The sequence below is a fragment of the Lactococcus sp. LG1267 genome (genome assembly GCF_017309545.1).
Classification (GTDB): Bacteria; Bacillota; Bacilli; order Lactobacillales; family Streptococcaceae; genus Lactococcus; species Lactococcus petauri.
Genome location: NZ_CP071295.1, coordinates 115,343 through 173,013, shown reverse-complemented (window position 1 = coordinate 173,013; position 57,671 = coordinate 115,343). Strand labels below are relative to the sequence as shown.

Genomic DNA, 57,671 nt, shown 5'->3' with positions numbered 1-57,671 from the left:
AAAGGCAAGTCCCCAGGTAAGCGTCAATTGGTCAATCAACTGGTGACCACTGCCGCTGATTAGTGGAAAGAAGAGAGCGACAAGAGCAGAAGCAGCAAAACTGAACAAGACACGAAGAAAAGGACTTTTTATCTTCCCCTTCATGAGGCTTTGACTCTTTAGAAGAGCAGCATTATAAACTGCACCAAAAATTCCCATAAGGATACCTAAAAGTAAGAGTAGCCAATAATCTGAGAGGGGAAAGCTGCTCACGATTTGGAAATCAAAGATACTGGCTGGACCAAAAATAATACGCGAAACGGCATCAGCCATGATAGCAGAGCTCATACAAGTTAATAATATCAAAGGTGAGAAGTATTTGAATACTTCTTCAAGCGTAAACATGATTCCCGAAAGCGGTGCATTAAAAGCAGCAGATAAACCAGCGGAAGCTCCCGAAGCAATCAACAAACGTTGGTGCCGCTTAGTAGAGGAAAATCTTTGACCAAAGGCTTGTCCCATCGCAGCCCCGAGCTGGATTGACGGTCCTTCACGACCTAAGGATAACCCAGCAAACATGGCCAGTGTTCCTCCGACAAACTTAGCCCAAGCCGTTGAAAACCAGTCTGGTTTAAAGTAGCCCAGCAATTGCCCTTTGACTTGAGGGATTCCGCTACCAGTCGACATAGGGTATTTTTTCATCAAGGTACTGACAATAAAGACAAGGAGAAACAATGTAGGAAGGAGGAAAAGCCCATAAATAAGATGAATGCTGACTTGATGATAGAGAGCAGCACCTAATTTTTCAGCTAGAGAAAGGGCCAAACGATAAAAGCTGGCTAAGAAGCCAGCTGCCAGTCCAACCAATAGACTTAAAAAAATTAAACCTATATTTTTGTTTGACGATTGTGAAAGATCTTTAATCAATAGTCTCATTTTTGAGCAGCTCCCAAGATTAAATCATTGAGTTCTTTTTCTGTAAATTCATATTTGCGTCCGCAAAATTGGCAGAGGACTTCAGCCCCATGATCTTCTTCGATAATTTCGGTGAGTGCTTGACTACCGAGGCTTTGCAATCCTTCAGCAAATCGATCCTTTGAACAGTCACATTCGAAGGCTAAGGGTGATTCAGCTAGAATCGTATATTCAAGCTCACCATAAAGTGCAGCAAGCATGGCTTCGAGCGGGTTTTCTTTTAAAAGCATTTCCGAAATACTTGGCATTGCTTTAATATTTTTTTCCATTAGTGTGATTTCATCATCAGTTGCATCGGGCAAGGCTTGGAGCATAAAGCCACCAGCGATTTTAACACTGTCTTCCCCGTCATTGAGCAAGACATTTAAACCAATAGAAGAAGGTGTTTGCTCACTGGAGAGAAAATACCAGGCCAGATCTTCCCCAATTTCTCCAGTAATTAAATCAGTTTGTCCTGTATAAGGTTGACGAAGTCCCATATCTTTAATGACGACAAAGAAGCCATTGCCAATGAAAGGAGCAACAAGTACTTCTCCTGTTGAAGCTTTTTTATAGTCTAAATCTTTGTTTTGAACATAACCTTTAACATTTCCTTTAGCGTCTGCTACGGCAACAATTGCACCCATAGCACCATCACCCAAGATTTTGACTGTGATTTTACTGTCCCCTTTTTCATTGGCACCTAAAATTTGGGCAGCAATCAAGGTACGACCAAGGGCAACAGTAGAAGTAGGCATCGTTTGATGACGTTCCTGAGCTTCACGGACAGTTAATGTTGAATCAAGAGTAAATGCACGAAAGTGACCATTTTTTGAAATGGATTTTAATATTTTATCAGTCATAACTCCTTCTATTTTAACATATTTTTAACAGCATTGATTGCTGGGCTTTTATTTTGGCGATGATATTTTGTATTAAAAACAAATGGGGGCAAAAAAGTAAGGTTTGTAAAGAAAACTAGGATAAAGTTAGATATTTCCGAACAAAAAAAGAGATTTATAGCAAAAAAATTATTTCTTACTCAAAGCAAATTATATTTTTTGCTATAATAGGAATAGTGCGATAGGAGCTTTTCAATATCAAAATGCCAGCTGTGCCTCTTGAAAAGGAGACATAGAGCGTACAAATATTAAAAGAAAAGAGAGCTATTATGCCATCAGTTGTTGTTGTAGGAACGCAGTGGGGAGATGAAGGAAAAGGTAAAATTACTGACTTCCTCAGCTCAGACGCAGAGGTTATTGCGCGTTACCAAGGAGGGGACAATGCCGGTCACACTATTGTTATTGACGGCTTTAAGTACAAACTCCACCTTATCCCATCTGGTATTTTCTTCCCAGAAAAAACATCTGTTATCGGTAATGGTGTAGTCATCAACCCCAAAGCCCTGGTAAAAGAAATTGCTTACCTCCACGAAAACGGTGTAACAACAGACAATCTTCGTATCTCAGACCGCGCCCACGTTATCTTGCCTTACCATATCAAGTTAGATGCCCTTCAAGAAGAAGCTAAAGGCGATCAAAAGATTGGTACGACAATCAAAGGTATCGGCCCAGCTTACATGGATAAAGCGGCACGTGTCGGTATCCGTATCGCAGACCTTCTTGATAAAGAAATTTTTGAAGAACGTCTACGTACAAACCTTGAAAATAAAAACCGTGAATTCGTTAAACTTTACGACAGTGAAGCACTTGATTTCGATGAAATCTTTAACGAATATTATGAATACGGTCAACAAATTAAAAAATATGTAGCGGACACTTCAGTGATTTTGAACGATGCGCTTGATGAAGGCCATCGCGTCCTCTTTGAAGGTGCACAAGGTGTTATGCTAGATATCGACCAAGGAACTTATCCTTTTGTTACATCTTCAAACCCATTGGCAGGAGGAGTAGCTATCGGTTCAGGTGTTGGTCCAACAAAAATTGATAAAGCAGTTGGTGTATGTAAAGCCTACACTTCACGCGTTGGTGATGGTCCATTCCCAACAGAGCTTTTTGATGAAACAGGTCACCAAATCCGTGAAGTTGGACATGAATATGGTACAACAACAGGTCGTCCACGCCGTGTAGGATGGTTTGATGCGGTCGTTATGCGTCACTCACGACGTGTTTCAGGCCTGACTCATCTTAGCTTGAACTCTATTGATGTTCTGGCAGGATTACCAACAGTGAAAATCTGTGTCGCTTACGAACTTGACGGAAAAGAAATCACTCACTACCCAGCAAGTCTTAAAGAATTGGAACGTTGCAAACCAATTTACGAAGAAATGCCAGGTTGGTCTGAAGATATTACAGGAATGCGTACTCTGGAAGAACTTCCAGAAACAGCACGCAACTATGTTCTTCGTGTTGCAGAACTCGTTGGTGTCCGTATCTCAACATTCTCTGTTGGTCCAGACCGTGACCAAACAAACGTTTTGGAAAACGTTTGGGAAGCCTAAGGAAATAAATCTAAAAGCAAGCAATCATTGATTTGATTGCTTTTTTTGGTGCCTTTTTTCTCGTATTAGTTGCTAAAAATTAATTATTGATTTTTGGAGGAGAATATTATTGAAAAAGAGAATAAGAGTAGTGCTGTTTGTGAGCCTGAGTTTTGTCCAAATACTTATTGCTATGTTTATAGTCGTGAAAAAATGGCTCCGTACGGCTTTTGAAACGGATGCTGCAGTAGTAAAAACGATTGAAGATGGGATGTTTTCAGGAAATGTCGTAGTCTATCCCACCTATGTCCGCCAGCTTTCAATCTGCCACCAGAAACAGAAGTAGAAGAAAAAGAAATCAATAGGCGTAAGGGGTATATCCTTAAAATCAAGAAGTAATAATTCTTTGAAATTGTTAATAATTGTGGAAAATGCTTAAGGCAGCGATAACCATTGACAAATGAGATAAATCTGCTAAAATAAGAACATATAAAGAATGAGAAGAGTAGGTTACTGGAACGTTTAAGGGAGTGATGTCGTCGACTGCAAATCATCACACGGAAAAGTTATTGAAGTTCACCTCGTTCTAATTTAAAATAGTCTTTAATTAAGTGATAAAATAGGATGGTACCGCGGTTTTCGCTCCTTTGTTTAGGGGTTGAAATCGTGGTATTTTTTGTCATCACGGTTAGAAGGTATTAGGAGAAGAAATGAATTTACAAGAAAAAATTGAAGCTTTACGCGAACAAGCTTTGAATAATTTAACAGCAGCTGTTGAAGAAAGAATGCTGAATGATTTGCGAACAGCAATCATGGGTAAAAAAGGTGAGCTGACAGAAATCCTCAAAGGGATGAAAGACCTAACAAATGAAGAACGTCCAGTTATCGGTGCTCTAGCTAATGCCTTCCGTGACGAATTTGGAGCGAAACTTGAGGAGAAAAAAGCAGAGCTTGAAGCAGCAGCCATGAATGCAGCCTTAAATTCTGAAACTTTAGACGTGACTTTACCCGGTCATGCACCTAAAAAAGGTGCGCGTCATATTTTGACTCAAACAGCAGAAGAGATTGAGGAAATTTTCTTAGGTATGGGTTATGAGATTGTTGACGGCTATGAAGTCGAAACGGATCATTATAACTTTGAGCGTATGAATTTGCCTAAAGATCATCCTGCGCGTGATATGCAAGATACTTTCTATGTAACAAATGAGGTATTATTACGCACACATACATCGCCAATGCAAGCGCGCACGATGGACCAACATGACTTTAGTAAAGGTGGTTTACGCATGATTGCTCCAGGTCGCGTTTACCGCCGTGATACGGATGATGCTACTCACAGCCACCAATTCCATCAAGTCGAAGGCTTAGTTGTGGATAAAAACATTACGATGGCCGATCTTAAAGGTACGCTTGAACTTGTCATTCAAAAAATGTTCGGTGCTGACCGTGAGATTCGTCTACGTCCTTCTTACTTCCCGTTTACGGAACCTTCTGTTGAGGTCGATGTAAGCTGCTTCAAATGTGGCGGCAAGGGATGTAATGTCTGCAAATATACTGGCTGGATTGAAATTCTCGGTGCGGGTATGGTTCATCCTAACGTTTTAGAAATGAGTGGTATCGACAGCAAGGAATATTCTGGTTTTGCTTTTGGTATGGGACAAGAACGTATCGCAATGCTCCGCTATGGTATCAATGATATTCGTGGCTTCTATCAAGGTGACTTACGTTTCTTAGAACAATTTGGAAAATAATTTCAGAAGTAAAGACATAAAAGAATACGGAATAAAAGGAAAAATAAAATGTTAGTATCATATAAATGGTTAAAAAAATTAGTCAACGGTCTTGATGATGTTCCTGTTGCTGATTTGGCAGAAAAAATGTCACTTTCAGGTATTGAAATTGAAGGTGTAACTGTACCAGGACAAGGTTTGTCAAAAATTGTTGTCGGTCAAGTCTTGACTTGTGAAGATGTACCTGAAACACATCTACATATTTGCCAAGTTGATGTTGGAGAAGAAGAACCGCTCCAAATCGTCTGTGGTGCTCCAAATGTCAAAGCTGGAATTAAAGTCATTACAGCACTTGTGGGTGCACGTATCGCGGATAACTATAAAATCAAAAAAGGAAAAATCCGTGGTATTGTTTCCTTAGGAATGCTGTGCGCACTTGATGAAATTGGTATTCCTGAATCTGTTAATCCAATGAAGCATGAAGATGGTATCTATATTTTACCTGAAGATGCAGTGATTGGTGACAGTGTCTTGCCATATCTTGACTTAGATGATGAAATTATCGAACCCGATATCTTGGCCAACCGTGCTGATGCAATGTCAATGCGTGGTGTTGCTTATGAAGTAGCAGCTATCTATGGTAAAACAGTCAACTTTGAAGAAAAAACGGTAACCGAAGTAGCCAAAAAAGCGGCTGACAAGGTAGCTGTAAAAGTGGAAACAAGTACAGAACAAGTTCCGACTTACAAAATTCGTATGATTGAAAATGTCAAAATTGCTCCATCACCACTTTGGCTACAAAATACCTTGATGAATGCTGGTATTCGCCCCATTAATAATGTTGTTGACGTAACCAACTATGTTTTGATGTACTACGGCCAACCGCTTCATGCTTTTGATTTTGATAAGTTTGGTGCAGATGAAATTGTGGTGCGTCAAGCGGATCAAGGAGAGAAAATCGTTACTCTCGACGAGCAAGAGCGGGAACTTAGCCCTGAGGATATCGTAATTACAGCTAATGGACAACCGGTAGCTCTTGGAGGTGTCATGGGTGGCTTTGATAGTGAAATTACTGATCAAACAGTCACAGTAGCTTTAGAAGCTGCACTTTTCAACGGCACTTCAATCCGTAAAACTTCACATAAGTTTGCCTTACGTTCAGAATCTTCAAGCCGTTTTGAAAAAGGAATCAACCAAGGTACCGTACGTGAAGCACTAGACTTTGCAGCAGCCATGATTCAAGAACTGGCTGGTGGAGAGATTCTCTCAGGTGTGGTAGAGTCAAATGACTTCATGCCCAAGCTTCAAGAAGTTAACATTACTTTGGACCGTATCAATGCGGCTTTAGGAACATCACTTGAAGATGCAGAAGTACTTGCGATTTTAGCGCAACTTGGTTTTGAAACACAAGAAAAAGAAGGACAATTTAACATTCAAATTCCTTCACGACGTTGGGATATCAAGATTGAAGCCGATATCGTGGAAGAAGTAGCTCGTATTTATGGCTATGATAATTTACCTAGTACTCTACCTTCAGGTGCGACAGCAGGTGAATTAACTGCCATGCAAAAATTACGTCGCAAGGTACGCACAAACGTTGAAGCGGCAAGACTTTCAGAAGTTATTGGTTATTCTTTAACCACAGCAGAAAAAGCGCAAGAATTTGTAGAAAAACAAGGGCCAACAACATCGTTGATGTTACCCATGACAGAAGATCGTCAAACCTTACGTGGCAGTCAAATTCCGGGTCTCTTAGATATTGTTAATTACAATCAAAACCGCAAAAATGCAGATGTTGCAATTTATGAAGTAGGCAATATTTTTGTAGCAACAGATTCTGAAGATACACGTCCTCTTGAAATTCCACATCTTGCCTTTGCTATTTCTGGAAATGTAGAAGACAAAACCTACAGTTCTGATGCTGTAGCTGTGGACTTTTATTATGCAAAAGCTATTGTTGAACAACTCCTAGCAGGTTATGACAACCTTGCTTTTGAAGCTTATTCTGAAGTCAAAGAAATGCACCCAGGGCGTACTGCACGTATTCTTTTGGGTGACCGTCAAGTTGGTTTCGTTGGGCAAGTTCATCCTGCAACAGCAAAAGCTTATGATGTGAAAGAAACTTATGTGGCTTCACTGGACTTGGATGCAATGCTTGAGCTTGCACCAGCGCAGACAGTCTTTGTGGAAATTCCAAAAGTTCAAGCTGTGCATCGTGACATTGCGATGCTAGTTGATGCAGAGAAAACACATGCTGAAATCGTAGAAACAATCACTTCAAGTAAAGTTAAAACATTAAGCAAAGTTGAGCTCTTTGATATTTATCAAGGTGAAAACTTACCAGAAGGTAAGAAATCAATGGCTTATAGCTTAACTTTCCAAAGTCGTGAAAAGACAATGACAGAAGAAGAAATTGCAAAAGCAATGGCAAAAATTACGAAAAATCTTGTAGAAACTTTAGCGGTTGAAATCCGTTAAATGAAAAACCTTAGAAGTATATTCTAAGGTTTTTATTATGAGTTTTAAAAAAAGTCAAGAGATAAAGTATTAATAAAAGCGGTTTACATTAAGTTTGTATGTCTCTTCGTAATGTATTTGACATCAACCTGCGTTCTTTTTGTGTTAAAATAGTAAAATATGAAAAAGAACAATTGGAAAAAAGGTGCAACTTTACTTGGACTGTCAGTCGGAATGCTGACAATGGGCCTACAAGTTGCTAAAGCTGACGAAAGTACGATTGATAAAGATATCGAGAACTTTCAACAACAGCTCAACTCAGAACTTTCTCAGACAAATGCTATCTACGCAAAAGCAACTGATTCGCAAAATAAGCTAAAAACAACGCAAGAAAAGATTGCAAGTCTGAATCAAGAAATTGAAAGAACTGAGGGAAAATACAATTCTTTAAAAGAAACAGTAGCGAAGCAAATGCGTGCCATGCAAGCTCACGGTGGAGCTTCAGCTTCTGTTCTTAATGTAGTATTGAATGCTAATGATTTTCATGAAGCAATACAGGCTTGGACAAACCTGAGTGTGATATTAAGAGCTGAGGATGCGCAAGCTAAGGACTTAGTTGACACGCAGAAAAATTTGGAAACAATGCAAAGCTCACTTATGCAAACCAAAGATGAGTTAAAAACCGCTCAGGCAGACTACCAAGAGCAAGCGGAGAACCTTGAAGAGAGTATTCATACCCTAAAAAATAAAATGGCTGATAACCAGAACATACTGGAGGAGATGAAAGCCAAAGCAGAAATGTCTAAAGATACAACAGTAGACGAGAATGCAGATCAGCCTAAAATAGAGCAGTTGGCTTCAAAGAAAAATGAAGCACCTCAAGTTTCGGAGCCTAAAGATACGACGATTACAGCTCCGAGTAGTGATGGTGGAACTTCCTTGACTGTTTCGGCTACAGCTTATTCCTCAGATAACGGCTTAGGTTTTATCACAGCCACAGGGATTAACTTGCACCAAAATCCAATGTGTATTGCCGTAGATCCTTCTGTCATTCCCTTAGGAAAGATGGTTGAAGTCCCAGGATATGGCATTGCTATTGCAGGTGATACAGGTGGAGCCATCAAGGGAAATATTATTGATGTCCATCTTCCAACAACAGCTCAAGCGCAAGCTTGGGGACGTAAGACAATTCAGATTAATGTACTTGCTTAACAAACAACAGCATATCTACAGTAGCCTTTCAAAACTACTTTAAGTATGCTTTTTGTTTTGCATTTATAAGTACTAAAAAAGCCCAAGAAGAGGTTATTCAAAGTCTTCTTGGGCTTTTTTTTGTGAGCCAAGGCTGCACTTATCTTTCTTTCATGAAACTTTCTGACCAGTTTTTAACTTTATCGCCGTTGGCAGAGTGATGAATTTTTGAGCTTCAACTTGTTTTACTTTTTTAGTCTTACGTAAATCTCGCTCCTCAGGACTAAACCAGAGGGCTATTTCATAGAGGGCTGCAAAACCTAAGCCCATTCCACCAAACATTAAAACAATTTCTATAAATTCCATTGTGACCTTCTTTTATAATATTCTTAGTTCTCGATTAATTCGGGGGTTATTTCTTCAATACAATCAACGACAGGGCCGACGATCCTTGAAGTTTCTTCATCTAAGTAAAAATCCTTGTATTGCGGATCGGTGTTGAGTGAGTGACAGCGGAAACTTTCTCCATCTCTAAAAACTTGCTTACAATATAGCTGTTCTTCTCCGGGTCCGCCCTCTGAAATGACATAAATATCGCCATCTCTATCAAAACCAGTCGTAACAAAGGTGACAATAGAGAAGTTAGGATACTCTGGTTGCATAGAGTCTCCTTTGATGCGTGCAGCACCATCATAACGGCCTGGACGTACGTCTGTAAAGATGGTGTAAGTCTCTTGGGTGTCATTCAGAGCCTGACCAAAACCAGCAGATAATTGCTCATCAGCTACCTCAATCGTATATAGTTCCTCACGACGGTAAGTACGTAAAGGAATGATATTATCTGAGTCAGGAAGAGTTTGTGGTTTCTGACTGGCAAGAAACTGTGAAAAATTCAAGACATTCTTTTGCTGTTCAGCATCTAACTGTTTGTAAATATCGAGAAGCTCAATAAAAGGAGAATGCCCTTGATTTTCGTTGAGGATAAGATCAATAGGTGTTTTGTAAATATCTGCAAGTTTAGTAATCATTTCTAAAGCAGGATTACTGGTTTTCTTCTCCCAAAGCGCATAAGTCCCTTGAGTGATGTCAAGCATCTCGGCAATTTCTTTTTGAGTAAACTGATGTTCTTTACGTAGCTTCTTTAAGGTTTGTCCTAGATTCATGCTTTCATCCTCTTTTATTGAATTTATCAATATTATAAGCTAAAATAGAATAGAAGTCAAGCTAAAAAATTGAATGAGTCAATAAAAGGAAGCGAGCTTGCTTCCTTACATTTATTAATCTTCTCGATATTCAAGGAGATCTTTAGGTTGACAGTCGAGTGCCTTACAAAGTGCTTCAAGTGTAGAGAAGCGTATTGCTTTAGCCTTACCATTTTTTAAAATAGAAATGTTAGCCATTGTGATACCTACTCGTTCTGAAAGTTCAGTCACGGACATTTCACGCTCTACAAGCATTCGATCTATATGTACTTTTATTGCCATTTTATACTCCTTTCTTAAACCGTGAGATCATTTTCTGACTTAATCTGAATGACACTTTGCAGGAGCTTTTCAATTGTTGCAATAAAGATAGCAACGATCAAAGGAGTAACACTAATGGCCACGCCAATAACCATAATTACCGGTGCATGAATCACCTCGATGATGTGATAGGTCATAGGTAAAATTCCAAGAAGCACAAAGAAAGTTGCAAATGATAATTTTTTAATAGTAGAAATTATCTTTAAGGCCGGCTCAGTAAAGGCGGTACCACGCTCAATAAGTAACAGTATACGATAGACAAAAATCGTTACGACAAGAGATAGGGCCGCAGCTATGTAAAGCGCCAAATAAAAGAGAATTTTTACAAAATAAATATCATGATCAGAGTAGGAACTGATGAGCCCTTGTGTCAAAACAACAAAGAAAAAAAGGATAAATGCAATAACAGGTACAAGTGCAACCTTGAGAAAGGTGGTCTTAATTTTCGATATTTCTTTCATGCTGTTCATTATAAGTGATGGATGATTGATTGTCAAGATGAAAATATCGTTTTGCGATATGAGTTGACTGTGGTTTTCTGCGTATAGATGTATCATTCAAAGAACAATTGTTTTTTATAAGAGAGATAGTCGTAAGGGTTTCAAGGAGCAGAGAATAATAATTATATGAAATGTGTTAAAATATCAGTATGGTAAAAAAAGGACGTATTATTAAATCTTTAGCAGGGTTTTACAATGTAGAATCTGAGGGACAAGTTTATCAAACGCGAGCGCGTGGTAACTTTCGTAAGAAAGGGATGAAGCCAATCGTTGGTGATTTTGTGGACTTTTCAGCTGAAGAAAATTCAGAAGGTTATATCTTAGATATACACAAACGCAGTAACAGCTTGATTCGTCCTTCCATTGCGAATATCGATCAGGCTGTCATCATCATGTCAACGGTTAATCCTGATTTTTCCTTGAACCTGTTGGATCGCTTTCTTGTGTTTTTGGAACATAAAGATATTCAGCCTCTCATCTACATTTCGAAACTAGATTTGCTTGAGGATGTCAGTGAGTATGAACAGTTCAAAAAGAATTATGAAACGATTGGCTATCAAGTTTTCTTTGATTGGAAAGAACTGACAGAAGTATTAGCAGATAAAGTTACGGTCTTTATGGGGCAAACGGGCGCTGGAAAAACAACTTTGTTGAATCTAATTGCGCCAGGTATGAACTTGGCTACGGGAGAAACTTCAGACAAACTAGGACGTGGACGTCACACTACGCGCCACGTGGAGTTCTTTGAAGTGGCGTCAGGCTTAATTGCAGATACCCCAGGATTTTCAAATCTAGACTATGATGTCTCTAACCAACCCGATTTAAATGCGGCCTTTCCAGAAATTTTACGAGAAAGTCATGGGTGTAAGTTTAGAGAATGTACCCATACACATGAACCTTCTTGTGCTGTCAAAGAAGCACTTGAAGAAGGTAGGATTTTAGCGAGCCGTTATGAGAACTACCTACAATTATTAACTGAAATAAACAACACGAGGGAAACTTATGCCAAACAAAGAAAAAAACAAAATTAAAGGGAACATTTGGATGAAGCAAGCCGGCTTTTTAGGTTTAGTGATTCTTTGGGGCCTTATCATTCTGTTTAAAAATAGTTTAGGAGATTGGAAGTGGCCACTTTTTGGCTTGCTTGTTGTCTTAACTATTTGGGGTTTATACCAAATCAATAAAGCTTTCTTTGGCTTGAAAAAATAGGAGGAAACATGAAACAATATACAAATAAAATCGCACCATCTATTCTCGCTGCTGACTTTGGTGCTTTTACAGCAGAAGTCGCAAAGATTAAAGCTGCTGGTGCTGATTATGTACACATTGATGTTATGGATGGTCATTTTGTTGACAACTTGACTTTTGGCTCTGGTGTCGTTGCTGCACTTCGCCCACATACAGATATGGTTTTGGATGTGCACATGATGGTCGAAAATCCAGAAAAATACGTAACGGAGTTTGCGAAAGCTGGTACGGATATCATGAGTATTCATGTTGAAGCAACAGCACATATCCATGGTGCATTGCAAAAGATTAAAGCAGCCGGAATGAAAGCAAGCGTGGTCATCAATCCTGGAACTCCCGTTTCAATGATTGAACCTGTTCTCGGCATGGTGGATATGGTCTTGGTGATGACTGTCAATCCTGGTTTTGGAGGTCAAGCCTTTATTCCTGAAACGATGGATAAAATTCGTGAACTTGTGAAATTACGTGAAGCTAATAATCTAGAATTTGATATTGAAGTTGATGGTGGTATTGACGATAAAACTGTTGACCAAGCACGAGAAGCAGGCGCCAATGTATTTGTAGCTGGATCTTTTGTCTTTAAAGGCGATGTGGCTGATAATATTCAAAAGTTAAGAGATAGATTATGAACGTCGTCATTATTATTCTTTTGATTTTAGCCATTCTGATTGGGATTGCTAATTTTTTCAAAAAGCCAACGTCTAACACCAAACTGAATGCGCGGGTCGAAAATCTGTCTTCAAACCTGACAGAGTTACGTATAGAAATGTCGCAACAGTTGGGGCAAAATCGCCAAGAAATTTCCGGAACAGTTTCAAGCTTATCGCATAATATGAATGCAAACTTAGGAAATCTGACAGAAAATATCAATGCTAAATTTGATTACCAGTTTAAGGATTTACAAAGTTCCAACGAGCAAAAACTAGATAAAATTGCGCTTAACTTAGCAGAAATGTCAGCAGCTATTACGGATAAATTTGACCGTAAGTTTCAGGAGCTGCAAGAGGCTAATGATAAAAAGCTCAGTCAAATTCAGAACACGGTGGATGAAAAGCTTCAGGAAACATTAAACAAAAGGATTTCCCAAAGCTTTGAACAGGTCACAAATCTTCTGACTTCAGTTGATAAAGGATTAGGCGAGATGCGTAACCTAGCCAGTGATGTCGATAGCCTACAAAAAGTAATGACGGGTGTGAAGACACGAGGTATTATTGGCGAGGTACAACTTGGCCGTATCTTAGAGCAAATTTTCACCTCAAGTCAGTACCAGGAGCAAGTCAACATTCAAGACCGAAATGCAGTAGATTTTGCGGTTATCATGCCTGGTAAAGTAGCAGGCAGTGATGTTTTATTGCCGATTGACTCAAAGTTTCCTTTGGAAGACTACCAACGCCTGCAAACTGCGCTTGAAACAAACGATATGCTGGCGATTGAAGCATCACGAAAAGCCTTGTTTGCCGCGGTTAAAGCTCAGGCAAAATCAATTTCGGAGAAATACATCTTACCGCCAAAGACAACCGACTTTGCAATCATGTTTTTACCTATTGAGGGGCTTTTCATGGAAGTGGTAAATAACACAGAACTTTATGAGCAACTCAGCCGTGATTATAAGGTAAATGTTACTGGTCCAACAACCATGACAGCAGTCTTGAATAGCTTGCAAATGGGATTTAAGACCTTACAGATAGAACAAAAATCAAGTGAAGTTTATGAAATGCTTGGGGCTGTTAAAACCGAATTTGGTAAGTTTGAAACCTCGCTTAAGAAAGTTCACGAACGTTTGCAACAGTCCGAAAAAGAAATCAATACGCTGATTACGACAAGAACGAATGTCATGAATCGTAAATTGCGCACGATTGATGCCGTTGACAAAGACACGAGTGCTGCGCTTTTAGAAATAGAAGGGGACTAAGATGGTTCTGATAAAAAACATAGCTATGGGAGAATTTTTTGAAGGATTCTACCTGATAAAATCAGTCGAGCTTCGTCGAACACGCGCAGGTAAGGATTTCCTTGCGATTGTTTTTCAAGATCGGACAGGAACAATCTCGGGCAATATTTGGGATGCCAATCCTAAAGCTGTCAAGCAGTTTGTTGCGGGGCGTGTGGTTCATATGAAAGCCTTAAAAGAACTCTACAACGGTATGCCGCAGGTCAATCGAATTAGCCTACGTTTGCCGGAAGGTAACGAACCAGCTAACCCTGCAGATTATCGTGAAAAATCACCGGTAAATGAGACGGATCTCCGTAAATATGTTGAAAGTATCGTTTTCCGTATTGAAAATGCAACATGGAATCGTATCGTTCGTCATATCTTGAAAAAATTTGACCGTGAATTTTATCAGTTTCCTGCTGCAAAAACCAATCATCATGCCTTTGAAGGTGGATTAGCTTATCATACAACCACGATGCTCCAACTGGCCGAAAAAGTATGTGAAGTTTATCCACAGCTCAATGAATCTTTGATGTTTGCAGGTATTCTTTTGCATGATATGGCCAAATGTTTAGAGTTTACTGGTTATGAAAACACAAGTTATACGTTGCGTGGAAATCTCTTAGGACACATCGTTCTTATCGATGAAGAAGTCAGTAAAGCAGTGATCGAACTTGACATCAGTGATGAAAAAGAGGACTTGCTTTTACTGCGTCATGTCTTACTGAGTCATCACGGCCAGTTAGAATATGGCAGTCCTGTCCGCCCTAAAATCATGGAAGCAGAAATCATTCATCAGATTGATATGATGGATGCTAGCATGATGATGATGATGACCGCTCTAAATAATGTTGAACCGGGACAATCAAGTCAACGCGTCTTTGCCTTGGAAAATCGTAACTTTTATAAACCATTAGATAACTAAAGAGAAGAAGAAAAGATGAAACACACACTTAAAAATAATACATTAACGGTTGCAGTTGACACTTTTGGTGCAGAATTATACTCTGTTCAAAAAGAGGGTATCGAATATCTTTGGCAAGCAGCTCCAGCGTTTTGGGGACGTCATGCTCCTGTTCTTTTCCCGATTGTTGGGAAGTTAAAAGACGGACATTACAGCTACGCAGGTAAAAACTATGAGATGTCAGGACACGGCTTTGCACGTGATACAGAATTCAAACTCGTACAGGAAAAAGAGGATGAGTTGGTTTATGAAATTACCTCAAATGCTGATACACTTGCACAATATCCTTTTGAATTTAGCTTTAAGGTAAGTTACAAATTGACAGGAAATCAAGTGCGCGTACGTTATCAAGTGGAAAACAAAGATGAAAAGACGATGATTTTTGGCGTGGGTGCTCATCCAGCTTTTAATGTTCCTCTCGAAAAAGGCAGCTTTGAAGATTACACCTTGACAATAGCCCCAGCCGAAAAACGTACATTTATTCCTTTAGATTTACCAACGGGTACGCTTAAGAGAGAAGAGCAATCTGAGGTTGAGGTGAGGGATATAACACTGAATCATGAACGCTTTTCAAAAGACGCGCTCGTTTATACATCATCAGATGAAATGTCAGTGGCCTTAACAAACCGTTTAGATAGCCGAAGTGTGAAAGTCACTTGGGAAAATATGCCTTTCTTTGGTCTTTGGAGTCCCTATCCAGCTGAAGCTCCTTTTGTTTGTATCGAACCTTGGGCTGGTATAGCAGATGAAGTTAGCACAACAGGTGAACTTACCGAAAAATTTGGGATGAATCAACTTGCTCCACATGAAACTTTTAGCTGTGAATATGTCATTGAAATAAACTAAGACAAAAAGATAGACAGTAAGTCTATCTTTTTCTAAATTTTTAAGAAAGACCGCGAGAAAAAGCAGCTGTAAATTGCTATAATAGAAAGTATGAATGATATTTTCCAACTTACACTGATTTTAGTGGCTTCATTAGTCGCAACTTTAATCGCAAGAAGAATAAGAATTCCCGCAGTAGTCGGTCAAATACTGATTGGTATTGTCTTAGCACCTGCTGCTTTGGGATGGTTGCAAGGAGGACACACCATTGAGGTCCTCTCCGAAATTGGGGTGATTCTGCTCATGTTTCTGGCAGGGCTAGAGAGTGACCTAGGGGTTTTAAAGAAAAACTTTAAACCTGCTTTACTGGTTGCCCTAGCGGGTGTCCTTGTTCCTTTACTGGTTTTCTGGGGCGTAACAACGATGATGGGCTATGCCTTCTCAACGGCTATCTTTTATGGTATCGTCTTTGCAGCAACCTCTGTCTCGATTACAGTTGAAGTTTTGCAAGAATACGGTAAGCTTTCCACAAAGGCAGGCTCTATTATCTTGGGTGCGGCTGTTGTAGACGATATTCTGGCTGTTTTAGCTCTATCTATCTTCACATCTACACAAAGCTCTTCTGGCAACTTGCCAAAGCAGTTTTTCATGGAATTCCTCTTCCTTATTTTCCTTGTCTTGGTACACAAGTCAATCCCTAAAGTTTGGCGTTTTGTGGAGAAACTTCCGGTCTACGCAAAAAATACAACAGCGGCGCTCATTCTTTGTTTGGTTTTAAGCCTCCTTGCTGATGCAGCGGGTATGTCAGCTGTGATTGGTTCTTTCTTTGCTGGATTAGCTTTAAGTCAAACAGACGTTTCTCATAAGATTGAGGAATACAGTTCCGCTATTGCTTATGTCGTCTTCATCCCAGTTTTCTTCGTTTCCATTGCGATTTCCGTAACTTTCGAGAGCATCTTTGAACATCCAATCTTGATTCTCTTCTTTACTTTATTAGCAGTATTGACGAAGTTTATTCCGGCTTATTTCATCGGGAAATCAACGGGACTTACAAGCTCAGACAGTGCCTTGGTCGGTACAGGAATGGTTTCTCGTGGTGAAATGGCTTTAATCATCGCGCAGATTGGTCTTGCTTCACAAGTGATTAATAGCGATATTTATTCAGAGCTGGTTATCGTGATTATCCTCAGCACTCTGATTGCACCGTTCCTAATCAAGCTCTCTTTGAAAAAAGACTAAAATAACAATAATAACAGACTTATGACAAGAAAAATGATAAAATAGTCAAAGTATATAAAATGAAGGGGTTTCTTATGTCAAACTGTCAAGTAGTAAAACATCCACTTATCCAACACAAACTTTCAATCTTGCGTCGTGCAGACGTTTCAACAAAAGAGTTCCGCGAACTCGTTGACGAGATTGGTATGCTTATGGCTTATGAAGTATCTCGTGACTTGCCTGTACAAGATGTCGAAATTGATACTCCTGTTGCGCACATGACTGCGCAAGAACTTGCAGGGAAGAAATTAGCAGTTGTGCCAATTCTTCGTGCAGGTATCGGTATGGTAGATGGTATCTTGAAACTTATCCCAGCAGCGCGCGTGGGCCACATTGGTATGTATCGTGATGAAGAAACGTTCAAACCAGTTGAATACTTGGTTAAACTCCCAACAGATATCGCTGAGCGCCAAATCTTTTTGGTTGATCCAATGTTAGCTACAGGTGGTTCAGCAATTCTTGCAATTGATAGCCTTAAAAAGCGTAATGCTAACAATATCAAGTTCGTTTGTCTTGTTGCAGCACCAGAAGGTGTAAAAGCAGTCCAAGAAGCGCATCCAGATATTGATATCTATGTTGCAGCACTTGATGATCACCTTAACGAACATGGCTACATCGTTCCAGGACTTGGTGATGCTGGAGACCGTTTGTTCGGAACAAAATAATAAAACTTTAAAACGTTAGAGAGTAAAAGCTTTCTAGCGTTTTTTTATAAAAAAAATAAAAATCCTGAGCTAAATAGTTTACAAGCGTAAATTTATGTGTTAAGATTACACTTGTAAACATAAATAAGAAAATAAAAGGAGACATTACTATGTCATTTATCAACTCACTCAAAAATCGTCGTTCAATCTACGCACTTGGTAAAGATGTTAAAGATGCAGACCAAGCTATCGAAACAATTAAAGAAGCAGTAAAACACAGCCCATCAGCTTTCAACAGCCAAACAACACGTGTACTTATCGTTACAGGTGAGGCGCAAGAAAAACTTTGGGGCCAAATCGTGGCTAACGAATTGAAAGCAACAATGAAAGCACAAGGTGTTCCTGAGTCAGCTTGGGAAGGTACAAAAGCAAAACTTGATGGCTTCAAAGCTGCTTATGGTACAGCTCTCTTCTTCGAAGATCAAGACGTCGTAAAAGGTTTGCAAGAACAATTTGCCCTTTATGCAGACAACTTCCCAGTATGGAGCGAGCAAGCTTCAGGTATCACTTCAGTCAATGCATGGACAGCTCTTGCAGAACTTGGTATTGGGGCAAACTTGCAACACTATAATCCAGTTATTGATGAAGCAGTTGCTAAAGAATGGAATGTTCCAGCAAACTGGAAACTACGTGGTCAACTCGTATTCGGTTCTATCGAAGACGAAGCAGGAGAAAAAACTTACATGGCAGATGATGACCGTTTCATTATCGTAAAATAAGTTAATAAAGGCCTTAGGGCTTTTTTTTGTAGGAAAAATGATAATTTGCTATAATAAAAGAAAGTAATACTACTCGAAAAAGACTAGCGTTGCTACTGTTTGAGGCAATAAAATATTTTGAGATAATCAAGATATGAGCCAAAATATGATTTCGAAAAATTCCTTAGAACTAAGGACGCAAGATAAAGCACATAAAGGAGAAGATATGGAAGCAAAATTGCTCAATAAAGTAGTGATAAAACGTAATGGTCGCGTTGTCGATTGGGATTCATTTCGTATACAAACAGCGGTTTTTAAAGCTGCAATTAATGGAAAATACAAAGACAAACCCTTGCATGCCAATATGATTGCCAACAATGTTGCTAAGGTTGTTGAGAAAGTTATCGCTGAAATTCCTTTTGATAAGATTGAGATTGACACAATTCAAAACCAAGTGGTCAACCAGCTCAATGACTTTGACAAAGAAGTGGCAAAAGATTTCCTTGAATATAAAGTGAAACAAGAAATTAATCGTAAGCACTAATAGCGGGACTATATTGAAAATAAAAAGCAGATTCTCTGAGAAACTGCTTTTTGTGTTCCTTAATTAAAAACAAATGAGTGTAATATTACTTCTTTATAATTTTAATCTTTGATATAATTTGTAATATGAGAAACATTACGTTATATCCGAGCGGTATCATGAGATTCCCAAAAGATTTCAGGAGAAGAATATATGACAGAAAGAAAAGTAATCAAAGCAAAGAAGCAAGCCATACGCCGTGCGCGACTTAAAAAAGCAGGCACTGTCGCTGCAATGTTGCCACTTGTAATGTCCAAAGGTGCACCTGTAGCTACACTCATCCGGGGCCGACATGATGAAGAAGTGCCCGGTATCGAACAAGTTGTCGAAATGCCTGAGCAGGAAATCGCAGACGTTGTCTTGCCAGAAACACCTGCTGAAGCAATGTATGAAGAAGAAAAAGAAGCTGAGGTGCTAGAAGAACTGGAGATACAGGAAATTTCCGAAACTCCAGCTACTTTTGAAGCGCCACAAAACTTTGAGGCACCACGTTTTTCTGAAGGGGGATTGACTCAGTTTGAGGCCAGTGATGCTTATGTGGGGATTGCGCCTTTGGCGGTGAATTGGGGTGCTAAAGAGACGTGGCCTGTTGCGCAAATTATTAGTGTACAATGGGAATCAGCTACTAGGATAAGGATTCATTTTGAAACAACAGCTGACAATGGTAAAACTTTAGGTACTGGTCAAATTGACAGAATGCAATTTAGAGTAAGTGTCGGTGATGAGCTTGTGGATTATGTGAGCTATGCAGGGACTGAAAACAGTCAGGGTACGACATACATTGTGTTTCTGGAGGGGATAACACAAGATCTTTTTGGAGACGTCACCGTTTATGCAGGCGATCCCTTTCCACATCAGGGAGGAGATGATTCTTTCCGTCTTGCAGGTAGTTCCGTACGACCGAATCATCATGTACCCATCGTTATTACAGAAGAACATATTCGTCTTGGGAGAGTGGCAGATAAGTTTGTGGGGGAGGATGCCCTAGTTTCATATTCTGATGTTATGGACTGGCCGTTCTTGGACTTGCCACAGTTAGGATTTACAGGAAGTTTTGATTTTATAAGTAGAATATCGAATATTGAGTTTGCAAGCACAGCTATTGTTGGACCGTCCCCAATCAATTATGGAGCTGTTGATTGGGAAGAGATACGTGGAGCTATTGAAGACGAACTTGAACGCCAAACCAATCTCCCTGCAGAGCAGTACTATCGAGTCGACCTTTCTGCCTTACAAAATTTCACTAACACAGGTCTTTTCGAGCAAGCAAAAGTCCGTGAAAATGTACCTGTGGCGCTTCAAAATATCGTGGTCAATCGTGGTCGGGTAGAGACACGTCCTTTCGATGCAACTCGGACAGTAAAACATATCGAGGAGCACCTCTCACTTGTCTTTGATATTGAAATGGCGAACGGTGAAATTATTGATGACATCCCACCGTTAACGATTGAACTGCCCGTAGAGAGTTTGCTTTACGACCAAGCAGGACTTTGGGCATCTTTCGTTCATCTGGCAGGACATGGCGATCAGCGTGCAGCAGTTCAGGAAGCTGTAGCGCAAGCCGTTGCTGAGACTCAACTTCCAGATGAACTTAGTGCGGCTTTGCTTGGGCAGCTGACCGAGAGCATCATCGCTCAGTCGATGGTACGTAATCAGCCTAACGCAAATGGTCTCTACGACGGTCAGATAACCCTCGCTGATGCAAGTTTTACTCCAACGACTATCGGTCAACTTCAAAGTGTACCCAATAAGGTATTTGATAACACTAATCTTATCGGGGATGTTCAAGACAAATACGTCTTTGAGTTTGCAATCAAGGGAGATAGTCCTGGTGGAGAACGACGTTTTGCCACAGCAACTTTGGTTATCGAGCGTGAATATTTGAAATTTGCCGACTCTCATGTAGGTACTCACAAAATCATAGTATCGCCTTATGTTTACACGACCTTGGTCTTCAGCGCTGATAGAGATGATGATGCTTTCAACGCAGAAGAATTGACAGTTTTCGAAGCGGAATACCGTAAGCATATTGAAGGAAAAATCCAGATTCTGGCAGAGAATGGCGGACTCTTTAGCGATGCACAGATTACACCTCGACCAGTCACATGGACAGCAGGAACTGTTGCTGACAAGGATTATGATGGGACTACTGATGTATTGATCTTTGAGGCACCTAAATTAAACTTAACCGACTTCGCTGATGGTGACGATAATATCATTACTGTTGACTTTGGTACTGACTTGGCGGAACGTTTGCAGTTTGCTCAAAGTTTACCGGGGACGTGGGAGATTGAAGGACTTGATTTCGATGAAAGTATGCTCAAGCGTCTGGATAGGAATATAGCCGGTAATTTTAACTATAAGATTGTCGACCTTCCGACTTTTAATCCCGCGACCATTCGTCCTTTAGTTTTAGATATTGACGATATTGACAGACTTAAATTTGTTGAAGGTACGGTTGACCGTGAGTATGACGCAACAGATGTTTTCACGAATAACTTGCCGAGAATTAATGTTTCTATTACAGGTGTAGATGATGGAAATACCTATCAGTTTGTCTTTGATACAGAGTCTATTCTGCGTTTTCCTGAGCGACATGTCACATCTGGTTTAGTTTCGGTAGTTTTGGAAGACTCAACGATTGGTTTACAAATTCAGGGAAGTACAGTTCAACCTGTTCAGATTTCCTCAGACTTGCAAGAGGCTCTACGTGGGGAACTTTTCCTCGGCGAAATTACGCCACGTGAAGTTTTCTGGGGCATGGGCAAGGTAAAAGATAAGCCTTATGACAGAACTGATGTCGCTATTATCGAAGATGGAGGAATGCCACAACTTATCGCAGTAAGTGATGGAAGTGATGGTATCTTTGCTATAGATGAAGATGGTCCTGATGCTCTTATTCTAGACCTTGGTTTAGCCACATTCGCATCTGAAAATGTCGCCCGTAACGCACAAGGCGGTGTCATCGCACAAGAAATTACTGCTACAGGCGATTGGAGCATTGGTGGCGGCGACAATAGGCATAACTATGTCATAGTGGCGCATCCAGCTGCAAGGACGATTGGCTTTGACATGCCAAGCAATATCTTCGGTCAATCTGCTTTCGAAATGCCGAACTTCTTGCATGAGGTGCATCTGAAACCGAGCTTTGCTGATGCAACGATTCGCCCGCTAGATGTTCATTTCACAGGTGGTTATTTACGAAGCGCCAGCAGGGAATATACCGGTATGCCGATAAACCCAGAAATAAGTGAGTTTGAACTGCCAACTTTACGCACGATTCGAGTTGATAAGCAAGATGTACTGGACCAGGACCTCCTAGAACTTCGAGTAGGTCCAGTGAAGGGTGAATTTGTTCATCAAAATAATCTTAATGTAAGTACTACGGAAAATCCTGCAAGGTCAGCTTTAACAGGTTGGAGGATTAGCGGAACAAACCCACAAAACTACGAGTTGAAAGACTCTCCGGATATTGAGTGGACTATCGCTCCACGAGCGGTACAGCATTGGAAAGATATAGCGGGTGCACAAGCGGGACGTGCAGTCAAACGCTTTGATAATACAACGGCTTTCTCAACAGAACATCTCACAAGCTTGCCACGCTTGGCTGGATTGTCTTTGAACATTGACAACTGGGATTTATCCTTTAACAACCAACATGCGAATCCTAACTTTTATGGCGCGCATACGCTGACTGTTGGAAATGAGACAGGGGTTCGTGAGCAGCTGAATGTCTTGATTGGTCCTAACCAAGTCCTACATGATGATTTTTGGTTTGACACTCTTTTCGATGCGGAAATCTTCCCACGTATCTTGAAATGGAATGAAGGTGTTATCGAACCACGTTCGTACAACGGTGGCAATAACATTACAGGAACTATTGTCCGACCAGAATTAGTCGCATCAGAAGAGGGTCATGAAATCATAGATCATCAGGTGTTTACTGAATATGACTCAGCTCTATTAGATAACTTGGTCTTCCCAAGTGCTGCACCAGGAACACATAGATTTGACTGGAGCGAGATAGACATGCGTCACGTCTTTTCTGATCCTGTACATGAGCACAACTATGTTGTGCCGGAAATTCCTGTAACTTTCGCGACAATCTTCCCGGCGCACGTGAGCAAGGAGGATATTCTCTCTTATGGCTTTACCGTTCAGAGTCGAGAATATGATGGTACAACTGAGATTTCTGAGAATAACTTTGTAGCTAATATTCTTCTTGACGGAGATTATGAGATTCAACTGCCTTACCGTGTGGAAGGACTGCGCTTTGATGAAGTACACGCTGGGACAAACGTGCTTGATTTTGTCAACATTGTCTTTGATGAGAAGCTCGCAGAATTCTTTGAAGACTATGAAGGTGAAATTCGTGAACGTATTATAGATGAAATCCTCAGATATCGCGATGCAGAAATCGAACCACGTCGTATTGAGTGGACTGTGGGCAAAGTTGCCAATAAGGAATGGGACGATACGGATGAAGTACACAACATTCTTATCGAACCTGAGCTGACACGACCTTCGAGAGACAATCTGGTCATGAATGACAGAGCTATCGTTGCGCGTGATGAGGGTATTATTACTAAAGTTCTGGGTAGAGCAAGGTTTACCCAGACAGAAGTAGGTAACGACATTCCAGTAAATTCAGATGGTAACTGGAATCTATCGACAAGTGATGCGGATGAATACCCACTGACAAACTACATTTTTGACTGGATACATGGCGCTCCAGGAGAGATGGTCCAGCCGAGTTTTAACCCAGCCAACATCGAACCAGTCGCTGTCACAGAAGTACGCCCAATGCCAGCAGATCAAGACGAGATGGAAGCCAACGTCCTTTACATCCAGACAGGCTATATCCAACGACAATATAATGGCAGCTCTGAGATTGACCTCAACGAAGATGTGCGGATCGAACCTGTATTTGCCCTGCGCAATGCAAAAGATAAAAAAATTGCACTTTCACTAGACAACTTGGTAGATCTTGATGTTCGCTTCTTTGATAAAGATGTCGAATATGATAATGGGAATGTTATGGACAAGCCACTTATCATAAGGATTGCAGGCTTTGCGCATGACAACATCACGCTGTCTGATGATGGCTTGCGTGAGATTGAGCGCCTGCTCTTCACAGGTCGAATCACACCGCAGGAACTTAGAACGGAAGACGTTCGTCTTGGCGGAAATCGCACGATTCATAAGATTTACGATGGCGAAACAGACTGGGAAGTTGCAGAATGGCCTGATTCAGCTAATCCAGGGCAGACGATTAGAGCTTTCCCAGAGCTTTGGGTTGAAATTAAGGAAACGGACGAAAGAATTCCTATCCGTTTTGACGAAAACAACTATGCAATTGCCTTTGCGGATCGTCATGCAGGTCCTAATAAGTCAGTCACTGTAGATGGTTTCTACTTAGATTCACGAAATGTGAGCTTGAGGACTGACCTCAGGGATTATATGAGAAACAATTTACTGACGGGAACCATTAGTCCGATGACAATTCACTGGACACAAGGACAGGTCGAGAGACGTTCGTATGATGGCACTGAAGAGGCAGTGATTTCGTCTAGGCCAGATTTGCCGATTTTGTATATTGACCTTGAAAACGGCGGCGTTATTATCCAGAGGGGTGAAGCGTGCTTTGATGATAGGAATGTACGTTTTGATGATGCGGACAATGTTGTTGCTATGCCGGTTCATGCGACAGGCGAGTGGAGTATTTCTGGAGTAAACTCGGGCAACTATCATTTACAATTGCCACTCCACCGCGTACTTCATGCAATGATTCCAACAAGCCAGACTCTTTCGACTATCGTGCCACGACCAGAACAACGTGTAAATCCATTATTTGAGAGCCAAATCATTGACCCGCTTTGCCTACGCTTTAACGGTCGGAAAATAGCAGAGCGTGTCTTCAATTACGATTACTACTTCATGGCAGAAGATAAGTCTTACGAGTACGGTATTGAAGCTGGTTTCACTAATCCAGAAAAATGGACAAATGTAGAAACCGGCCAACCGATGAACGTGTTGGGCGACTACTATTTAACGATAGTTTTTGTTGATCAGATGTCACGCTTGGCAAATGGTCAACCCCATGTAGCTGAAGATGAGTTGATCTTTGTTGACGAGCAAGGCAATAAAATTGGAAGAGCAGATGTTCGTGTAGAGTTGCGGGATGAGCAAGGTAATGTCAACCGTAACTATCAGTATGTTTTTGATGAGAATGTTGAAACGATAGGGCGAATTACCAAGGCTCAAGGTTTACCAGTCACGCGACCACAAGCGGCACGCATCACTGAAACAGAGATTGAACTTTTCCACTCAACTATCACGAAACATCAACCCTTACTTGAAGAAATGCCTTTCCTCTTTGAACCTTTCAGCTTTGGTGATGCAGATACAGCCGATGGAAGAAGGGAAAATCTTTTTGCGCCAGCTACAGCCTTTGACCTAGGACCTTACAAGATTGAATATTCGATTTCACTGTCAAATGATCCGGAGGACTTAGGAGCAGCTGATTGGCAGACGTCCACGCTCTTTACAGATTTGACACCAGCTACAGAATACTTCCTCTTTGCCCGTCAAGCGGATCATCATAACCGTTATGCTGGAGCGATTATTTCGGGGCTTGCTTCGGTAGTGACTTTAGCAGAACCACGAGTTGAACCTGAAAATGGAGATGCAACGAATAACGATAGAGCTGAAGAAACACGCCGACCAGGGGAACCTAATGGTGAGGATAAACGCGACCAACTAAACGACTTCCCAAGTGATGAAAATCTCGTTAATGAGAGGCCCCCTATGGAGGGCTCGGTACCCATAGAGGAAAAACAAGAAGAAAGAACAGAATTACCAAGGACAGGAGATATGGTTGCCTCTGGACTTGGTATCCTTGGCTTAGCAGCTCTAGCCAGCGCAGCTATTTTACGAAAAAAGAATAAAAAAGAGTAAGCTCTACTCTTGAAAAGAATGTTTCAAAACGAGAAGATATACGGATTTTCTCGTTTTTTTCTTGCCATTTTTGCTCTAAGTCATAGATTTTCTCAAAATATTAATGAATAACTTATGAAATTCAGGTAAAATAGAAAACAGGATAATTGGATTGTCCGTTGAATTTTAGAAAACACAGGAGACATATATCGCATGAAAAAAAGAGGCATCCTCTTAGTTAATCTTGGTACACCCGAGAATACATCGCCCCAAGCTCTAAGAAAATACCTGAAGAAATTTTTATCTGACCGGCGCGTGATTAAGACTCATCCTTTGCTCTGGCAGCCGCTTCTCAATGGTATCATTCTTAATACTCGGCCGAAAAAATCAGCTAAGCTTTACGAAAAGATTGTCAAAGACGGCGCGTTTCCACTGCTTACCTACACAGCAGCTCAAGAAAAAAACCTGCAGGAAATCTGTCCTGACGTTGAAGTAGCTATGGGGATGTCCTACAGTGAACCAAGTATTGAAAGTAGTCTGGAAAGTCTCTTGAGTAAAGGTGTGGAGGAGTTAACGGTTCTTCCTATGTATCCACAATATTCAGGGACAACAGTAGGTTCGGTCTTTGATAGTGTCATGAACTTTTTTTTAAAAAAAGATCATATTGTGGATTTAAAGTTTATACGCTCCTTTTATAAAGAACCTCTCTATATCAAATATTTTGCTGAGAAGATAAAAGAAACCCTTGCAAATGAAGAGGATATTGAAGCTGTGGTCTTTTCTTACCATGGTATCCCGCTTTCTTACGTAACGGATGGAGATGCTTACCCAGACGAATGCACGGAAACGACACGTTTAATTATGGAAGAACTTGGCGATTTCCCACATTATCAAACCTATCAGTCGAAATTTGGCCCCGCCGAATGGCTGACTCCCGCAACCGATGATACCTTGAAGAAACTTCCAGAACAAGGTGTCAAAAAAGTTCTTATCGTTGCACCTGGCTTTGTAGTTGATTGTTTAGAAACGATTGAAGAGCTTGAAGAGGAAAATAAAGAATACTTCCTTGAAAATGGTGGTGAAAAGTATGTCTATGTCTCACCGTTTAATGAAGATATGGCTTTTGCTGAGCTTGTCAAAGAGATTGCAAAGAAAAAATAAAGATTATTTTCTAAAAAATCAAAAAACTTACTCAAAAGGACTTGACAAAAGATAAAGAAAATCCTAAAATGGTCATTAGAGACAAGTCTTTAACCAATTCTTTCCAAGAGAGCGAGTGTGTGGTGCGAACTCGTATTGTGATTGCTAAAGATACCACTCTGATAATTCTTTCTGAGAACAGAAAGCGTGGCTGACACGTTACGTCAAAGATGAGATATTTTTGAAGCTTTTTATGCCGAAAAAATTAAGAAGGTGGTAACACGCAGATCGCGTCCTTTAGAGGGAGTTGATCTGCGTTTTTTTATTTCCTCAGTGCTCATCCCCAAAACTAAAATATGTTAAAAAAAATTGGAGGCTTATATGATTAAAATCACTTTCCCAGATGGTGCTGTCAAAGAATTTGAGGCAGGCATCTCAACACTTGAAATTGCGAAATCAATCTCACCTGGTTTGGCTAAAAAAGCCTTGGCTGGTAAAGTCAACGGCAAACTTATTGACGTGACCCGTCCAATCAAAGAAGATGCAACTTTTGAAATTGTAACACCGGATCATGAAGATGCTTTTGGTTTACTTCGTCACTCTGCAGCTCACTTATTTGCTCAAGCAGCACGTCGTCATTTTCCAAATATTCACCTTGGTGTAGGTCCAGCTATTGAAAATGGTTTCTACTACGATACTGATAATGAAGAAGGACAAATTTCAAACGATGATTTGGAAAAAATCGAAGCAGAAATGCGTCGTATCTCAAAAGAAAATTTCCCTTCAATTCGTAAAGAAGTAAGCAAAGAAGAAGCGAAAGAAATCTTTGCTGGTGATCCTTATAAGCTTGAGCTTATCGAAGAACACAATGAAGATGAAGGCGGCTTGACAATCTATAGTCAAGGCGAATACACAGATCTTTGCCGTGGCCCACATGTGCCATCAACTGGCTTTATTAAATTCTTCAAATTGCTTAATGTGGCAGGAGCTTACTGGCGTGGAAATAGTGATAATGCAATGATGCAACGTGTTTACGGTACTGCTTGGTTTAATAAAGAAGACCTCGAAGAAAACTTGAGAATGCGTGAAGAAGCGAAAGAACGTGATCACCGTAAGCTCGGTCGTGAGTTAGATCTCTTCTTCAATGAAGCTTCTTTGGGAGCAGGTACAGCTTACTGGCTTCCAGATGGAGCAACTATTCGCCGTACAATCCAACGTTTCGTAGAAGACCGTGAAATCGCTGCAGGCTACTTGCACGTTAACACACCAAACTTGATGAACTTGGATATTTATAAACAATCAGGTCACTGGCAACATTATCATGAAGACATGTTCCCACCAATGGATATGGGTGATGGCGAGCAAATGGAGCTTCGTCCGATGAACTGCCCATCGCACATTGCTATCTATAAACACCACGTACACAGCTACCGCGAATTACCTATCCGTATCGCTGAGTTCGGTACAATGCACCGTTATGAAAAATCAGGCGCACTTTCAGGTCTTCAACGTGTACGTGTGATGCAACTGAATGATGGTCACACATTTGTGACACCTGATCAAATCCAAGAAGAATTTGGAAAAATTCTTGAATTGATTATGGAAATGTACCGTGATTTTGGTATCGACGATTACAGCTTCCGTTTGTCATATCGTGACCCGGAAGACACAGAAAAATATTTCCCAGACGATGCAATGTGGGAAAAATCACAACGTATGCTTAAAGCAACAATGGATGATATGAATCTTGACTACGTTGAAGCTGAAGGCGAAGCAGCCTTCTATGGACCAAAATTGGACATCCAAGTTAAGACAGCTTTAGGTAATGAAGAAACACTTTCAACTATCCAGCTGGACTTCCTTAACCCTGAAAACTTTGACATCACATATGTTGGTGCAGATGGTGAAAAACACCGTCCAGTTATGATTCACCGCGGTGTAATTTCAACTTTGGAACGCTTTACAGCTTACTTGATTGAACTTTATAAAGGTGCGTTCCCAACTTGGTTGGCACCTACTCAAGCAATCATCATTCCTGTAAACAACGAAATTCATGCCGATTACGCATGGGAAATCAAAAAACGTCTCCAAGAAAAAGGATTGCGTATCGTTGTTGATGAATCAAATGAAAAAATGGGTTATAAAATCCGTCAAGCCCAAACACGTAAAGTTCCTTATCAAATCGTTGTGGGTGACCAAGAAATGGCAGATGGCACTGTAAACATTCGCCGTTATGGTTCAACAGATACTGAAGTTATTAGCTTGGATCAATTTATCGAAAATATTCAAGAAGACGTAGCTAACTACAGCCGTACTAAATAATAAAAAGAGAGGGAACTCTCTTTTTATTTGTCATTACCATAGGTTTTATTTTCTAAAAAAACCAGAATACAAGCGCATTCACGACTTATAACTAGAAAAATAGTTCACAAAATGCTATACTAAGACAGTAATAGAAAATATTCGGAGGAATTTGAAATGGCAATCGTTTCAGCAGAAAAATTCGTACAAGCCGCTCGTGACAATGGTTACGCTATCGGTGGTTTCAACACAAACAACCTTGAATGGACTCAAGCTATCTTGCGCGCAGCAGAAGCTAAAAAGACTCCAGTACTTATCCAAACTTCAATGGGTGCTGCTAAATACATGGGTGGTTACAAAATGTGTAAACTCCTCATTGAAACTCTTGTAGAATCAATGGGAATCACTGTACCAGTAGCTATTCACCTTGACCACGGTCACTTTGATGATGCTTTGGAATGTATCGAAGTTGGTTACTCTTCATTGATGTTTGACGGTTCACACCTTCCAATCGAAGAAAACCTTAAACTTGCTGAAGAAGTTATCACAAAAGCTCACGCTAAAGGTATCTCAGTTGAGTGTGAAGTTGGTTCTATCGGTGGTGAAGAAGACGGTATCGTCGGTGAAGGCGAACTTGCTCCTATCGAAGATGCAGTAGCAATGGCTAAACTTGGTGTTGACTTCCTTGCAGCTGGTATCGGTAACATCCACGGTCCTTACCCAGAAAACTGGAAAGGTCTCCACATCGATCACTTGACTAAATTGAACGAAGCACTCGTTGAAGCTATGGGCAAAAATGTTCCTATCGTATTGCACGGTGGTTCAGGTATCCCTGACGATCAAATCCGCGAAGCAATCGCTAACGGTGTAGCTAAAATCAACGTAAACACAGAATGCCAACTTGCATTTGCAAAAGCAACTCGTGAATTCGTCGTTGAATTTAACGCTAACGAAGCTGAATACATGAAGAAAAAACTCTTCGACCCACGTAAATTCTTGAAACCTGGTTTCGACGCAATCACTGCATCAGTTGAAGAACGTATCGACGTTTTCGGTTCAGCAAACAAGGCGTAAGCCTTGTTCTGCGAAGCAATCTCTGATTGTGAGCAAACAAAGATAGTTTTTGATTTGCGAATCAATCTTTGATTGTGAGCAAACCAAGATTAATCAGTTTTTTGAAATATGATTAAAAGAACGCTTGTCACTTTTGGCAAGCTTTTTTTGTGTGAACTTAGGAGTAGGAAGTAAGTGAAGTCAGATTGAGTCAAAAATTTGAAAGAAAATGTTAAACTTAAAGAAGAGCAAAGAACATACGATTTGCAGGATAAATCTGAAACTTAGATCGATGAAGCTCAGACAATAAATAGTGAAGAAATGAGGGGGAGAGATGATAGGAATAAAAAAACGTAAGAATACAGAAGTTTCAAAAGAAATGAACGGACAAATACCTCAAATGGTAAAAAAATCTATAAGTAGTGATAAAGCTTCTAAGGTTCATAGAACAATTCACGGAGCCTCGATCACTGCTGCGGGCGTAGGTGCTCTGCCGATACCTATTGCTGATGCTTTAATTTTAGTACCTATTCAGTTAAAGATGCTGAAAAGTATTTATAATATTTATGACGTGAAGTTTAGTGATAAATTTGTCGTAAACTTTATAAGGGTGACATTGATTCCGTATATAGGAAGATCATTGGCTACTTTGATTCCAGGTGTAGGTAGTGTGGTCAATGCTTCAATAGCTGCGGTAATCACTGAAGCGATTGGCTGGAGTGCAGCTGCTTCATTAGAAAAAGGCATTGATATCACGAAAGATACTGAAAAATTCGAAGGAATACTTACAGATACACTTAAAACTTTAATTCAACAAAAAAAATAAAAACTGCTAGGTATTAGCAGTTTTTTTTATTTTAAAATTTATCCTTGACAAGATTTTGATAATACAGTATACTAATATAAAAGCGGTTTCATAAAAACGGATAGTGATTATTAAGTTAAGCTAGACCTTATCGTACTCTATTTTTGTCATAGGGGCGATAGGGTCTATTTTTGTGAAATGAGGGGTGAATTGTGGAAATCAGAAAAATCCTAAACAATAATGTGGTCATAGCAATCAATAGCAGAAATGAAGAAATCATCCTTATGGGTCTTGGTATTGGTTTCAAGAAAAGAATAGGTCAAGCAGTTGAGGTTGATAAAATCGAAAAGATTTTCGGTCTAAAAGCCAGCTCAGATATACAGAGTTTTTCGGAGATTTTAAATGAAATTCCGAGTGCTATCATTGAGCTTTCGATGGTGACTTTAGCTGAGGTCAAAGTTAAATTTGATAAGGAAGTTTCAGATACAACGCTTGTTGCTTTTGCGGACCATCTTCATGCAGCGCTTCTGCGTACTGAAGAAAACATCTCGGTGAAGAATTTTCTGCTCTGGGATATTAAACGTTTCTTTCCAGAAGAGTTCAAAATCTGTTTGAAAGCATTGGAAAAGGTCAAAGAACAATTTGGTGTAGAGCTGCCAGAAGATGAAGCAGGTTTTCTGACGATGCATATCGTTAACGGTACACTTGGTACTGGTCATGAGTACGCGATGCAGCTGACCAAGCTTATGGAAGAAATTTTAACGACATTAAAGTATACTTTGAAAATCACCTTTGATGAACAAGATATTTACTTCCAACGCTTCATTACACATTTAAAATTCTTTACGGAGCGGATTTTAGCAGGTAGTGCTAGAGTAGAAGAAACCGACAAGGAACTTTTTGCTCTTATTGTGCGCAAATATCCCAATGCTTATCTTGGCACACGTAAAGTGAGCGAATTTTTAAATCAAACAAGGGATTATGAAGTCTCTGAAAGCGAACAGATTTACATGACTGTGCATTTGGCACGTATCTTGGAGAAAATCCAATAAAACTAAACTTTGGTAACAAATGGATCGTGACATTAAGTTGGCGAGACCTCTAAAAATATATTATATTATGGAGGTTTGTGATGGGCAAATATGAAGCTCTTGCAAAAGACATTGTAGCAAATGTGGGAGGGAAAGAAAACATCCTCTCATTGACAAATTGTATTACGCGACTACGTTTTAAGTTGAAAGACGAAAATCTCGCGAATACAGAAGTACTGAAGAAGATGAATGGTGTTGTCACTGTCATGCAAGCTGGGGGACAGTACCAAGTCGTCATTGGGAACCATGTTCCTGATGTTCGTGCTGATGTGGATAATGTTATCGGTAAGCTAGAGATGGATTCTTCTCAGACGAAAGCTAAGGGAAATATTTTCGATAAGTTTGTCGAAATGATTTCAGGAATTTTCCAGCCTATTTTAGCACCCTTGGCGGCAGCAGGTATGATTAAAGGGTTGAACGCGATTCTATCCTTTGCATTGGGAGCAAGCTTCCAAGCTTCTTCAACCTATGCTGTCCTTAATTCTATGGGCGATGGACTTTTCTTGTTCTTACCAATTTTTATCGGCTATACAGCGATGAAAAAATTTAACGGCTCGCCATTTGTCGGGATGCTGATTGCCGCAGCCTTGGTTTATCCTGGATTTGTGGATGGTTCAGTCACAAAAACTTTCGCTGAGAGTGGAGGGCTAAACTTCTTTGGTATTCCATTTTCAGTGCCAGCAGCAGGTTATGGTTCATCAGTTATGCCTATTATCGCTATTACAGCTTTTGCGGCCTTTCTTGAACAACAGCTCAAGAAAATTATCCCTGACGTGGTGAAACTTTTCTTAGCACCTTTCTTTACAGCTTTGATTGCAATTCCTTTAGGTTTTCTCATTATTGGGCCAGTCATGAATATTGCTTCTGATGCTTTAGGGAAAGGACTTCTCGCCTTGCAAGGTTTCAGTCCAATTATCTTTGGACTTGTGTTAGGCTTTACGTGGCAAATTTTGGTTATGTTTGGCTTGCACTGGGCAATTGTGCCTTTTGCCATCATTTCTTTAGCACAAGGTGAACCAACAGCATTACTTATTGCAGCATCAGGTGCTTCATTTGCTCAGACGGGTGCAGTGGGAGCAGTAATGGTAAAAACAAAAGATAAACGATTACGTGAGTTAGCAATCCCTGCTTTCATTTCAGGATGGTTTGGCGTAACAGAGCCAGCAATCTACGGGATAACCCTTCCAAAGAAACGTCCTTTCTGGGCTTCATGTGTGGTAAGTGGTATTATTGGTGCATTTGCTATGGGAATGGGTATTAAAGGATACACAATGGGCGGCTTAGGTGTCTTTAGTTTCACAACAAATATCAGTTTAGATGGTGATATTTCGGGAGCAGTTAAGATGATTATTTTAGCAATCATTGCTGTAATCGCAGGTTTTGCCTTGACATGGATTCTTGGTTTTGAAGATGAAAACTCAGAGGAAGAACAACCAAAAGAAACAACAAATAATCAAACTCGTGTATCACAAGCAGTAGGTGAAGAACATATTACGACTCCTTTAGAAGGCAAAGTCCTTCCATTATCTGAAGCCAATGATGCTGCTTTTGCTGCGGGTGTTATGGGCAAAGGAGCAGTAATTGAGCCAACACTTGGTGAAGTTTATGCCCCATTTGATGGACAAGTGATGACTGTTTTCCCTACAAAACACGCTATTGGTTTAATTTCAGAGCAAGGAACAGAACTCCTTATACATGTTGGCATTGATACCGTGCAGCTAGAAGGAAAATATTTTGAATCCTTTGTTTCACAGGGACAAAAGATTCAAAAAGGCGATTTATTGTTGAAGTTTGATATGGAAGCTATTGAAGCTGCAGGTTTCAGTACACAAGTGCCGATTATTATAACTAATAGCAGTGATTTTTCAGATATTGTAATCACTGACAAGACAGTTATTCATAAAGCAGAAGAGTTATTAACTGGTCTTGTAAAAACAGCTGATGGTTTGGTCGTTCAGCCGGTATAAAAAAGGAGAGAGAAATGAGCTTTAAAAAAGACTTTTTATGGGGTGGAGCTATCGCGGCCAATCAAGCAGAAGGTGCTTATAATGTTGGTGGTAAAGGACTGTCTGTAGCTGATATGAAAACAGTAGGTGGAAAAAATAAGGAACGTCATTTTACACCAGTGCTTGACGAGGAGACATATTACCCTTCACATCGCGCGATTGATTTCTATCATAATTACAAAGAAGACATTGCTTTATTTGCAGAAATGGGCTTTAAAACATTTAGACTGAGTATAAACTGGTCGCGCATTTTCCCTCAGGGAGACGAAACGCAACCTAATGAAGAAGGTTTACTCTTTTATGATCGCGTATTTGATGAATGTTTGAAACATGGCATTGAACCGTTGGTTACACTCAGTCACTTTGAAATTCCCTTGGGATTGATGGAAAAATATGATGGCTTTTTAAGCCGGGAAACCATTGATTTCTATGTGAATTATGCCAAAGTATGTTTTGAGCGCTACAAAGATAAAGTGAAATACTGGATCACTTTTAACGAACTAAATTTTGGTACAATGCCACACGGTGAACTTACAGTTTTAGGCCTTCATCCACATGGTGATTTTGCGCTCAATGCGATTCCAGAAGATGAGCATAAAAGATTTCAAGCCTTACACCATACTTTTATTGCCAGTGCAAAGGCGGTCATTGAGGGCCATAAGATTAATCCAGAGTTTAAGATTGGCTGTATGATTGCTCATTTGACTATGTACCCTCTTACACCAAACCCAGAAGATATCTTGCAAACCAAAGAATACGACCTGCTTGTGAATAAGTTTGTCGGTGATGTCCAAGTTAAAGGGAAATATCCAGCGCTTATCGAAAAATACTTTCAAAATAAAAAAATTGAAATCCAAAAAGAAGAAGGTGATGATGCGCTGCTCCAAGAAGGAAGAGTAGATATGTACACTTTCAGTTACTATATGACACTTTGCGTAACGACTCAAGAAGGGGCAGAGCCTTCGATGGGGAACTTGATGGGAGGTGCAGCAAATCCTTACTTGGAAGCCAGTGAATATGGCTGGCAGATTGATGCGACAGGGTTAGAATATACCTTAATGGATTTGTATGACCGCTATGAAGTCCCGCTCTTTGTTGTGGAAAACGGTTTAGGTATGGAAGACAAAGTCGAAGCAGATGGTACAATAAATGATGATTATCGTATCGATTATTTCCAAAAACATATCAAGGCGATGAGCCGTGCAATTGATAAAGGTGTGGATCTCCTGGGTTATACACCTTGGGGCTGTATTGATTTGGTTTCAGCAGGAACTGGGGAAATGCGGAAACGTTATGGTTTTATCTATGTAGATATGGACAATGACGGTAAAGGAACATTAAAACGTTCAAAGAAAAAATCCTTTGACTGGTACAAAGAAGTAATTGCCTCAAATGGCGAAACGATTTTAGGAGAAAAATAAAATGACATTTAAAAAAGACTTTTTATGGGGCGGTGCCACAGCTGCTAATCAATTGGAAGGTGCCTTTGATGTGGATGGAAAAGGACTTTCGGTCGCAGATGCGATGCCAGGTGGAAAAGAACGCTTAGGAATTCTCAATTCACCAGACTTTGACTGGACCATTGATGAAGACAAATATGTTTATCCTAACCACAAAGGGATTGATCATTACCATCATTTTAAAGAAGATATCGCCTTGTTCGCCGAGATGGGTTTTAAAGCTTATCGCTTTTCTGTAGCTTGGTCCCGCATCTTTCCTAAGGGAAACGAAAGTGAGCCTAATGAAGCCGGTCTTAAATTCTACGACCAATTGATTGACGAATGTTTGAAATACAATATCGAACCTGTAGTCACAATTTCTCACTATGAAATGCCGCTTCATCTTGCTAAAGAATATGGTGGATGGAAAAATCGGGAATTGATTGAGTTCTATGTTCGTTATGCCAAAGTTTTGTTGGAGCGTTATCAAGACAAAGTGAAATACTGGATGACTTTCAATGAAATTAACTCTGCAACTTTCTTTGCGGCTCTGGGTCAAGGTTTAGTACCTTCAAATGGTGGAGATGATAAAAAGAATGTCTTCCAAGCTTGGCATAATCAATTTGTTGCAAGTGCATTAACTGTAGAATTTGGACATGCCTTAAACAAAGATTTACACATCGGTTGTATGAGCATTTATTCGACAACTTATGCTTTTGATGCCAATCCAATCAATCAGATAGCTGCTCAACAAAGTATTCAAGAATTCAATTACTTCTGTAATGATGTTCAAGTGCGAGGGGAGTATCCTGTCTTTACACATCGACTTCATAAAAAATATGGAATTAAAAAAGAAGACTTAGAGATAACGAAAGAAGATTTGGAAACTTTGAAAAAAGGAACAGTCGATTACATCGGTTTTAGTTACTATATGTCAACTGTAGAATCGAAAACTCAAGAAGGAGTTGAAGCAAGTGGGAATATGGTACTCGGGGGTGTAAAAAATCCGTTTCTTAAAGAAAGTGAATGGGGTTGGGCCGTTGACCCTGATGGATTACGTTATGCCTTAAATGATCTTTATGGACGATATCAGGTTCCACTCTTTATAGTAGAAAATGGCTTAGGAGCTATTGATAAAGTTGAAGCTGACGGCAGCATTCAAGATGATTACCGTATCGATTATTTACGCAGACACATTATCGCCATGGAAGAAGCAGTCGAAGATGGTGTTGATTTGATGGGGTATACACCTTGGGGCTGTATTGACCTTGTTTCTGCCTCAACCGGGGAAATGAACAAACGTTATGGTTTCATTTATGTGGATTTGGATGATGAAATTCATGGTACAGGAAAACGTTCGAAGAAAAAATCATTTGACTGGTATAAAGAAGTCATTGCATCAAACGGTCAAAGACTTTGAAATAAAAAACCACTTTAAGTGGTTTTTTTATTGAGAGATTTATTAACAGGAGGTTTCCAAGCATCCTCTAGAAAATGACGGACAATCTGACTGAAATTTGTGGGACGAAAATAGAAACTCAGATGGCTTCCCCAAGGGATAATAAAAAACTGACTGTTAGGAATATGCTTTGCAATATCATGAGCATGGGCAGTTTTAACCACATCAAACTGGCCATTGATGACAAGTGTGGGAGCAGTGATATTCTCTAGTTCATCCATATTTTGAAGCACATCTTCTAAAAGAAGTTGCAAAGCAGGTGAAGGTCTACGCAGTAAATGTGCACAAATGTTGAGTGATTTTACTGTGAAGCGTACCAAGCTATAAAGTCCAGCATAGGTGGAATTGCCAGCGTTAAGGATTAAGCGATGTATGCGCGTAGGGTACTTGCTGGCTAGAAGCATTGCAATATTTGCGCCATCGCTGAAACCAAGCAGATTGATAGACTGGAGATCTTCAGCTTGCATCACTTCAAGTACATCCTCCATTAAACGATTAAAACTAAGTTTTTTTCCGCTAAAAAGACTTTTTCCATGACCGCGTGTATCGATTGAAATACAAGTATAATCACCTTTTAGCCTTTTGATAAGTGGCTTAAAGATATTACTATTTTGTGAGTTGCCGTGTAACAGTAAAAGTGCAGGTCCTTTACCTTCAACTTTATAGTAAATTTTCACCTTATCACTTGTAATAATATATTTTTCCATGATTTTGTCCTTGATGTTAGTATAGCAGATTAGCTTGGGAAATGGGGGCTTGTAAAATAAATGAAATAACTGTAAAATAATCGCTCATATTGGTTGAGTGAAATAATAATTTTTGTTAGAATAAAGTGACCAATCGTTTTATTAAAAAAAGATTATAAAACCAAGATTTTTTGATTGACTTGAGGAGATAAAATTAACAATGGCTGAAAAAAAATATAAACATATGAAGGTAAAGGAGCGTAAAGCTCTACCAAAGGTCACTCTAAGTGCAGCGGCAGTATTAGGCGTCGCTGCTTTTGGTGCGAATGCTCATGCGGATAGTACAACAACTGCTTCATCAGATTTCAAAGTGGTAACGAATGTAGATACTGTGACTCAGAACTCAGAGGTAAACAAGATTGAAGCTGGGGATGATGGGCAGTTGAGCAGTAGTAATTCAGAAAACTCAACGGATTCAACAAATCCAACGGATCCAGTAGATCCTACAGACCCGGTTGACCCAACAGATCCAGTAGAACCTACAGATCCGGTTGACCCAACAGATCCAGTAGAACCTACAGATCCGGTTGACCCAACGGACCCAGTAGATCCTACAGACCCGGTTGATCCAACGGATCCAGTAGATCCTACAGACCCAGTTGACCCAACAGATCCTGGTAAACCTGTGAACCCTGAGAAACCAAAACCAGAAAAGCCGAAACCATCTAAGCCAAAGCCTTCTAAACCAAAGCCATCAACGCCAAAACCTAGCACTCCGGCACCGGCGCCTACACCAGCTCCATCTGCACCTAACTATAATTATGTGGCACCCGTTTATTCTGGAGCAAATTATACAGCACAGGATGCGGTAACTACTTATAAACAGGCAAGTACAGATGGCGATTTGAAATTCAATAAAACAAATATTGCAGTACCTCCATTGACAAAAATTAACAACACAACTGTTGAAGATTTTATCAAAAGTATTGCTCCTCGAATTTCACAACTTGCAGGACAAAATAATCTCTATGCTTCTTTAATTATTGCACAAGCTATTTTGGAGTCAGGCTACGGACATAGTAATGTCGCATCTATCTACCACAATTTGTTTAATATCATTGGTGCATTTAATGGACAGTCCGTAACAATTTCTTCGGGAACTTATCGGGCCTATGATAATTTTGACCAATCCCTTGTAGATTACATCAACTTGATGTTGCATGGGACAACTTGGAACAGCAAGATTTATGCTGGAAGCTGGAAGGTCAATAGTGACAGTGTTGAGGATGCAGCACGTTCATTGCAAGGAATTTTTGCTACGGATCCGGAGTATGCCGCTAAGCTTATTCAAATTATTAAAGAATACAACTTGACTCAGTATGACGATATTGAAAACTTGTCAGATGAGTTTAAAAATCTTGATGCTCCTGCAAGTCCATTATTGGAAAAAATGCCGACTGACTTGAAATTCCCAGAATATGATGGCAAACAATATCCAGGTGCCTCAAGCTATGCTTGGGGAAATTGTACACAATATGTGTATAACCGTATCTTCCAATTGGGTGGAAAAATTGGTCAATTCATGGGTAATGGTGGCGTTTGGGGTTCAAACGGTGCCGCACAAGGTTATTACACAACGACTATTCCACAAGTGGGTTATGCGGTAAGTTTCCCACCGGGTGTAGCTGGAGCTTCTGCTGAGTATGGTCACGTTGCTTTTGTGGAAAAAGTAAATAAGGATGGTTCAATCCTTGTTTCCGAAATGAATGTTAAAGGCCTCAATGTTGTGGATTATCGTACGATATCTGCAAGCGATGCAAGTTTATCCACATATATTCAACCTAAAAAATAAAAAAACGGTTCGTAAGAGCCTTTTTTTGTTCTTTTTAAAAAAAGTTAAAGAAAAAAATCAGTCCAAAGACTGAGATTATCCACAATAAAGTATGGGATAATTTAAATATAGAGATTGACAGATCTCAGTTCTATAACAGGAGGAACAAAAATGAATAAAAAAGATAGAATTATGGACTTGATGCGTCGGGGAATTATCACCGAAGATGAAGCTTTGGAATTGCTTGATAAATCAAATCCTATGGCTGAAGAAGGCCAAAGCGAAAATAAAGAAAAATTTAATTATACAGATACAGAAGGATTTGTTAACCACGAGGTTGACTTTATGGACTCCTTCAAAGGAATCATGGATCAAATCGTGTCAAAAGGAAAAGTAGTGTTCAAAGATGCTTCGAAAGCAATCGATGACAATATCGACTTCTCTAAAGGCTTTCCAAAAGTAAAATCAACAGTAAAAACTGTGGAAAAAGATATTGACGGCGACTTTCATTCCGTTAATTTAGACATTAAGGCAGGTAAAATTTCCGTTTATCCTGGTGAAAATGCTCATGTAAAAGCTGAATACAGAATTTACGGTGCAGTGGATCAAGAAAAAATTGATGAATATCTGGCTGAAAAAACAAAACTCGAAGTTAACGACGGCGTTTTAGAGATTACGACATCTGATAGCTTGCGTACAGCTGTTAATTTGGAACTTTACTTACCTGAAAAAGTGTATGAAACTTTTGATTTCAAGTTTGCACATGGGGATATTAAAGTAGAAAAAATAGCAGTGGATAACTTAGAGATTGATCAAGTCAATGGTGAAGTTGAACTTGTGGAAACAACCAACAAAGACATTAACGTAACTATTAAAAATGGTGAAATTAAAGTTTTAGATGGTTCAACAAATGTTTTGAAGTTGAATTCAGTCAATGGTAACATTCGAGTTACATCAGCTTTTGAAGATGGAGATGTCAACTTGGTTAATGGGAATATTCTCTTGACACAAAACCAAGATACACCAAGAAAATTAATGGTGAAAAATGTCAATGGTGATGTGAAACTTTCTGTACCAGAATATCTCGGTCTTGTTGGACATGTGCGTACAGTCTTTGGTGGCTATAAAACACGTTTGAACTTGGATAATCCTTTTGAAGCAAGTCGTAACGGTGCGGCAGTCGTTCGTACTGGTCCAGATACTTTAACCTTTGAACTCGAAACAAAATCAGGAACAATCTGGCTTAAAGATATTGACTAAGCAGAAATCCTTCCAAACTTTTTAGAAAGGAAAACATATGTCTAAAAGACAACTTACAAAATCATCGAGTAACCGTATGCTGACGGGGACCATAGCTGGCGTAGGCGAGTATTTTGGCTTAAGTCGTGATATAATTACACTAATGCGTATTTTGTATGTGTTCTTCGCTTTAGGAAGTTTTGGAACACTTGCACTTGTATATATCGTAGCGAGTTGGCTAATACCTAGCCCTCATTAATCATTCGAAGGACAGCTTCTAGAAAGGAAAGAAAATGTCTCAAAAACAATTAACAAAATCACCAAACAATCGAATGTTGACGGGTACGATTGCAGGTATCTGTGAATACTTTGGTTGGAGCCCTGATATCATTACTTTTGTACGGATCTTGTATGTCCTCTTAGCTTTCGGAAGTTGGGGAAGTCTTATTCCTGTATACTTTATTGCCAGTTGGATTATTCCAAGTGCTGGAAGTAATGCTGGGAGACAAAACTACCGCAGAACAAATGAAGAAAACTGGTCAAGCTATGCGGACCGTTGGCAAAGCAAATCTTCATCTCACTCATCTGGCCGTAAGATGAAAGAGGCTGAACCAGTTGAAGATGAGAAAAAAGATGACTGGTCAGATTTTTAAAAAATAATAATTCCGAATTTCCTAAACTCCTAATAATATAAATGAAAAAATTAAAACTGGACGTCCATCACGTCCAGTTTTTTAGCGAGATTTCACCGCTTGAGAGAGTTTTTATCTGACCATCTTCAAGGTGAACAATGAGTTGACCAGATGGTGTTAAGTCTACTGCGGTACCTCTATATAAGACTTTATTTTCCTCAAATTCTACTGTTTTCCCAAGAATGAAGGAATGAGTTTTATAAATTTCAAAGAAGTCTCTTTTAGAGAGCTGATGAAATTCTGACCAGATTTTGGCAACAAGCTCAGAGCGTGTTATTGTAGGAGTTTCTGTAAATAATGAGCCGGCTTTGAGAGCGATTGCTTCAGGAAATGTTGAAATATGAAAATTTATTCCGATGCCCAAGGCGACCTGCAAACTCGTATCTGGTTGGACTTGGGCCTCTGCGAGAATTCCTACAATTTTTTTATGATTGAGATAAATATCGTTAACCCATTTAATATCTACTTTCTTTGTGGTCAGTGTTTCAATTGCTGAAACGACAGCTGCAGCGGCAAGCAGTGTGTAATTAGGCAGATTTCCCAAAGATCCGACAGGCTTTAAGAGGAGTGTCATATAGATACCTCCTTCAGGGCTGGCATAGTATTCCCGCCCAAAACGGCCATAAATACCTGATTGTTTTTCAGACATATATAAAGTGTTGGCTTGACCATCAGCTTTAGCATCCAACTGTGTGGAGATGGATTCATCAAGGATTTTAACGTCGTTTAACCAAGGATTAGCATCTAAAATAATTTTTTTATCTAAAGGATTTTTCATTTAGGCAAAGTATATCAAAAATTCTCTTTTTGTGCTAAAATAAAGGAGTTACAATTTCCGATGGCGGGAGAAGACTCTCCAAGTGAGCAATCACTACCATTAAGCCTGTAACCGAAAAATACTTAAGAAGTAGGGGAAATAAAGAATGTCAGAAAAACGTCTATTCACATCAGAATCAGTTTCAGAAGGACATCCAGATAAGGTCGCTGACCAAATCTCGGATGCTATCCTTGATGCCATTGTGGCACAAGACCCAGATGCACACGTAGCCTGTGAAACAGTAGTTTACACAGGTACAGTTAATGTATTTGGGGAGATATCAACATCAGCTTATGTTGATATTGCTGGAGTGGTTCGTGAGACAATCAAAAATATTGGCTATACAGACAGTGAAAATGGATTTGACTACAAATCAGTCGGTGTCCATGTTTCACTTGTAGAGCAGTCACCAGATATTGCCCAAGGGGTAAACGAAGCAGAAGAAGTTCGTGGTAAAGATGGAAAAATCATTGATCCACTTGATCTTATCGGTGCTGGTGACCAAGGGATGATGTTTGGTTATGCAACCAACGAAACAGAAGAATATATGCCACTTGCGATTTCACTTAGCCATAAACTAGTGAAAAAATTAGCAGACTTACGTAAGTCAGGTGATATCAGCTACCTTCGTCCAGATGCAAAATCACAAGTTACAGTAGAATATGATGAAGCAGGACAAGTTAAGCGTGTAGATACAGTGGTTATTTCAACACAACACGCAGCTGAAGCTACTAATGAAGAAATTCGCCGAGATGTCATTGAAAAAGTAATCAAGGAAGTTATTCCGGAAAATCTTCTTGATGATGAAACAAAATACTTTATTAATCCAACAGGTCGCTTTGTTATTGGTGGACCTCAAGGAGATTCTGGTTTGACTGGCCGTAAAATAATCGTAGACACTTATGGTGGGTACGCACCTCATGGTGGTGGTGCTTTCTCAGGTAAAGATGCCACAAAAGTTGACCGTTCAGCTTCATACGCAGCACGTTATGTTGCCAAAAATATTGTTGCTGCCGGTTTGGCAGATAAAGCTCAAGTCCAATTGTCTTATGCGATTGGTGTAGCTACACCAACCTCTGTAAATATTGAAACCTTTGGTACTGGAAAAGTTTCTGACGACATCTTATTGGCAGCTATCCGTGAAAACTTTGATTTGCGTCCGGCTGGTATCATCGAAATGCTAGATTTGCTCCGCCCAATTTATGGACAAACAGCCGCTTATGGTCATTTTGGTCGTACAGACATTGATCTTCCATGGGAACGTTTAGACAAGGTTGAAACACTTAAAGAATTGCTTTAAACAACAAAACTGTGTTATTATGCACAGTTTTTTTATTTTATAAAAATGCTATAAAGGACGTTATTACGTAGTTACTTTACTGGTTTTACTAATCATAATCTTTCATCTTTCACTCTGCAGGCTATCATGCTTTTAAAATCAAAATGTCAAAAAGTTGAAAGCGGTAAAATACTTAATTGAAACATATCCTAAAAAATGGTAAAATATAGGGAGTGTTTCTCTGCAAACACATATGAATTATAATCAAGCTATCTGCCTTATTGAACCGCGATAAGGCAGGTATGAATAAAAGGAGACAAATGAACGTCATATCACTCGTTCTGCTTGTCTTGTTGATTGTATTGGTTATTGCCTTTATTTTTTATGCCCAAAATATTAAGAAAAACAAGCAAGATGCTGAGAGTCTTTTTATGCAGGCAGAAAACAAGGCAAATGAGATAACGGCAAATGCACAGCGTGATGCTGCTCTTGTAAGAAAAGAAGCGGAAATCCTGAGGGACGAAGCAGAAGCATTCAAGAAAGAAGCGCGCTTTAATCTTCGCGAAGAAGAACAAAAGCAACGCCGTGAAATCGAAGATGAATTTAAGCAAGATCGTAAGGAGTTAAAAGAAACTGAACAACGCCTAAAACAACGTGAAGAAGTTCTAGACCGTAAGGATGATAAACTTACAAATAAAGAACGTAGCTTAGACTCTAAAGAGGAAGCGCTCTCTAAAAAAACTGATACACTCAATAAACGTGAGCAAGAACTTTTAGAAATTGAAGAAAAGAAACAAGAAGAATTAGAACGTATCGCTGCTTTAACAAAAGATGAAGCGAAAGAAATCATTCTTAGTGAAACCCGTGATGGTTTAACCAAAGAAATGGCACAGCTGATACGTTCAAGTGAAGAAAAAGCACATGCTGAAGCTGATAAACGTGCGAAAAACATTGTTTCACTTGCAATCCAACGTGTCTCTAGTGATTCGGTGGCTGAACAAACGGTATCAGTAGTTACTTTACCAGATGATGGCATGAAGGGACGGATTATCGGACGTGAAGGTCGGAATATCCGCACCTTTGAAGCCTTGACGGGTATCGACGTAATTATTGATGATACTCCAGAAGCTGTTGTATTATCTGGCTTTGATCCGATTAGACGTGAGATTGCACGAATGACCTTGGAGCAACTGGTTCAAGATGGTCGTATTCACCCTGCACGTATTGAGGAACTTGTTGAGAAAAATCGCAAAGCATTGGATCACAAGATGCGCGAGTATGGCGAACAAGCTGCCTTTGAAGTGGGAGCACATAACCTCCATCCAGATTTAATGAAAATCATGGGTCGCTTGCATTTCCGTACTTCTTATGGTCAAAATGTTCTTGACCATTCAGTTGAGGTGGCAAATGTTGCTGGAAACCTTGCTGGAGAGATGGGCGAAAATGTGAGTCTTGCAAAACGTGCCGGCTTCTTACATGATATCGGTAAAGCTCTGGATCATGAAGTTGAAGGTAGCCACGTCGAGATTGGTACAGAACTTGCACGTAAGTACAAGGAAAATCCAATCGTTATTAATACTATTGCGAGTCACCATGGAGATACAGAACCAAACAGTAATATTGCTACTTTGGTTGCTGCAGCTGATGCTTTAAGTGCAGCGCGTCCTGGGGCACGTCGTGAGTCGATTGAAAATTATATTAAACGACTGCGTGATTTGGAAAATATCTCAACAAGTTTTGACGGTGTTGAAAGTGCCTTTGCATTACAGGCAGGACGCGAAGTTCGTGTCATGGTTAAGCCAGAAAAGCTTACAGATGATCAAATCGTAATTCTTGCACGAGATGTGAAAAATCGTATTGAAGACGAGATGGATTATCCAGGAAATATTAAAGTTACAGTTATTCGTGAAACACGAGCTATTGACTATGCAAAATAAAAAGTACTCCCAGCAGTGCTTTTTATTTTGAGGAAGAATAAAAAAGTTATGTTACAATTAAATTAATTAAAGTTACTTTGTATTACGCGAAGTGGATATATAAGCCCAACTTTGCTAGAATAGATTGTAAACAATAAGTGAGGTTAAAAAGATGCCCGAACGTGGTTTATTAATTGTCTTTTCTGGTCCTTCGGGAGTAGGAAAAGGTACTGTCCGTGCGAAAATTTTTGAAAATGAAAATAACTTTGATTACTCTGTATCAATGACAACACGTGCACAACGCCCTGGTGAAGTAGATGGAAAAGATTATTATTTCCGCACACGTGAAGAGTTTGAAGAAATGATACGTAAAGGTGAGATGTTAGAGTATGCTGAATATGTCGGCAATTACTACGGTACACCTTTAACCTATGTCAATCAAACTTTAGATGAAGGTAAGGATGTATTTCTTGAAATCGAAGTGCAAGGAGCCTTGCAAGTTAAGGAGAAAGTACCAGATGGTGTATTTGTCTTCTTGACGCCCCCGGATTTGGAGGAGCTACGTGGTCGACTTGTTGGCCGTGGTACTGATAGTGCAGAAGTAATCAATAACCGGATGATGAAAGCAAAAGAAGAAATTCGCTTGATGAGTGAATACGACTATGCTGTTGTCAATGATAAGGTTGAACTTGCTGCAGAACGTGTCATCAAGATTATTGAGGCAGAACATTATCGTGTCGATCGTGTAATGGAGCGTTATGCACATATGATTGAGAAGTTAGACGAAGACGGTAAAAATTAAAAACAAGAGGCTTGAGATTTTAGCTGAAAGACGCTTAGGTTGTTTTAAATAAGAAGAACCCATTGGTGACTGAGATCCAATGAAACAGCGTACAGAAAAGAAAAGAGGAAACTGATATGATGTTAGAACCTTCAATTGACAAATTACTCCAACACGTGGATTCAAAATATTCACTCGTTGTTTTGGAAGCCAAACGTGCTCATGAATTGCGTGATGGCGAACGTCCTACAATGGAATTTAAATCTGTTAAACGTACATTACAAGCCTTGGAAGAAATCGCGGCAGGAACAGTAACGATTCACCCTTCGCCAGATGCTAAACGTGAAACATTGAAAGAAAAACGTGAATTAGAACGTCTTCAACAAAAAATGGCTGAAAAACTTATCCGCGAACAAATCGCGAAAGAAGAAGCCGAAGAAGAAGCAAAACAAAAAGGTAATCGTGCAGCTAAAGCAGCTGCAGCTGCAGCTGAATAAGAAATGGTACCAGCTTTCAAAGATTTATTTTATATAGAAAATCTTTGGAAGTTTTTCTTTATCCCAAATTCAGAGTTGACATTCGGTTAACTCTTTTTGCTATAATTAAATTATTATATTTAGATACAGAAAAAGTAAGCAGAGGAGAAAAATGTTCAAAAAAATAGCACGAATTATTGTAGATGTTCCTCTGATGCAGACAGACAAACCGTTCTCCTATGCTATTCCTACAGAATTGCAAGAGATGATTGAGCCAGGAATGCGCGTTCATGTTCCCTTTGGTAAAGGCAATCGGCTAGTTCAAGGAATTATTATTGAAAGTGTAGATGAGGAAGAAGAGGGACTCAAAGAAATAGCGGAATTGCTCGACTTAGAGCCTGTCTTGACAAAGGAACAACTCTGCTTGGCAGATGAAATGCGCCATACTGTCTTTTCTTACAAAATTTCTTGCCTTAAAGCCATGTTGCCTAATTTATTGAATTCAAGCTATGATAAGATTTTGACTAATCAAGAAGGCATTCAAACCAAATGGAGTGCGCTTAGTGAAAGTCAAAAAGTCCGAGCATTAAAAGATGTCAAGTCAGGAAACTTATCCGTTAGCTACTCTGCAAAATCAAAAGAAAATAAGAAAACAGAAAAGTATTTAAAGGCAAATGCTAAATTGGCTACCTTTGAGATTGGCAAAGCGGCCAAAAAAAGAGCAGAATTGAAAGATTATCTTTTAAACCAAGAAGCAAGTGTGCGTCAAAAAGACTTACCATTTTCTTCGGCTATCATCAAGTATTTTATAGAAAATGAACTTGTTGAAGTGACTGAAAAAGAGATTTCAAGAACAGCGGCTGTTTTTGAAGCTGTCGTTCCTGATAAAGCAAAAGTTTTGAATCATGAGCAGCAACTTGCCTTTGAGGCAATTGTTTCTTCTGCAGAAAAGCCTTTTTTACTGGAAGGAATTACAGGATCAGGAAAGACAGAAATTTATTTACAGGTTATTGAACATTTTTTGGAAAAGGGACAAACTGCAATTATGCTGGTGCCTGAGATTTCTCTAACACCACAAATGTCTAATCGTTTTATTGCGCGCTTTGGGGGAAAAGTTGCGATTATGCATTCGGGACTTTCGGATGGTGAAAAATATGACGAATGGCGTAAGATAAAGGAAGGACGAGCTCAGGTTGTTGTGGGGGCGCGTTCCGCTATCTTCGCACCTTTAGAAAATATTGGGGTTATTATTATTGATGAGGAGCATGAAACAAGCTACAAGCAAGATTCAAGCCCACGTTACCATGCCAGAGATATTGCCTTATTACGTGCACAATATCATCATGCACGGTTAGTTCTCGGTTCAGCGACCCCTAGTCTCGAAAGCCGAGCACGTGCTCAGCGAAATGTTTATCATTTATTGACACTCACACATCGAGCTAATGACCAAGCTTTCCTACCTGAAGTTCAAATCGTAGATATGCGTAATAACCTTAGTGACAAGTCGGCCAATTTCTCAGATATTTTACTACAAAAAATTCGCGAAAAAATTGAGCGAAATGAACAAGTAATCTTGATGCTTAACCGTCGGGGTTATAGTTCTTTTGTGATGTGTAGAGATTGTGGTTTTGTTGTTGAATGCCCGAACTGTGATATTTCTTTGACCCTTCATATGGATACGAAAACTTTGAATTGCCATTATTGTGGTCATCAAGAGGGGATTCCACAAGCGTGTCCGAGCTGTCAAAGTCGAAAAATAAGGTATTATGGCTCAGGTACGCAGAAGGTTCAAGAAGAATTAGAAAAACTTCTACCAGAAATCCGCATTTTACGTATGGATGTAGATACAACAAAAACAAAAAATGCCCATGAGAAAATTTTAAATAAGTTTGGTCATCATGAGGCAGATGTACTTTTAGGAACACAAATGATAGCGAAGGGACTGGATTTTCCTAATGTGACACTGGTCGGTGTGATTAATGCGGACACTGGTTTAAATCTCCCCGATTTTCGGGCAAGTGAGCGCAGTTTTCAGCTGCTCATGCAAGTTGCAGGACGTGCTGGGCGTGCGGATAAAAAAGGAGAAGTTATCATCCAAACATTTAATCCAGGTCACTATGCGGTTCAACTTGTTGCTGATCAAGATTACGAAGCCTTCTACCGTCAGGAGATGTATTACCGGCAACAACTTTCTTATCCGCCCTATTATTTTACGGTTCAGCTCTTAGTTAGTCATAAGGATGAGGATACAGTTGCAAAAAAAGCTTATGAGATAGCAAGCATAATTAAGTCAAGTTTATCAGAGAAGGCTAAAATATTAGGACCAACTCCAAAACCTATCGCACGAACACATAATCTTTATCATTATCAGATACTGGTGAAGTATCGTTTTGAGGAGCAACTGGAAGAAGTCTTAAATCAGGTCCTTGATTTAACACAAAAACGTGAAAATAAAGATGTTAGAGTTCTTATCGATAGTGAACCCCAAAGTTTTGTATAAAAATGACAAGCTACTTGTCGTTTTTTTTTGTGGAACATTGTCTGAATTTTATCAGGTTTTCATTGCTTACATTTTTAAAGTTAGCACTATATGTTGTGTTGTGTTATAATTAAAAATGCCTTTAACCACTACATGTTGTGTTTGTGCGTTGGGGCGATTTTGAACAAAAAAAGTGTGTTCATGAGCTCAATGAACCTTTTCAAATAGTATTCTGGGAGTAAGAATACAAAAAGTTAGGAAGGAAAAAATGGCAGTGTTAGTATTAGCTGGAACAATTGGAGCTGGCAAAAGTTCACTTACAGAGATGTTAGCAGAAGAGCTGGGAACAGAGGCGTTCTATGAGAGTGTAGATGATAATGAGGTTTTGCCTCTCTTTTATCAAGATCCACAAAAATATGCCTTCTTGTTGCAAATCTATTTTTTAAATAAGAGATTTGACTCGATTAAAAGAGCACTTTCGCATAACAATAACGTGCTTGATCGTTCAATTTATGAGGACAGTTTGCTTTTTCACCTGAATGCAGATTTGGGACGAGCAACAGAGATTGAAGTAGAGGTTTATGATGCTTTATTGGAAAATATGTTAGAGGAAATCAATACGCTAACTTTTAAAAAGCGCCCTGATTTATTGATTCATGTAAGTGTATCCTTTGAAAAAATGTTGGAACGTATCCAAAAAAGAGGACGCGAATTTGAACAATTGGAATACGATAGTTCATTGTATGGCTATTATCAAGAGTTAAACAAGCGTTACGAAAAATGGTTTGAGGATTTTGATATTTGTCCTAAAATTCAGATTGACGGCGATAAGTATGATTTTGTTGAGGATGAAGAAGCAAAATTGTTTGTCCTTGAACAAATTAAAGATAAACTCGCAGAAATTGAGAAGGAGAACAACAAATGAATCTGACTGTTTTCTTATCGGCTCGTGATGGGAAAAATCCGACACATTTATTACGTAGCAAGAAACTCGGTGAAGCGATAACGCGTTGTGGACATACCTTAGTTTATGGAGGGTCCCAAGAAGGATGTATGGGTGCTGTATCAGATGCGGTGCTAGAGAACAAAGGACAAGTTATTGCTGTTTACCCGGATGGGGTTTTGCCTTTAGAACCACCTCGCCAAAATGCAACAGAGCTCTATCTGGCCAAAAATATGGATGAACGCAAGCGCAAGTTGATTGATCTGGGCGAAGCATTTATTATTTTGCCTGGAGGATTTGGGACAATGGAAGAAGTTTTTCAACTCTTGACAGAAATGAGTATTGGGCAAACAGCAATTCGCCCAGTTATTTTCATTGATAAAGACTTTTATCTTCCTTTATTTAATATGATTCAACAACAAACCAAAGAAGAAATGTTATCTTTAGAAGTTTTAGAAGCCGTTCATCTTGTTGAAACAACCGAACAAGCCATGGAGTTATTAGGAGATTTAAATTATGAACAAGCCATTTGAACAGGCAGTAAAAGTATATCTTGCAGCACCCTTTTTCAGCGAGATTCAAATTCAAAAAGTGGAAAAATTAGAAGCAGCACTTGCAAGTAATGAAACAGTAGCGTCTTATTTTAGTCCGATGCGTTGCCAACGTCCAGAAGGATTAGCAGAGGATATTGAGCCATTTACACCAGTGTGGGCAAAAGCTACGATGGAAAACGATGTTAAAGAAGTTGAAGCTGCTGATGTGATTGTTGCCATCTTAGATTATGATGGACAGGATACTGATTCGGGCACTGCATGGGAATTAGGCTATGCGATTGCGAAAGGCAAACCGACTTTCTTAGTACGTTTTGAAGAAGATGTACCGGGAAATATTATGCTCACAGAGCGAAATACCGCCTTCTTTACCGAAGTTGAGCAAGTAGAAACATATGATTTTATGGAAGCTCAAACCATACCTTATACCGGTAAATATATATAGTTATTATTTATTTTTTATTCATTTCGGAGCGAATAAATAACAAAAAGAGAGGTATTGATTTTCTCTCTTTTTCTTTTTTATCGTAAAGAAGAGTTATCCTAAGTTGAAAGCCTATAATTAAGGGTACGAAAAGGAATAGGGGGTAAGAAAATGTTATAATAAAGGGCACACATTTTTTATAGGATAAGAAAAAATTTTTTATGAAAAATAAAAGAGGAGGATGAAGAGCACGAGTAACCTGTTCAAGGAAATTATCATGCACTTGAAATATTAAGAAAAAGGTTTAGACAACGTGTTAAAATAATACTATGACAAAAACGAAAATCATATTTATGGGGACACCTCAGTTTTCTCAAACGGTTTTGCAAGGATTAATTGATAGCCAACGTTATGATATTTTAGCTGTGGTGACACAACCAGATCGTAAGGTGGGACGTAAGCAAGAACTTCGACAAACACCTGTAAAAGAGTTAGCATTGAAAGCTAACTTGAAAATTTTACAACCAGAGAAATTATCTGGTTCACCTGAAATGGAAGAATTGTTAGCCTTTGGCGCTCAAGGTGCAGGTATTGTAACGGCAGCCTTCGGACAATTTTTGCCGGGGAAATTGCTTGATGCAATGGCTTTTGCGGTAAATGTTCACGCGTCTTTATTGCCTAAATACCGTGGCGGAGCACCTATTCATTATGCAATTATGAATGGTGAAAAAGAAGCAGGCGTGACCATTATGGAGATGGTTAGAAAAATGGATGCAGGCGATATGGTTGCAAAAGCTTCTACTCCGATTTTAGAAGAAGATAATGTAGGTACAATGTTTGAAAAATTAGCTGTTGTCGGTCGTGACCTTCTTCTTGAAACACTCCCTCTCTATGTTGCAGGAGAAATCAAGCCAGAAGCACAGGATGAAACGCAAGCTACTTTTTCTCCAAACATTAGTCCTGAAGAAGAAAAAATAGACTGGACAAAAAATAATCGTCAAATCTTTAATCAGATTCGCGGTATGAATCCTTTCCCTGTGGCACATACCACCTGGAATGAAGGGCGTTTCAAAATCTACAATAGTCGTCCCATCGACACAGAAAAACATGGTCAGCCTGGCGAAATCATTGACAAAACAAAAAAAACGCTCGTAGTGGCAACAGGTTCTGGTGCCTTAGAGCTTTTAGAAGTACAGCCGGCTGGAAAGCCCAAAATGGATATTGTTAGTTTCCTCAATGGTTTAGGACAGAAAGTAAATATAGGTGATCAATTTGGCAAGTAATGCAAGACAAGTCGCACTCGATGTGCTTAACGATATTTTTGGGAATGATGCGTATGCGAATATCGCCTTAGATAGGACGTTACGTGAGGTACAACTTTCGGACTTAGATCGTAATTTTGTAACGGCTTTGGTCTATGGTGTAGTGTCCAAGGAAAAACTTTTGGAGTGGTATCTAGAGCCTTTCTTTAAAAAACAACCGAAACCTTGGGCCAAGATGCTTTTGATAATGACCATATATCAAATCCTTTTTATGGATAAAGTGCCAACTTCAGCTGCGGTTGATGAGGCAGTTAAGATAGCTAAACGTAAGGATGGACAGCAAGCTGGAAACTTTATTAATGCTGTTTTACGTAATTTTATGCGGTCAGAACGCCGAAATGAAGAACCAAAAACTTGGGAAATCAAATATTCTATGCCGAAACTTCTTTTGGATAAAATGGTACGTCAGTTTGGTGGAAAACGTACAGGAATGATTTTAGAGAGCTTAGAAAAACCAAGTAAAGCCAGTCTCAGAATAATTGATCCTCAAGTTGCTATTCCTGACACAGTTCCTTCAGAACTCTCGCCGGTTGGCCGTGTGGCAGACCATGGTAATTTTGCTCATAGCCAAGCATTTATTGAAGGAAAAATGACCATTCAGGATGAGACAAGTCAGTTGGTAGCCCCACAACTTGATTTAACGGGAAGCGAACGGGTTCTTGATGCCTGTGCTGCTCCAGGAGGTAAAACAACACATATCGCTCAATATCTTGATACAGGACATGTTACAGCCTGTGATTTATACGATCACAAGCTAAAGCTCATTGAAGACAATGCGGAACGTCAAGGCGTGTGGGAAAAAATTACGACTGTCAAAGCCGATGCAACACAATTAGAAGAACGTTTTGCAGACGAAGAGGACTTTGACCGCATCTTGGTTGATGCACCGTGTTCGGGTATTGGTTTAATTCGTCGCAAACCTGATATTCGCTATCGTAAAGAAAGCTCTGATTTTCTTAATTTACAGGAAATCCAACTGAGAATATTGGACAGTGCTTCGAAAAAGCTGAAGAAAAATGGTATAATGGTTTACAGTACCTGCACAATTTTTGATGAAGAAAACTTTGAGGTAGTCAATAAGTTCCTTGAGGCTCATCTAGAATTTGAACAGGTTGAAATTTCGCACGAAAAAGAAGATATTGTCACAGACGGTTGTATTTTCATTACACCGGAAATGTACCATACAGATGGTTTCTTTATTGCGAAATTCAGAAAACTTTAATTCTTTTATAAGGAGCAAAAGTGGAATATAGTATTTTATCAGACATTGGTATGAAACGTACTGCCAACCAAGACTTTGCAGGCACTTATGTTAACCGCGCAGGTTATCGTCTTTTTCTTTTAGCAGATGGTATGGGTGGTCACAAAGCAGGCAATGTCGCTAGTAAATTAACCGTAGAGGATTTGGGGAAATTGTGGTCCGAATCATTTTTTGATGATGGCACACCTGTTGCGACAATGGAAACATGGCTTCGCAATCAAATCCGTAATGAAAGTGAAAATATTGCAGATTTAGGTAAACTAGATGAATATCAAGGGATGGGAACAACTCTTGAAGCTTTAGTGATGCAAGAAGGACAGGTCATTTCGGCTCACGTTGGTGACAGTCGTACCTATCTCATTCGTGATGGACAATTGCAAAAAATTACAACAGATCATTCTTTAGTTCAAGAACTTGTTGATGCAGGTCAAATTACTGAAGAGGAAGCTGAAATACACCCTAACAAAAATATCATTACACGTTCTCTTGGCCAGTCAGCCGAAGTACAAGCTGATTTACAAGCTGTTGATGTTCAGCCAGGGGACTATCTGTTAATGAACTCTGATGGTTTGACCAATATGATTTCTGCAGAGGAAATTTTAGAAGTTGTTTATTCTGAAGCTAGTATTGAAGAGAAAACGGAAATACTTGTAGGTCTTGCAAATGAAGCAGGTGGTCATGACAATATCACAGTAATCTTGGTGAAAATTGACGAAGAGTCTGCAGTGGTGAATGAAGATGTGGAGGTTGACTGATGATTCAAATCGGAAAAATCTTTGCAGATCGGTATAAAATCATTAAAGAAGTTGGTCGTGGTGGTATGGCCAATGTTTATCAAGGTGAAGATACATATCTTGATAATCGGCAAGTCGCTATTAAAGTTTTGCGTTCTAATTTTGAAAATGACAATATTGCCATTGCTCGTTTTCAAAGAGAAGCATTTGCAATGGCAGAACTATCTCACCCCAATATCGTTAGTATTTCTGATGTAGGAGAGTCTGAAAATCAACAATATATCGTAATGGAATATGTTGATGGTATGACTTTAAAGCAATACATCAATGAACACGCCCCTTTATCAAATGATGAGGCAATGAATATTACTTCAGAAATACTTTCGGCTATGGAATGTGCACATAACCACGGCATTATTCACCGGGATCTGAAACCGCAAAACGTGTTACTCTCACAAAGTGGTAACGTGAAAGTGACGGACTTCGGTATTGCCAAAGCCTTAACAGAAACGAGTTTAACACAAACGAACACGATGTTTGGTAGTGTTCACTACTTATCGCCAGAACAAGCGCGTGGTGCCAATGCAACGCTTCAGTCAGATATTTATGCTATTGGTATTATCTTGTTTGAGTTGTTGACAGGGCAGATCCCGTTTGATGGCGATTCTGCAGTAGCCATTGCCTTGAAACATTTTCAGGAAAATGTACCCAGCATTATCAACATCAACAAAAATGTACCTCAAGCGTTAGAAAATGTCGTAATCAAAGCAACAGCTAAAGATATCGACAATCGCTATGCGAATGTTGAGGAGATGATGACAGATCTCGCTACGGCTACCAGTTTGGATCGTAAAGGAGAACCAAAGCTTACCTTTGATAAGGATTTAGATGCAACTAAAGCTTTGCCTAGTAAGTTAATTAATCCTTATGATACGAAGCCATTAATTGATCATCCGCAAGCTGAGCAAAAGGATGAAGCTAAAGATAAAGCGTCTGAAGATAAGGCAAAAACAGATTCTGAGCCAAAAAAGAAAAAATCACGCAAAGGCTTAATTGCTTGGATTATCCTTGCCCTTGTACTTATTGCAGGCGGCATCACAGCTTGGATGATTACAACACCTCAAAATGTTTCTGTTCCTGATGTGACAAATATGACACAGGCAGAAGCAGAAAGTAAACTGAAAGAGAAAAATCTTGCTGTAGGAAATATTATTCCCGAACTAAGTACGACGGTTGAAAAAGATAAAGTAACACGTACGAATCCTGAATCTGGATCAAATGTCCGAAAAAATAGCAAAGTAGATATCTATGTCTCACAAGGTGCAACCGGCTTCAAGATGGACGACTATGTAGGTCAAAAATATGAAGACGTTGTTGACGAGCTTGTTTTGAATAAAAATATCAGTAAGAGCCAAATTAAGGTTAACTACGTGACAAGCTCCGAAGATTCTGGCACTATTGTGAAACAAACGCCAGCTAAAGGAGAGTTTTTCGATCCGACAGGTAACGATCAAATTACATTTGATGTATCCGAAGGCGAGACAGTAATTATGCCTGCGCTTGCTCTTACTTCAGGTGGATTAAGCTCAACATCAGCAATCAGTTACCTCAATCAGCTTGAAAGTCTTGGTGTTCCTACATCCAATATAACTTTTGTTGATGCTAGCACGGCTAGCAAGGTTTCAAGTTCTAACCTCGATGGTTATTATGTAACACAGACCAGCCCTGAATCAGGAAAAGAATTTAATCCTTCAAATACAAAAATTACATTGACAGTGGCTAAAGCTAACAATAGTAATACTGGAGGCAATCAAACGCCAGAAACCACAACTGAAACAACTCCGGAAACAACACCAGAGACGACTCCAGAAACAACACCAGAGACTTCACCAGAACAAGGTAAAGACTCTTCCAACCAAGAAAAAGATTCTTCATCAAACAATGGAAACACGAATAATACAACGGAACAATCGTCTTAATATAAAAAACTTCCAGATATCTGGAAGTTTTTTTGATACAGTAAAAGAAAAAAACTGCCCAAAGACAGTTTTTTCTGAGTCTTAACGACGAAGACCGAGTGAAGCGATAAGTTCGCGGTAACGTTGAACATCTTTTTCACGAAGGTAAGCAAGAAGGTTACGACGGTGACCGATTTTTTTCATCAATCCACGGTAAGTTGCGTGGTCTTTTTTGTGTGATTTGATGTGGTCGTTAAGGTGGTTGATTTCCCAAGTCAAAACAGCGATTTGAACTTCAGGTGAACCAGTATCGCCTTCAGTGCGCGCATATTGCTTGATGATTTCTTGTTTTTTTTCTTTTGAGATTGCCATGAGTTTTTCTCCTTTTTATTTAGTGCTCATACCGAGTAGAGCGCAGGCAAAGCGCAAAACCAAGAATGAGTTGTAAAAAACTACCTACTTATCTTACACTATTTTTAGACTTTTTACAAGCTTATTAGGTAACAAAAGCTGTTTTAGTTTAAGGTATTTTCTTTTTCAATCGTTGCAGTGATTGCATCAATTACTGTGGCTACAAAATGATTTTGTTCTAAAGAAACAACACCGGCAACAGTGGTCCCGCCAGGACTTGAAACTTTATCGACCAAAGTCCAAGGACCTTCACCTGATTCCAAAATCATTTGAGCAGAAGCTGCAACGGTTTCTGCAACGATTTTGGTAGCTTGATCTTTAGGAATACCATGAAGAACACCAGCTCGGCTCAAAGCATCAACAAACATATAGATATATGCAGGACTAGAACCAGCAATCGCTGTGAAAGTAGAAAAATCTTTTTCAGCAACTTCATGAACAGTACCGATGGAAGAGAAGATTTCTTGAGTCAACTGATAGATATCAGAACTTACATACTCATTACGTACAATCGCAGAAGTCGATTTTTGAATTTGTGCGTTAATGTTTGGCATTACGCGAATGATAGGAAAGTCATATGTTTTAGACATGTCTGATAAGGCTTCCAAATCGAAACCGGCTGCGATAGAAATAA

50 protein-coding genes (2 of these 50 running past the window's edge) are annotated in these 57,671 nt (G+C 39.5%); 40 read left to right on the top strand and 10 right to left on the bottom strand.

From position 1 onward, the window contains the following. Together J0J33_RS00860 and hslO are read right to left on the bottom strand one after the other, a co-directional pair. On the bottom strand, nucleotides 1-915 hold the 5' portion of the coding sequence (locus J0J33_RS00860) for a ClC family H(+)/Cl(-) exchange transporter (RefSeq protein ID WP_173817156.1). 630 nt of this gene lie to the left of the window's left edge; only the first 915 of its 1,545 coding nucleotides appear in the window; its start codon is at nucleotides 913-915; its stop codon lies beyond the left edge, outside the window. Next, complete coding sequence (gene hslO / locus J0J33_RS00855) at nucleotides 912-1,796, bottom strand: Hsp33 family molecular chaperone HslO (protein ID WP_173817157.1); 885 nt, start codon at nucleotides 1,794-1,796, stop codon at nucleotides 912-914. Before hslO ends, J0J33_RS00860 begins: the two co-directional genes overlap by 4 nt. Before the next feature lie 308 nt (nucleotides 1,797-2,104). On the opposite strand from hslO, the gene J0J33_RS00850 reads away from it, so the two are divergent. The 5 genes from J0J33_RS00850 to J0J33_RS00830 all read left to right on the top strand — a co-directional run bounded on the left by J0J33_RS00850 (nucleotide 2,105) and on the right by J0J33_RS00830 (nucleotide 8,772). Next, a complete protein-coding gene (locus J0J33_RS00850) occupies nucleotides 2,105-3,394 on the top strand; it encodes an adenylosuccinate synthase (protein WP_017368598.1) in 1,290 nt (429 codons plus the stop codon). 184 nt (nucleotides 3,395-3,578) lie between these two features. Further along, entirely contained in the window at nucleotides 3,579-3,719 is a 141-nt protein-coding gene (locus tag J0J33_RS00845) for a hypothetical protein (RefSeq protein WP_227671637.1), read from the top strand. Nucleotides 3,720-4,083: 364 nt separating this feature from the next. Beyond that, nucleotides 4,084-5,124, top strand: a complete 1,041-nt coding sequence (gene pheS, locus J0J33_RS00840) for a phenylalanine--tRNA ligase subunit alpha (RefSeq protein WP_019292196.1) — start codon at nucleotides 4,084-4,086, stop codon at nucleotides 5,122-5,124. Between the two features lie 48 nt (nucleotides 5,125-5,172). Then, nucleotides 5,173-7,581, top strand: coding sequence for a phenylalanine--tRNA ligase subunit beta (gene pheT / locus J0J33_RS00835; protein ID WP_173817158.1), 2,409 nt, complete (start codon nucleotides 5,173-5,175; stop codon nucleotides 7,579-7,581). A gap of 159 nt (nucleotides 7,582-7,740) precedes the next feature. Further along, nucleotides 7,741-8,772 (top strand): 3D domain-containing protein, encoded by a 1,032-nt coding sequence (locus J0J33_RS00830; protein WP_173817159.1) that lies wholly within the window; start codon nucleotides 7,741-7,743, stop codon nucleotides 8,770-8,772. Nucleotides 8,773-8,922: 150 nt separating this feature from the next. On the opposite strand, the gene J0J33_RS00825 is transcribed toward J0J33_RS00830, so the two are convergent. The 4 genes from J0J33_RS00825 to J0J33_RS00810 all read right to left on the bottom strand — a co-directional run bounded on the left by J0J33_RS00825 (nucleotide 8,923) and on the right by J0J33_RS00810 (nucleotide 10,831). After that, nucleotides 8,923-9,117 carry a hypothetical protein gene (locus J0J33_RS00825; protein WP_019293884.1) on the bottom strand — a complete coding sequence of 65 codons (195 nt, stop codon included), beginning with the start codon at nucleotides 9,115-9,117 and terminating at the stop codon, nucleotides 8,923-8,925. A 23-nt stretch (nucleotides 9,118-9,140) separates the two neighbouring features. Continuing rightward, nucleotides 9,141-9,914, bottom strand: a complete 774-nt coding sequence (locus tag J0J33_RS00820) for an XRE family transcriptional regulator (RefSeq protein WP_165717105.1) — start codon at nucleotides 9,912-9,914, stop codon at nucleotides 9,141-9,143. Between the two features lie 114 nt (nucleotides 9,915-10,028). Further along, nucleotides 10,029-10,235, bottom strand: coding sequence for a helix-turn-helix transcriptional regulator (locus tag J0J33_RS00815; protein WP_019292191.1), 207 nt, complete (start codon nucleotides 10,233-10,235; stop codon nucleotides 10,029-10,031). A 14-nt stretch (nucleotides 10,236-10,249) separates the two neighbouring features. Then, nucleotides 10,250-10,831, bottom strand: a complete 582-nt coding sequence (locus J0J33_RS00810) for a DUF2975 domain-containing protein (protein WP_240265589.1) — start codon at nucleotides 10,829-10,831, stop codon at nucleotides 10,250-10,252. Nucleotides 10,832-10,923: 92 nt separating this feature from the next. Between J0J33_RS00810 and rsgA the strand changes: the two genes are divergently transcribed. From rsgA to J0J33_RS00715, 19 genes are all read left to right on the top strand, one after another. After that, the gene (rsgA, locus tag J0J33_RS00805; protein WP_165717106.1) at nucleotides 10,924-11,805 is read left to right on the top strand and encodes a ribosome small subunit-dependent GTPase A; all 882 of its coding nucleotides are present in this window, start codon (nucleotides 10,924-10,926) and stop codon (nucleotides 11,803-11,805) included. Beyond that, on the top strand, nucleotides 11,777-11,983 hold the full coding sequence (locus J0J33_RS00800) for a hypothetical protein (protein WP_019292188.1): 207 nt from the start codon (nucleotides 11,777-11,779) through the stop codon (nucleotides 11,981-11,983). The genes rsgA and J0J33_RS00800 overlap by 29 nt, the downstream gene beginning before the upstream one ends. 8 nt (nucleotides 11,984-11,991) lie before the next feature. Next, nucleotides 11,992-12,651: a ribulose-phosphate 3-epimerase gene (gene rpe, locus J0J33_RS00795; protein ID WP_165717107.1), complete on the top strand. Its 660-nt coding sequence runs from the start codon at nucleotides 11,992-11,994 to the stop codon at nucleotides 12,649-12,651. Next, nucleotides 12,648-13,934 carry a DNA recombination protein RmuC gene (gene rmuC, locus J0J33_RS00790; RefSeq protein ID WP_165717108.1) on the top strand — a complete coding sequence of 429 codons (1,287 nt, stop codon included), beginning with the start codon at nucleotides 12,648-12,650 and terminating at the stop codon, nucleotides 13,932-13,934. The genes rpe and rmuC overlap by 4 nt, the downstream gene beginning before the upstream one ends. Before the next feature lies 1 nt (nucleotide 13,935). Then, complete coding sequence (locus J0J33_RS00785; RefSeq protein WP_206887974.1) at nucleotides 13,936-14,880, top strand: 3'-5' exoribonuclease YhaM family protein; 945 nt, start codon at nucleotides 13,936-13,938, stop codon at nucleotides 14,878-14,880. Between the two features lie 15 nt (nucleotides 14,881-14,895). Further along, a complete protein-coding gene (locus J0J33_RS00780) occupies nucleotides 14,896-15,765 on the top strand; it encodes an aldose 1-epimerase family protein (protein ID WP_206921744.1) in 870 nt (289 codons plus the stop codon). 90 nt (nucleotides 15,766-15,855) lie between these two features. Beyond that, nucleotides 15,856-16,983: a cation:proton antiporter gene (locus tag J0J33_RS00775; protein WP_019293877.1), complete on the top strand. Its 1,128-nt coding sequence runs from the start codon at nucleotides 15,856-15,858 to the stop codon at nucleotides 16,981-16,983. Nucleotides 16,984-17,057: 74 nt separating this feature from the next. Continuing rightward, nucleotides 17,058-17,687 carry a uracil phosphoribosyltransferase gene (gene upp, locus J0J33_RS00770; protein WP_003133406.1) on the top strand — a complete coding sequence of 210 codons (630 nt, stop codon included), beginning with the start codon at nucleotides 17,058-17,060 and terminating at the stop codon, nucleotides 17,685-17,687. Between the two features lie 149 nt (nucleotides 17,688-17,836). Further along, nucleotides 17,837-18,445, top strand: coding sequence for a nitroreductase family protein (locus tag J0J33_RS00765; protein WP_206887969.1), 609 nt, complete (start codon nucleotides 17,837-17,839; stop codon nucleotides 18,443-18,445). Nucleotides 18,446-18,650: 205 nt separating this feature from the next. Next, the gene (locus J0J33_RS00760; protein ID WP_003133409.1) at nucleotides 18,651-18,968 is read left to right on the top strand and encodes an ATP cone domain-containing protein; all 318 of its coding nucleotides are present in this window, start codon (nucleotides 18,651-18,653) and stop codon (nucleotides 18,966-18,968) included. Between the two features lie 192 nt (nucleotides 18,969-19,160). Continuing rightward, the gene (locus tag J0J33_RS00755) at nucleotides 19,161-25,964 is read left to right on the top strand and encodes an LPXTG cell wall anchor domain-containing protein (RefSeq protein WP_206921743.1); all 6,804 of its coding nucleotides are present in this window, start codon (nucleotides 19,161-19,163) and stop codon (nucleotides 25,962-25,964) included. Nucleotides 25,965-26,156: 192 nt separating this feature from the next. Next, nucleotides 26,157-27,104, top strand: coding sequence for a ferrochelatase (hemH, locus tag J0J33_RS00750; RefSeq protein ID WP_206887962.1), 948 nt, complete (start codon nucleotides 26,157-26,159; stop codon nucleotides 27,102-27,104). A 360-nt stretch (nucleotides 27,105-27,464) separates the two neighbouring features. Beyond that, nucleotides 27,465-29,405 carry a threonine--tRNA ligase gene (gene thrS, locus J0J33_RS00745; RefSeq protein WP_017369132.1) on the top strand — a complete coding sequence of 647 codons (1,941 nt, stop codon included), beginning with the start codon at nucleotides 27,465-27,467 and terminating at the stop codon, nucleotides 29,403-29,405. 156 nt (nucleotides 29,406-29,561) lie between these two features. After that, on the top strand, nucleotides 29,562-30,458 hold the full coding sequence (locus tag J0J33_RS00740; protein ID WP_017370538.1) for a class II fructose-bisphosphate aldolase: 897 nt from the start codon (nucleotides 29,562-29,564) through the stop codon (nucleotides 30,456-30,458). 313 nt (nucleotides 30,459-30,771) lie between these two features. Beyond that, a complete protein-coding gene (locus J0J33_RS00735) occupies nucleotides 30,772-31,263 on the top strand; it encodes a YcjF family protein (protein WP_117516930.1) in 492 nt (163 codons plus the stop codon). Between the two features lie 191 nt (nucleotides 31,264-31,454). Beyond that, entirely contained in the window at nucleotides 31,455-32,294 is an 840-nt protein-coding gene (gene licT, locus J0J33_RS00730) for a BglG family transcription antiterminator LicT (protein ID WP_206887960.1), read from the top strand. A gap of 80 nt (nucleotides 32,295-32,374) precedes the next feature. Further along, complete coding sequence (locus J0J33_RS00725) at nucleotides 32,375-34,300, top strand: beta-glucoside-specific PTS transporter subunit IIABC (protein WP_206921742.1); 1,926 nt, start codon at nucleotides 32,375-32,377, stop codon at nucleotides 34,298-34,300. Between the two features lie 14 nt (nucleotides 34,301-34,314). Beyond that, nucleotides 34,315-35,760: a glycoside hydrolase family 1 protein gene (locus J0J33_RS00720; protein ID WP_019294068.1), complete on the top strand. Its 1,446-nt coding sequence runs from the start codon at nucleotides 34,315-34,317 to the stop codon at nucleotides 35,758-35,760. Nucleotide 35,761: 1 nt separating this feature from the next. Then, entirely contained in the window at nucleotides 35,762-37,198 is a 1,437-nt protein-coding gene (locus J0J33_RS00715; RefSeq protein WP_206887956.1) for a glycoside hydrolase family 1 protein, read from the top strand. 14 nt (nucleotides 37,199-37,212) lie between these two features. On the opposite strand, the gene J0J33_RS00710 is transcribed toward J0J33_RS00715, so the two are convergent. Then, nucleotides 37,213-37,944 (bottom strand): alpha/beta fold hydrolase, encoded by a 732-nt coding sequence (locus tag J0J33_RS00710; RefSeq protein ID WP_206887954.1) that lies wholly within the window; start codon nucleotides 37,942-37,944, stop codon nucleotides 37,213-37,215. Between the two features lie 199 nt (nucleotides 37,945-38,143). Between J0J33_RS00710 and J0J33_RS00705 the strand changes: the two genes are divergently transcribed. The 4 genes from J0J33_RS00705 to J0J33_RS00690 all read left to right on the top strand — a co-directional run bounded on the left by J0J33_RS00705 (nucleotide 38,144) and on the right by J0J33_RS00690 (nucleotide 41,646). Beyond that, nucleotides 38,144-39,775 (top strand): glucosaminidase domain-containing protein, encoded by a 1,632-nt coding sequence (locus J0J33_RS00705; RefSeq protein WP_206921741.1) that lies wholly within the window; start codon nucleotides 38,144-38,146, stop codon nucleotides 39,773-39,775. A 150-nt stretch (nucleotides 39,776-39,925) separates the two neighbouring features. Continuing rightward, nucleotides 39,926-41,014 (top strand): DUF4097 domain-containing protein, encoded by a 1,089-nt coding sequence (locus J0J33_RS00700; protein ID WP_017370546.1) that lies wholly within the window; start codon nucleotides 39,926-39,928, stop codon nucleotides 41,012-41,014. 37 nt (nucleotides 41,015-41,051) lie between these two features. Further along, entirely contained in the window at nucleotides 41,052-41,252 is a 201-nt protein-coding gene (locus J0J33_RS00695; RefSeq protein ID WP_017369124.1) for a PspC domain-containing protein, read from the top strand. A gap of 34 nt (nucleotides 41,253-41,286) precedes the next feature. Next, a complete protein-coding gene (locus tag J0J33_RS00690) occupies nucleotides 41,287-41,646 on the top strand; it encodes a PspC domain-containing protein (RefSeq protein ID WP_017370547.1) in 360 nt (119 codons plus the stop codon). A gap of 67 nt (nucleotides 41,647-41,713) precedes the next feature. Here J0J33_RS00690 and J0J33_RS00685 read toward each other — a convergent pair whose 3' ends face one another. Continuing rightward, on the bottom strand, nucleotides 41,714-42,463 hold the full coding sequence (locus J0J33_RS00685) for a biotin--[acetyl-CoA-carboxylase] ligase (protein WP_206887948.1): 750 nt from the start codon (nucleotides 42,461-42,463) through the stop codon (nucleotides 41,714-41,716). A 145-nt stretch (nucleotides 42,464-42,608) separates the two neighbouring features. Here J0J33_RS00685 and metK point away from each other — a divergent pair, with 145 nt between their 5' ends. The 12 genes from metK to pknB all read left to right on the top strand — a co-directional run bounded on the left by metK (nucleotide 42,609) and on the right by pknB (nucleotide 56,647). Further along, the gene (gene metK, locus J0J33_RS00680) at nucleotides 42,609-43,802 is read left to right on the top strand and encodes a methionine adenosyltransferase (RefSeq protein ID WP_017370549.1); all 1,194 of its coding nucleotides are present in this window, start codon (nucleotides 42,609-42,611) and stop codon (nucleotides 43,800-43,802) included. A 299-nt stretch (nucleotides 43,803-44,101) separates the two neighbouring features. Next, nucleotides 44,102-45,718 (top strand): ribonuclease Y, encoded by a 1,617-nt coding sequence (gene rny, locus J0J33_RS00675; protein WP_019294063.1) that lies wholly within the window; start codon nucleotides 44,102-44,104, stop codon nucleotides 45,716-45,718. 151 nt (nucleotides 45,719-45,869) lie between these two features. Beyond that, entirely contained in the window at nucleotides 45,870-46,499 is a 630-nt protein-coding gene (gmk, locus tag J0J33_RS00670; protein WP_017369120.1) for a guanylate kinase, read from the top strand. 116 nt (nucleotides 46,500-46,615) lie between these two features. Further along, complete coding sequence (gene rpoZ / locus J0J33_RS00665) at nucleotides 46,616-46,975, top strand: DNA-directed RNA polymerase subunit omega (RefSeq protein WP_003133436.1); 360 nt, start codon at nucleotides 46,616-46,618, stop codon at nucleotides 46,973-46,975. A gap of 151 nt (nucleotides 46,976-47,126) precedes the next feature. Next, the gene (locus J0J33_RS00660; RefSeq protein ID WP_206887947.1) at nucleotides 47,127-49,454 is read left to right on the top strand and encodes a primosomal protein N'; all 2,328 of its coding nucleotides are present in this window, start codon (nucleotides 47,127-47,129) and stop codon (nucleotides 49,452-49,454) included. A 247-nt stretch (nucleotides 49,455-49,701) separates the two neighbouring features. Next, nucleotides 49,702-50,358: a deoxynucleoside kinase gene (locus J0J33_RS00655; protein ID WP_019292455.1), complete on the top strand. Its 657-nt coding sequence runs from the start codon at nucleotides 49,702-49,704 to the stop codon at nucleotides 50,356-50,358. Then, a complete protein-coding gene (locus J0J33_RS00650) occupies nucleotides 50,355-50,909 on the top strand; it encodes a TIGR00730 family Rossman fold protein (protein WP_019294061.1) in 555 nt (184 codons plus the stop codon). Before J0J33_RS00655 ends, J0J33_RS00650 begins: the two co-directional genes overlap by 4 nt. Next, nucleotides 50,893-51,372: a nucleoside 2-deoxyribosyltransferase gene (locus J0J33_RS00645; protein ID WP_019294060.1), complete on the top strand. Its 480-nt coding sequence runs from the start codon at nucleotides 50,893-50,895 to the stop codon at nucleotides 51,370-51,372. The genes J0J33_RS00650 and J0J33_RS00645 overlap by 17 nt, the downstream gene beginning before the upstream one ends. Before the next feature lie 308 nt (nucleotides 51,373-51,680). After that, nucleotides 51,681-52,634, top strand: coding sequence for a methionyl-tRNA formyltransferase (fmt, locus tag J0J33_RS00640; protein ID WP_206887940.1), 954 nt, complete (start codon nucleotides 51,681-51,683; stop codon nucleotides 52,632-52,634). Next, entirely contained in the window at nucleotides 52,624-53,895 is a 1,272-nt protein-coding gene (gene rsmB, locus J0J33_RS00635; protein ID WP_206921740.1) for a 16S rRNA (cytosine(967)-C(5))-methyltransferase RsmB, read from the top strand. Before fmt ends, rsmB begins: the two co-directional genes overlap by 11 nt. A gap of 20 nt (nucleotides 53,896-53,915) precedes the next feature. After that, nucleotides 53,916-54,689: a Stp1/IreP family PP2C-type Ser/Thr phosphatase gene (locus J0J33_RS00630; protein WP_017370557.1), complete on the top strand. Its 774-nt coding sequence runs from the start codon at nucleotides 53,916-53,918 to the stop codon at nucleotides 54,687-54,689. Further along, on the top strand, nucleotides 54,689-56,647 hold the full coding sequence (pknB, locus tag J0J33_RS00625; RefSeq protein ID WP_206921739.1) for a Stk1 family PASTA domain-containing Ser/Thr kinase: 1,959 nt from the start codon (nucleotides 54,689-54,691) through the stop codon (nucleotides 56,645-56,647). The genes J0J33_RS00630 and pknB overlap by 1 nt, the downstream gene beginning before the upstream one ends. 81 nt (nucleotides 56,648-56,728) lie before the next feature. On the opposite strand, the gene rpsO is transcribed toward pknB, so the two are convergent. Together rpsO and proC are read right to left on the bottom strand one after the other, a co-directional pair. Then, on the bottom strand, nucleotides 56,729-56,998 hold the full coding sequence (gene rpsO, locus J0J33_RS00620; protein ID WP_017369110.1) for a 30S ribosomal protein S15: 270 nt from the start codon (nucleotides 56,996-56,998) through the stop codon (nucleotides 56,729-56,731). Between the two features lie 143 nt (nucleotides 56,999-57,141). Beyond that, nucleotides 57,142-57,671: the 3' portion of a pyrroline-5-carboxylate reductase gene (gene proC / locus J0J33_RS00615; RefSeq protein ID WP_017370559.1), read on the bottom strand. It continues 262 nt past the right edge of the window; 530 of the gene's 792 nt are visible here — the last part of the coding sequence; its start codon lies beyond the right edge, outside the window; it ends in the stop codon at nucleotides 57,142-57,144.

Excerpts from the sequence above, each read along its gene's own strand:
- upp (WP_003133406.1), top strand. The coding sequence starts at position 17,058 with ATGTCAAACTGTCAAGTAGTAAAACATCCACTTATCCAACACAAACTT.
- rpsO (WP_017369110.1), bottom strand. The coding sequence starts at position 56,998 with ATGGCAATCTCAAAAGAAAAAAAACAAGAAATCATCAAGCAATATGCG.
- J0J33_RS00705 (WP_206921741.1), top strand. The coding sequence starts at position 38,144 with ATGGCTGAAAAAAAATATAAACATATGAAGGTAAAGGAGCGTAAAGCT.
- rsgA (WP_165717106.1), top strand. The coding sequence starts at position 10,924 with ATGGTAAAAAAAGGACGTATTATTAAATCTTTAGCAGGGTTTTACAAT.
- J0J33_RS00800 (WP_019292188.1), top strand. The coding sequence starts at position 11,777 with ATGCCAAACAAAGAAAAAAACAAAATTAAAGGGAACATTTGGATGAAG.
- J0J33_RS00650 (WP_019294061.1), top strand. The coding sequence starts at position 50,355 with ATGAATCTGACTGTTTTCTTATCGGCTCGTGATGGGAAAAATCCGACA.
- thrS (WP_017369132.1), top strand. The coding sequence starts at position 27,465 with ATGATTAAAATCACTTTCCCAGATGGTGCTGTCAAAGAATTTGAGGCA.
- gmk (WP_017369120.1), top strand. The coding sequence starts at position 45,870 with ATGCCCGAACGTGGTTTATTAATTGTCTTTTCTGGTCCTTCGGGAGTA.
- J0J33_RS00815 (WP_019292191.1), bottom strand. The coding sequence starts at position 10,235 with ATGGCAATAAAAGTACATATAGATCGAATGCTTGTAGAGCGTGAAATG.
- J0J33_RS00760 (WP_003133409.1), top strand. The coding sequence starts at position 18,651 with ATGGAAGCAAAATTGCTCAATAAAGTAGTGATAAAACGTAATGGTCGC.
- rmuC (WP_165717108.1), top strand. The coding sequence starts at position 12,648 with ATGAACGTCGTCATTATTATTCTTTTGATTTTAGCCATTCTGATTGGG.
- J0J33_RS00685 (WP_206887948.1), bottom strand. The coding sequence starts at position 42,463 with ATGAAAAATCCTTTAGATAAAAAAATTATTTTAGATGCTAATCCTTGG.
- J0J33_RS00710 (WP_206887954.1), bottom strand. The coding sequence starts at position 37,944 with ATGGAAAAATATATTATTACAAGTGATAAGGTGAAAATTTACTATAAA.
- J0J33_RS00645 (WP_019294060.1), top strand. The coding sequence starts at position 50,893 with ATGAACAAGCCATTTGAACAGGCAGTAAAAGTATATCTTGCAGCACCC.
- J0J33_RS00725 (WP_206921742.1), top strand. The coding sequence starts at position 32,375 with ATGGGCAAATATGAAGCTCTTGCAAAAGACATTGTAGCAAATGTGGGA.
- J0J33_RS00780 (WP_206921744.1), top strand. The coding sequence starts at position 14,896 with ATGAAACACACACTTAAAAATAATACATTAACGGTTGCAGTTGACACT.
- J0J33_RS00700 (WP_017370546.1), top strand. The coding sequence starts at position 39,926 with ATGAATAAAAAAGATAGAATTATGGACTTGATGCGTCGGGGAATTATC.
- fmt (WP_206887940.1), top strand. The coding sequence starts at position 51,681 with ATGACAAAAACGAAAATCATATTTATGGGGACACCTCAGTTTTCTCAA.
- J0J33_RS00785 (WP_206887974.1), top strand. The coding sequence starts at position 13,936 with ATGGTTCTGATAAAAAACATAGCTATGGGAGAATTTTTTGAAGGATTC.
- pheT (WP_173817158.1), top strand. The coding sequence starts at position 5,173 with ATGTTAGTATCATATAAATGGTTAAAAAAATTAGTCAACGGTCTTGAT.
- J0J33_RS00655 (WP_019292455.1), top strand. The coding sequence starts at position 49,702 with ATGGCAGTGTTAGTATTAGCTGGAACAATTGGAGCTGGCAAAAGTTCA.
- metK (WP_017370549.1), top strand. The coding sequence starts at position 42,609 with ATGTCAGAAAAACGTCTATTCACATCAGAATCAGTTTCAGAAGGACAT.
- J0J33_RS00830 (WP_173817159.1), top strand. The coding sequence starts at position 7,741 with ATGAAAAAGAACAATTGGAAAAAAGGTGCAACTTTACTTGGACTGTCA.
- J0J33_RS00715 (WP_206887956.1), top strand. The coding sequence starts at position 35,762 with ATGACATTTAAAAAAGACTTTTTATGGGGCGGTGCCACAGCTGCTAAT.
- J0J33_RS00720 (WP_019294068.1), top strand. The coding sequence starts at position 34,315 with ATGAGCTTTAAAAAAGACTTTTTATGGGGTGGAGCTATCGCGGCCAAT.
- rny (WP_019294063.1), top strand. The coding sequence starts at position 44,102 with ATGAACGTCATATCACTCGTTCTGCTTGTCTTGTTGATTGTATTGGTT.
- J0J33_RS00755 (WP_206921743.1), top strand. The coding sequence starts at position 19,161 with ATGACAGAAAGAAAAGTAATCAAAGCAAAGAAGCAAGCCATACGCCGT.
- J0J33_RS00695 (WP_017369124.1), top strand. The coding sequence starts at position 41,052 with ATGTCTAAAAGACAACTTACAAAATCATCGAGTAACCGTATGCTGACG.
- J0J33_RS00850 (WP_017368598.1), top strand. The coding sequence starts at position 2,105 with ATGCCATCAGTTGTTGTTGTAGGAACGCAGTGGGGAGATGAAGGAAAA.
- J0J33_RS00690 (WP_017370547.1), top strand. The coding sequence starts at position 41,287 with ATGTCTCAAAAACAATTAACAAAATCACCAAACAATCGAATGTTGACG.
- pknB (WP_206921739.1), top strand. The coding sequence starts at position 54,689 with ATGATTCAAATCGGAAAAATCTTTGCAGATCGGTATAAAATCATTAAA.
- J0J33_RS00820 (WP_165717105.1), bottom strand. The coding sequence starts at position 9,914 with ATGAATCTAGGACAAACCTTAAAGAAGCTACGTAAAGAACATCAGTTT.
- J0J33_RS00735 (WP_117516930.1), top strand. The coding sequence starts at position 30,772 with ATGATAGGAATAAAAAAACGTAAGAATACAGAAGTTTCAAAAGAAATG.
- rpe (WP_165717107.1), top strand. The coding sequence starts at position 11,992 with ATGAAACAATATACAAATAAAATCGCACCATCTATTCTCGCTGCTGAC.
- J0J33_RS00660 (WP_206887947.1), top strand. The coding sequence starts at position 47,127 with ATGTTCAAAAAAATAGCACGAATTATTGTAGATGTTCCTCTGATGCAG.
- J0J33_RS00810 (WP_240265589.1), bottom strand. The coding sequence starts at position 10,831 with ATGATACATCTATACGCAGAAAACCACAGTCAACTCATATCGCAAAAC.
- J0J33_RS00825 (WP_019293884.1), bottom strand. The coding sequence starts at position 9,117 with ATGGAATTTATAGAAATTGTTTTAATGTTTGGTGGAATGGGCTTAGGT.
- pheS (WP_019292196.1), top strand. The coding sequence starts at position 4,084 with ATGAATTTACAAGAAAAAATTGAAGCTTTACGCGAACAAGCTTTGAAT.
- hemH (WP_206887962.1), top strand. The coding sequence starts at position 26,157 with ATGAAAAAAAGAGGCATCCTCTTAGTTAATCTTGGTACACCCGAGAAT.
- J0J33_RS00775 (WP_019293877.1), top strand. The coding sequence starts at position 15,856 with ATGAATGATATTTTCCAACTTACACTGATTTTAGTGGCTTCATTAGTC.
- rpoZ (WP_003133436.1), top strand. The coding sequence starts at position 46,616 with ATGATGTTAGAACCTTCAATTGACAAATTACTCCAACACGTGGATTCA.
- J0J33_RS00765 (WP_206887969.1), top strand. The coding sequence starts at position 17,837 with ATGTCATTTATCAACTCACTCAAAAATCGTCGTTCAATCTACGCACTT.
- hslO (WP_173817157.1), bottom strand. The coding sequence starts at position 1,796 with ATGACTGATAAAATATTAAAATCCATTTCAAAAAATGGTCACTTTCGT.
- J0J33_RS00740 (WP_017370538.1), top strand. The coding sequence starts at position 29,562 with ATGGCAATCGTTTCAGCAGAAAAATTCGTACAAGCCGCTCGTGACAAT.